This window comes from uncultured Citricoccus sp. (genome assembly GCF_937871995.1).
GTDB lineage: Bacteria > Actinomycetota > Actinomycetes > Actinomycetales > Micrococcaceae > Citricoccus.
Genome location: NZ_CALMQR010000075.1, coordinates 1 through 57671, shown reverse-complemented (window position 1 = coordinate 57671; position 57671 = coordinate 1). Strand labels below are relative to the sequence as shown.

46 protein-coding genes, 2 tRNA genes and 1 other RNA gene (1 of these 49 running past the window's edge) are annotated in these 57671 nt (G+C 70.8%); 21 read left to right on the top strand and 28 right to left on the bottom strand.

Annotation, left to right across the window (positions count from 1 at the left end):
• The 3 genes from Q0283_RS09270 to Q0283_RS09260 form a co-directional block, all read left to right on the top strand.
• Positions 1-674, top strand: partial view of a cell wall metabolism sensor histidine kinase WalK gene (locus tag Q0283_RS09270; RefSeq protein WP_298044312.1) — the 3' portion only. Its footprint begins 568 nt before the window's first position; the window shows 674 of its 1242 coding nt (coding positions 569-1242); the start codon falls outside the window, past its left edge; its stop codon occupies positions 672-674.
• Between the two features lie 278 nt (positions 675-952).
• Positions 953-2977, top strand: a complete 2025-nt coding sequence (locus Q0283_RS09265) for a copper-translocating P-type ATPase (RefSeq protein WP_221243528.1) — start codon at positions 953-955, stop codon at positions 2975-2977.
• Positions 2978-3009: 32 nt separating this feature from the next.
• Positions 3010-3675, top strand: a complete 666-nt coding sequence (locus Q0283_RS09260) for a DUF305 domain-containing protein (protein WP_298044311.1) — start codon at positions 3010-3012, stop codon at positions 3673-3675.
• A 62-nt stretch (positions 3676-3737) separates the two neighbouring features.
• On the opposite strand, the gene Q0283_RS09255 is transcribed toward Q0283_RS09260, so the two are convergent.
• The 7 genes from Q0283_RS09255 to Q0283_RS09225 form a co-directional block, all read right to left on the bottom strand.
• Positions 3738-5249: a multicopper oxidase family protein gene (locus Q0283_RS09255; RefSeq protein ID WP_298044310.1), complete on the bottom strand. Its 1512-nt coding sequence runs from the start codon at positions 5247-5249 to the stop codon at positions 3738-3740.
• Complete coding sequence (locus tag Q0283_RS09250; RefSeq protein ID WP_183525159.1) at positions 5246-5521, bottom strand: SHOCT domain-containing protein; 276 nt, start codon at positions 5519-5521, stop codon at positions 5246-5248. The genes Q0283_RS09255 and Q0283_RS09250 overlap by 4 nt, the downstream gene beginning before the upstream one ends.
• Before the next feature lie 31 nt (positions 5522-5552).
• On the bottom strand, positions 5553-5987 hold the full coding sequence (locus tag Q0283_RS09245) for a DUF302 domain-containing protein (RefSeq protein WP_183525156.1): 435 nt from the start codon (positions 5985-5987) through the stop codon (positions 5553-5555).
• 136 nt (positions 5988-6123) lie between these two features.
• The gene (locus Q0283_RS09240) at positions 6124-6534 is read right to left on the bottom strand and encodes a four-helix bundle copper-binding protein (RefSeq protein WP_183525153.1); all 411 of its coding nucleotides are present in this window, start codon (positions 6532-6534) and stop codon (positions 6124-6126) included.
• 325 nt (positions 6535-6859) lie between these two features.
• A complete protein-coding gene (locus tag Q0283_RS09235) occupies positions 6860-7303 on the bottom strand; it encodes a hypothetical protein (RefSeq protein WP_183525150.1) in 444 nt (147 codons plus the stop codon).
• A 380-nt stretch (positions 7304-7683) separates the two neighbouring features.
• Positions 7684-8811 carry a cell wall metabolism sensor histidine kinase WalK gene (locus tag Q0283_RS09230; protein WP_298044308.1) on the bottom strand — a complete coding sequence of 376 codons (1128 nt, stop codon included), beginning with the start codon at positions 8809-8811 and terminating at the stop codon, positions 7684-7686.
• On the bottom strand, positions 8808-9530 hold the full coding sequence (locus tag Q0283_RS09225) for a response regulator transcription factor (RefSeq protein WP_183525147.1): 723 nt from the start codon (positions 9528-9530) through the stop codon (positions 8808-8810). Before Q0283_RS09225 ends, Q0283_RS09230 begins: the two co-directional genes overlap by 4 nt.
• Positions 9531-10015: 485 nt before the next feature.
• On the opposite strand from Q0283_RS09225, the gene Q0283_RS09220 reads away from it, so the two are divergent.
• The 3 genes from Q0283_RS09220 to Q0283_RS09210 all read left to right on the top strand — a co-directional run bounded on the left by Q0283_RS09220 (position 10016) and on the right by Q0283_RS09210 (position 13804).
• Positions 10016-11407, top strand: coding sequence for a DUF418 domain-containing protein (locus Q0283_RS09220; RefSeq protein ID WP_255459417.1), 1392 nt, complete (start codon positions 10016-10018; stop codon positions 11405-11407).
• A 199-nt stretch (positions 11408-11606) separates the two neighbouring features.
• The gene (locus Q0283_RS09215; protein WP_183525143.1) at positions 11607-13133 is read left to right on the top strand and encodes an ATP-binding protein; all 1527 of its coding nucleotides are present in this window, start codon (positions 11607-11609) and stop codon (positions 13131-13133) included.
• The gene (locus Q0283_RS09210) at positions 13130-13804 is read left to right on the top strand and encodes a response regulator (protein WP_298044307.1); all 675 of its coding nucleotides are present in this window, start codon (positions 13130-13132) and stop codon (positions 13802-13804) included. Before Q0283_RS09215 ends, Q0283_RS09210 begins: the two co-directional genes overlap by 4 nt.
• A gap of 21 nt (positions 13805-13825) precedes the next feature.
• Here the strand turns inward: Q0283_RS09210 and Q0283_RS09205 are convergent, their stop codons facing one another.
• The 5 genes from Q0283_RS09205 to mptB (Q0283_RS09185) form a co-directional block, all read right to left on the bottom strand.
• On the bottom strand, positions 13826-15802 hold the full coding sequence (locus Q0283_RS09205; RefSeq protein WP_183525140.1) for an amino acid transporter: 1977 nt from the start codon (positions 15800-15802) through the stop codon (positions 13826-13828).
• A 125-nt stretch (positions 15803-15927) separates the two neighbouring features.
• Complete coding sequence (gene katG / locus Q0283_RS09200) at positions 15928-18138, bottom strand: catalase/peroxidase HPI (protein ID WP_183525137.1); 2211 nt, start codon at positions 18136-18138, stop codon at positions 15928-15930.
• Between the two features lie 411 nt (positions 18139-18549).
• Entirely contained in the window at positions 18550-19977 is a 1428-nt protein-coding gene (locus tag Q0283_RS09195; RefSeq protein ID WP_183525134.1) for a glycosyltransferase family 87 protein, read from the bottom strand.
• A complete protein-coding gene (gene mptB, locus Q0283_RS09190; RefSeq protein ID WP_183525132.1) occupies positions 19978-21906 on the bottom strand; it encodes a polyprenol phosphomannose-dependent alpha 1,6 mannosyltransferase MptB in 1929 nt (642 codons plus the stop codon).
• Complete coding sequence (mptB, locus tag Q0283_RS09185; protein WP_183525129.1) at positions 21798-23390, bottom strand: polyprenol phosphomannose-dependent alpha 1,6 mannosyltransferase MptB; 1593 nt, start codon at positions 23388-23390, stop codon at positions 21798-21800. The genes mptB (Q0283_RS09190) and mptB (Q0283_RS09185) overlap by 109 nt, the downstream gene beginning before the upstream one ends.
• A gap of 84 nt (positions 23391-23474) precedes the next feature.
• Here mptB (Q0283_RS09185) and orn point away from each other — a divergent pair, with 84 nt between their 5' ends.
• From orn to Q0283_RS09150, 7 genes are all read left to right on the top strand, one after another.
• Positions 23475-24086 (top strand): oligoribonuclease, encoded by a 612-nt coding sequence (gene orn / locus Q0283_RS09180; RefSeq protein WP_183525126.1) that lies wholly within the window; start codon positions 23475-23477, stop codon positions 24084-24086.
• 78 nt (positions 24087-24164) lie between these two features.
• A tRNA-His gene (locus Q0283_RS09175) sits at positions 24165-24240 on the top strand.
• Between the two features lie 271 nt (positions 24241-24511).
• Positions 24512-25750, top strand: coding sequence for an amidohydrolase (locus Q0283_RS09170; RefSeq protein ID WP_183524945.1), 1239 nt, complete (start codon positions 24512-24514; stop codon positions 25748-25750).
• A 46-nt stretch (positions 25751-25796) separates the two neighbouring features.
• Positions 25797-27338, top strand: a complete 1542-nt coding sequence (locus Q0283_RS09165; RefSeq protein WP_183524943.1) for an MFS transporter — start codon at positions 25797-25799, stop codon at positions 27336-27338.
• A gap of 75 nt (positions 27339-27413) precedes the next feature.
• A complete protein-coding gene (locus tag Q0283_RS09160) occupies positions 27414-28946 on the top strand; it encodes an MFS transporter (RefSeq protein WP_183524940.1) in 1533 nt (510 codons plus the stop codon).
• A 111-nt stretch (positions 28947-29057) separates the two neighbouring features.
• The gene (gene def / locus Q0283_RS09155) at positions 29058-29666 is read left to right on the top strand and encodes a peptide deformylase (RefSeq protein WP_183524937.1); all 609 of its coding nucleotides are present in this window, start codon (positions 29058-29060) and stop codon (positions 29664-29666) included.
• Between the two features lie 10 nt (positions 29667-29676).
• Positions 29677-30501 carry a CPBP family intramembrane glutamic endopeptidase gene (locus Q0283_RS09150; RefSeq protein WP_183524934.1) on the top strand — a complete coding sequence of 275 codons (825 nt, stop codon included), beginning with the start codon at positions 29677-29679 and terminating at the stop codon, positions 30499-30501.
• A gap of 84 nt (positions 30502-30585) precedes the next feature.
• Here Q0283_RS09150 and Q0283_RS09145 read toward each other — a convergent pair whose 3' ends face one another.
• Positions 30586-32040, bottom strand: coding sequence for a glyceraldehyde-3-phosphate dehydrogenase (locus Q0283_RS09145; RefSeq protein ID WP_183524931.1), 1455 nt, complete (start codon positions 32038-32040; stop codon positions 30586-30588).
• 422 nt (positions 32041-32462) lie between these two features.
• On the opposite strand from Q0283_RS09145, the gene Q0283_RS09140 reads away from it, so the two are divergent.
• Entirely contained in the window at positions 32463-34361 is a 1899-nt protein-coding gene (locus Q0283_RS09140) for a BCCT family transporter (protein ID WP_298044301.1), read from the top strand.
• Between the two features lie 70 nt (positions 34362-34431).
• Here Q0283_RS09140 and rnpB read toward each other — a convergent pair.
• Positions 34432-34825: RNase P RNA component class A (gene rnpB, locus Q0283_RS09135), an RNA gene on the bottom strand.
• Between the two features lie 79 nt (positions 34826-34904).
• Here rnpB and Q0283_RS09130 point away from each other — a divergent pair.
• Together Q0283_RS09130 and Q0283_RS09125 are read left to right on the top strand one after the other, a co-directional pair.
• Positions 34905-35720 (top strand): YaaA family protein, encoded by an 816-nt coding sequence (locus Q0283_RS09130; protein ID WP_183524925.1) that lies wholly within the window; start codon positions 34905-34907, stop codon positions 35718-35720.
• A 111-nt stretch (positions 35721-35831) separates the two neighbouring features.
• Positions 35832-37136 (top strand): glycine cleavage T C-terminal barrel domain-containing protein, encoded by a 1305-nt coding sequence (locus tag Q0283_RS09125; RefSeq protein WP_183524922.1) that lies wholly within the window; start codon positions 35832-35834, stop codon positions 37134-37136.
• Positions 37137-37212: 76 nt separating this feature from the next.
• Here Q0283_RS09125 and Q0283_RS09120 read toward each other — a convergent pair whose 3' ends face one another.
• From Q0283_RS09120 to Q0283_RS09110, 3 genes are read right to left on the bottom strand one after another with little or no spacing between them, the layout of a single operon-like run.
• Entirely contained in the window at positions 37213-38253 is a 1041-nt protein-coding gene (locus Q0283_RS09120) for a reverse transcriptase-like protein (protein WP_183524919.1), read from the bottom strand.
• Between the two features lie 48 nt (positions 38254-38301).
• Positions 38302-39069, bottom strand: a complete 768-nt coding sequence (locus Q0283_RS09115) for a zinc ribbon domain-containing protein (RefSeq protein ID WP_183524916.1) — start codon at positions 39067-39069, stop codon at positions 38302-38304.
• Between the two features lie 11 nt (positions 39070-39080).
• Complete coding sequence (locus tag Q0283_RS09110) at positions 39081-39995, bottom strand: Nif3-like dinuclear metal center hexameric protein (protein ID WP_183524913.1); 915 nt, start codon at positions 39993-39995, stop codon at positions 39081-39083.
• A gap of 42 nt (positions 39996-40037) precedes the next feature.
• Between Q0283_RS09110 and msrA the strand changes: the two genes are divergently transcribed.
• The 3 genes from msrA to epsC all read left to right on the top strand — a co-directional run bounded on the left by msrA (position 40038) and on the right by epsC (position 42352).
• Positions 40038-40658: a peptide-methionine (S)-S-oxide reductase MsrA gene (msrA, locus tag Q0283_RS09105; protein WP_298044300.1), complete on the top strand. Its 621-nt coding sequence runs from the start codon at positions 40038-40040 to the stop codon at positions 40656-40658.
• Between the two features lie 105 nt (positions 40659-40763).
• Positions 40764-41699, top strand: a complete 936-nt coding sequence (gene cysK / locus Q0283_RS09100; protein WP_183524900.1) for a cysteine synthase A — start codon at positions 40764-40766, stop codon at positions 41697-41699.
• A gap of 68 nt (positions 41700-41767) precedes the next feature.
• Positions 41768-42352 (top strand): serine O-acetyltransferase EpsC, encoded by a 585-nt coding sequence (gene epsC / locus Q0283_RS09095; protein ID WP_010145783.1) that lies wholly within the window; start codon positions 41768-41770, stop codon positions 42350-42352.
• A 78-nt stretch (positions 42353-42430) separates the two neighbouring features.
• On the opposite strand, the gene gndA is transcribed toward epsC, so the two are convergent.
• The 3 genes from gndA to panD form a co-directional block, all read right to left on the bottom strand.
• Complete coding sequence (gene gndA / locus Q0283_RS09090) at positions 42431-43918, bottom strand: NADP-dependent phosphogluconate dehydrogenase (RefSeq protein ID WP_183524898.1); 1488 nt, start codon at positions 43916-43918, stop codon at positions 42431-42433.
• A gap of 201 nt (positions 43919-44119) precedes the next feature.
• Positions 44120-45031 carry a polyphosphate kinase 2 gene (gene ppk2, locus Q0283_RS09085; protein WP_183524896.1) on the bottom strand — a complete coding sequence of 304 codons (912 nt, stop codon included), beginning with the start codon at positions 45029-45031 and terminating at the stop codon, positions 44120-44122.
• A gap of 185 nt (positions 45032-45216) precedes the next feature.
• Positions 45217-45633 carry an aspartate 1-decarboxylase gene (panD, locus tag Q0283_RS09080; RefSeq protein WP_183528274.1) on the bottom strand — a complete coding sequence of 139 codons (417 nt, stop codon included), beginning with the start codon at positions 45631-45633 and terminating at the stop codon, positions 45217-45219.
• A 209-nt stretch (positions 45634-45842) separates the two neighbouring features.
• On the opposite strand from panD, the gene Q0283_RS09075 reads away from it, so the two are divergent.
• A complete protein-coding gene (locus Q0283_RS09075; RefSeq protein ID WP_183524894.1) occupies positions 45843-46397 on the top strand; it encodes a hypothetical protein in 555 nt (184 codons plus the stop codon).
• A gap of 129 nt (positions 46398-46526) precedes the next feature.
• Here the strand turns inward: Q0283_RS09075 and lepB are convergent, their stop codons facing one another.
• From lepB to Q0283_RS09035, 8 genes are all read right to left on the bottom strand, one after another.
• Complete coding sequence (gene lepB, locus Q0283_RS09070) at positions 46527-47057, bottom strand: signal peptidase I (RefSeq protein WP_183524892.1); 531 nt, start codon at positions 47055-47057, stop codon at positions 46527-46529.
• Complete coding sequence (locus Q0283_RS09065; protein ID WP_183524890.1) at positions 47057-48664, bottom strand: multicopper oxidase family protein; 1608 nt, start codon at positions 48662-48664, stop codon at positions 47057-47059. Before Q0283_RS09065 ends, lepB begins: the two co-directional genes overlap by 1 nt.
• A 140-nt stretch (positions 48665-48804) precedes the next feature.
• A complete protein-coding gene (locus tag Q0283_RS09060; RefSeq protein ID WP_298044298.1) occupies positions 48805-50097 on the bottom strand; it encodes a sensor histidine kinase in 1293 nt (430 codons plus the stop codon).
• Positions 50098-50136: 39 nt separating this feature from the next.
• Positions 50137-50823 carry a response regulator gene (locus tag Q0283_RS09055; RefSeq protein WP_183524884.1) on the bottom strand — a complete coding sequence of 229 codons (687 nt, stop codon included), beginning with the start codon at positions 50821-50823 and terminating at the stop codon, positions 50137-50139.
• 417 nt (positions 50824-51240) lie between these two features.
• The gene (locus Q0283_RS09050) at positions 51241-52254 is read right to left on the bottom strand and encodes a BTAD domain-containing putative transcriptional regulator (protein WP_298044296.1); all 1014 of its coding nucleotides are present in this window, start codon (positions 52252-52254) and stop codon (positions 51241-51243) included.
• 1149 nt (positions 52255-53403) lie between these two features.
• Positions 53404-53479: transfer RNA gene (locus tag Q0283_RS09045), tRNA-Val, on the bottom strand.
• Positions 53480-53683: 204 nt separating this feature from the next.
• Positions 53684-54172, bottom strand: a complete 489-nt coding sequence (locus tag Q0283_RS09040; protein ID WP_298044295.1) for a redoxin domain-containing protein — start codon at positions 54170-54172, stop codon at positions 53684-53686.
• A 9-nt stretch (positions 54173-54181) separates the two neighbouring features.
• Positions 54182-54565 (bottom strand): DUF3052 domain-containing protein, encoded by a 384-nt coding sequence (locus Q0283_RS09035; protein ID WP_183528272.1) that lies wholly within the window; start codon positions 54563-54565, stop codon positions 54182-54184.
• A gap of 296 nt (positions 54566-54861) precedes the next feature.
• On the opposite strand from Q0283_RS09035, the gene aceE reads away from it, so the two are divergent.
• Positions 54862-57612, top strand: coding sequence for a pyruvate dehydrogenase (acetyl-transferring), homodimeric type (gene aceE, locus Q0283_RS09030; protein WP_298044293.1), 2751 nt, complete (start codon positions 54862-54864; stop codon positions 57610-57612).
• Positions 57613-57671 lie beyond the last annotated feature (59 nt).

The following is a 57671-nucleotide window of genomic DNA, read 5'->3' as shown; positions in this document are numbered from 1 at the left end:
AACTGACCCGGTTGGCCCGACTGGTCGAGGACATGCACGAGGTCTCCCGGGCCGAGGAGGGACACCTCGACCTGGACCGTGCCCGCCGGGGGATCGTGCCACTGGCCCACGCCGCCGCCGAGGCCCATCACGAGGCCTTCGTGGCCAAGGGGGTCGATCTCCTCGTCGAGGTCCGACATGAGGCGTTCGTCATCGCGGACCGGGATCGGATAGGCCAGGTACTGGACAACCTGCTCGCCAATGCCCTGCGCCACACCCCGGCCGGCGGCCGTGTCGTGCTGAGCACGGACCTGGACTCCACGGGCCGGGCGAGCATCACCGTCTCCGACACCGGGGACGGCATCACCGCCGAGCAATTGCCCCACGTCTTCGAGCGCTTCTACCGGGGGGACTCCGCCCGAGACCGTGACCGCGGCGGTTCCGGGGTCGGCCTGGCCATCTCCCGGGCCCTGGTCGAGGCCCATGGCGGCGCCCTGACCGCCCGTTCGGACGGGACCGGGCGCGGGGCCGCCTTCACCCTCACGCTGCCTCTCTCCGCCGATTCCACCCGCGGCGAACCAGGAACCGTCACACCTTGCAACATACCCCAGGGGGGTATATACCGGACGTGTCAGGCCTCGCAGGGTGACCAGCGGGGCAACCCCGGGAAGGAGTCCGAGACCCACCGTCGCTGAGTCCGCCAGCCGCGCGGTCTCCGGCGACACCGTCCGCACTGTCCGACCCACCGCCCATCATCTCGGCTGGTCCGCCGCCGAGTGGAAGGAACGCCATGAGTCCCGCCCATCACCACGGCCCGGACGAGCACGCCGGTCATACCGGGCATGGAGAGCATGCCGGTCACGGGGGCCACGACACCCATGGCCAGGCGATGCCGCAGGGGCTCCCGCATTCGGCAGTGGACGAGGAACACCAGGTCCACTCCCACGGCCAGCACGCCGGGCACAGCGTGGCCATGTTCAAGCACCGCTTCTGGTGGTCCCTGATCCTGTCGATCCCGGTGGTGATCTTCAGCCCGATGGTCGCCCACCTGCTGGGCTACCACCTCCCCCAGTTCCCGGGTTCGGCCTGGATCGCTCCGGTGCTGGGCACGGTGATCTTCATCTACGGCGGCGCCCCGTTCCTCAAGGGCGGGCTGACCGAGCTGCGCTCCCACCAACCGGGGATGATGCTGCTGATCGCCCTGGCCATCACGGTCGCCTTCGTGGCGTCCTGGGTGACCACCCTGGGGATCGGCGGGTTCGACCTGGACTTCTGGTGGGAGCTGGCCCTGCTGGTGACCATCATGCTGCTGGGACACTGGATGGAGATGCGCGCCCTGGGCGCGGCCTCCTCGGCATTGGACGCCCTGGCCGCGCTGCTGCCGGACGAGGCCGAGAAGATCGTGGACGGGGACACCGTGACGGTGCCCATCGCCGACCTGTCGGTCGGGGACACCGTCCTGGTCCGCTCCGGGTCCCGAGTCCCCGCCGATGGACAGATCGTGGAGGGGGCCGCGGAGTTCGACGAGTCGATGATCACCGGGGAGTCCCAGGCGGTCTCCCGCGGTGAGGGTGAGACCGTGGTCGCCGGCACCGTGGCCACCGACAACTCCGTCCGGGTCCGCGTCGAGGCCATCGGAGCCGACACCGCCCTGGCCGGTATCCAGCGGATGGTGGCCGACGCCCAGGAGTCCTCCTCCCGCGCCCAGGCCCTCGCCGACCGGGCGGCGGCCCTGCTGTTCTGGTTCGCCCTGGTCGCGGGCATCCTCACCGCCATCGTCTGGACCGTGCTGGGCAGTCCCGACGACGCCGTGACCCGGACGGTGACCGTGCTGGTCATCGCCTGCCCGCACGCCCTGGGCCTGGCCATCCCGCTGGTCATCGCCATCTCCACCGAGAAGGCGGCGGCCTCGGGGGTGCTGATCAAGGACCGGCTGGCCCTGGAACGGATGCGCACCATCGACGTGGTGCTCTTCGACAAGACCGGCACCCTGACCGAGGGTGCCCACGCGGTCACCGGCACCGCCCCGATGCCAGGTGTCTCCGAGGCGCGGTTGCTGGCGGTCGCCGCGGCGGCCGAGGCCGACAGCGAGCACCCGGTCGCCCGTGCCATCGTCACCGCCGCCACCGCGCACCCGGAGGCCTCCGCCCAGCGGTTGCGCGGTACCGGCTTCACCGCGGCCAGTGGCCGCGGGGTGCGCGCCATCGTGGACGGGGCGGAGGTGCTCGTCGGTGGGCCGAACATGCTGCGCGAGTACGGGGTGGACACCCCCGTGGAGATCGCCGAGACCGCGCGGTCCTGGACTGACCGCGGCGCCGGGGTGCTGCACGTGGTGGCCGACGGTGAGGTCATCGGGGCCCTGGCCGTGGAGGACCAGGTCCGTCCGGAGTCCCGGGCCGCCGTGAAGGCGCTGCAGGACCGGGGGGTCACGGTGGCCATGATCACGGGCGACGCCACCCAGGTCGCCCGGGCCGTGGGGGCGGACCTGGGCATCGACGAGGTCTTCGCCGAGGTCCTCCCCCAGGACAAGGACACCAAGGTCACCGACCTGCAGGTCCGCGGACTGAGCGTGGCCATGGTCGGTGACGGCGTCAACGACGCCCCGGCCCTGGCCCGCGCCGACGTCGGCATCGCCATCGGCGCCGGGACCGACGTGGCCATGGAATCGGCCGGCGTCGTCCTGGCCGGCAACGACCCCCGTGCCGTGCTGTCGATGATCGAGCTCTCCCACGCCAGCTATCGCAAGATGATCCAGAACCTCGTCTGGGCCGCCGGCTACAACGTCATCTCCGTCCCGCTGGCCGCCGGCCTGCTCGCCCCGTTCGGGTTCGTGCTCTCCCCCGCGGTCGGCGCGATCCTGATGTCGGCCTCCACCATCGTGGTGGCCCTCAACGCCCAGCTGCTGCGCCGGATCACCCTCGACCCCGCCCATCTGGCCCCACTCGGCGCCCAGGACCGGCACGCCGACCGGCGGGCCGTCCGGGCTGCCACCCACTGACCCACCCCCCACCACGAAGGAGAACCACTCCCATGAAGCGCACCACCACCCTGACCGGCCTGGCCCTGACCGCGGCCCTGGCCCTGACGGCCTGCGGCGGCACCGACACCAGCGGTGGTACGGGCACCACCTCGACACCGACCACCTCGGCGGCGGAGGCCTCACCGACCCCCACCCGCACCGCCTCGGGTTCGACCGGGGAGGTCTCGGCAGAGCACAACGACGCCGACGTCATGTTCGCCCAGATGATGATCCCCCACCACCAGCAGGCCGTGGAGATGAGCGAGATGCTGCTGGGCAAGACCGACATCCCGGCCGAGGTGACGGAGTTCGCGCAACAGGTCATCGACGCCCAGGGCCCGGAGATCGACCGGATGCACACCATGCTCGACACCTGGGGTGCCAGCGCAGCCTCAGAGGCCGAGGTGGAGGGCATGGACCATGGCGCGGGGACAGGCTCCGGGATGACCGGCATGATGAGCGACGAGGACATGCGCCGGCTGGATCAGGCCCAGGGCACCGAGGCCGCCCGCCTGTACCTGGAACAGATGACCACCCATCACGAGGGTGCCGTGGAGATGGCACGGGAGCAGGTCGAGACCGGCCAGAACCCGCAGGCACAGGCGCTGGCCCAGGAGGTCATCGACGCCCAGCAGGCGGAGATCGCGCAGATGCGCACGATGCTCGACTCCCTCTGATCCGGTCCGCGCCCCGGCCGACGGCGGCGGGGCGCGGATCCCGGAGAGGCGGCTCGACGGGTTCAGGCCACCTCGATCGTGCCCATCATGCCGAGGTCCTCGTGGTCGAGGATGTGGCAATGGAACACGGTGCGGCCGGTGAAGTCCCCGAAGGCCACGCGGACCCTCACCTGCCCGAAGGCCGGGACGTTCACGACGTCGGCCCAGCGGGGCTCGTCCTGCGCGCCGTCGCCGTCGTCGATCACCTGGACGGGCCAGACGTGCAGGTGGACCGGGTGATCCATGGGCGAGGAGTTGACCAGGGTCCATTCCTCGACATCTCCGGCGCGCACGCTGACGTCGGTGCGCTCGGCGTCGAACTCCTGGCCGTTGATGGTGAAGGACATCATGGCACCGTTGCCCATCATCCCCCCTCCCATACCGCCCATCGCGAAGTCGAGGGTGCGCCGTCGGGCCACGTCTTCCCCCCGCAGGTCCCGCGGTTCCGGCACCGCCTCCACCGCACCGCGCCGGTCGACCGGTTTCCCGCCGACCTCCAGGCGCAACAGCTCCAGGGGTCCGCCACCCCCGGGACGCCTCCCGCCCATCATCCCGGGCATCGCCCCGCGGTCCACGGGGGCGGCCACGAGCGTGGAGGTGCCCTCGGTGGCCTCGACCAAAATCTCCGCCCGGTTGCCCGGCGCCAGGTCGACCGTCGAGGTCTCCACGGGTTCGCGCAGCCGGCCCTGGTCCCGGGCCAGCAGCAGCATCGTCTGGCCCTCCAGCCTGAGGCGCAGGAAACGGGAGGGGCAGGCATTGACGATCCGCCAGCGCTCACGCTCCCCCGGTGCGGCCTCGAGTCGCGGCCGCACCTGGCCGTTGACCAGCACCTGCCGGCCTTCCCGCCCCATCATCCGCTCCCTCGGCGACGGCTCCGCGAGGTCCCCGTCGGCCGTGAGCAGGGGGTCGGAGACCACGAGGACGCGTTCGCGCGTGACCGGCACCGGTTGCGTGTCCCGGACGATGATCACCCCGTACAGGCCGGCCGCGAGTTGCTCGGCCACGTGGCCGTGGTGGTGCGGGTGGTACCAATAGGTTCCGGGCGGATGGTCGTCCGGCAGGACGAACTCGTAGTCGTGGGCCTCCCCCGGGGCGATCGTCACGAAGGGGTCGTCGCCGGCTCCCCGGGGGGAGACGTGCAGGCCGTGGACGTGGAGGTTGGTGGGTCCGGCCAGGCGGTTGCTCATGCGGATCCGCAGGGTGTCCCCGGCGGAGACCTCCACGGTGGGGCCCGGGAGCGAACCGTTGAAGGTCCACACGCTGGCGGACCGGCCATCGATCGTGACGGTGGTCGGTGCAGCCTCCAGGCCGAGCTCCAGCACTCCGTCGGCACTGGCGAGCACCTGTGGTTCGGCCCATGCCCCCGGACCGGTCCCGTCCCCTGCGGCGGATCCGTCCGTCGTCGGACGGATCCGCGGAGAACGAGGCGCGCCCTGGGGACGGCGCCCCTGCCACAGCCCGATGGCACCGACCGCGGTCATCGTGGCGCCGGCCAGTCCCCACCCGATCACCTGCCGCCGGGTGGGCTGGCTCACGGCGTCTCTCCCTCCAGGGTGCGCCGGCGTTCGTGGAACTCCTCGGCACTGATCTCCCCGCGGGCGTAGCGCTCCTCGAGGATCTCCCGGGCCCTGGACGTCGCCGCACCGGCCGGCGGGGTGCGCGGCCCGTCCGGGCGGCCCGCGCCCGGGCCCCCGCGGACCAGCACCAGGACGAGGAGGATCACCAGCACGACTACCCCGACGATCAGCAGGATCCAGAACAGCCAGGCCCAGCCCATCGCCCAGCCCATGCCGTCGCCCCACATCATGACGTTCTCCTCGCTCGTGTGGTTCCGTTCCCTAGGGTGTGCCCTGCAGGCCCCCGTCGCGGGCGCGCAGGGACTCCAGCACCGACCGCAACCGGGTGCCGGCGTCGTCGGCCACCTCCTGGACGGGACCGCTCCCGCTCAGGGTGACCATGGTCTGTGGGTCGATGGCCTCCACCGTGGTCGCCCTCGCACCGGCGGCTCGGCGGACCACCACGTTGCACGGCAGGAGCGCACCCATCTCCGGTTCGGCCGCCAGTGCCTTGCTGGCCAGACCGGGGTTGCAGGCACCCAGGATCACGTAGTCGCCGACCGCCTCGGCGGCCTCGGCCCCCAGCTTCTTCTCGAACGTGGCCCGGACGTCGATCTCTGTCAGGATGCCGAAGCCCTGTTCGGACAGTGCCTCGCGAGTGCGCTCGACGGCGTCCTGATAGGACAGGTCGACGGTGATGGCATGGGTGTAGGTCATCGGTCAATTCCTCTCGTGATAACGATCGGCGGGGTGTGGCCCGGCCGTCAATCAGCGGGACACGGCCGGTTCGCGCATGCCTTGTCCGGTCCCGTCGTCGTGGTGGCCGCCCGGCCTGCGCGGGCGCCCGGTCCCGTCAGCCGAGGGTTGCCAGCAGGTCCGCGCAGGCCTGTTCGCACCGACGGCAGGCCTCGGCACAGACCCTGCAGTGCTCGTGCATGCTCCCGTGGGAGGCGCACTCGTCCCCGCATCCCTTGCACGCCGCGCGGCAGGCCTCGAGCAGGGCCCGGACGGTCTCCGCGTTGGTCCCGGTCTGCCGCGACAGCACCCGGCCCGTGACGATGCAGAGATCGGCACAGTCCAGGTTGAGCCGGATGCACTGCCTCAGGTCCGCGACCATGTCCTCGGCCAGGCAGGCATCGGCACACGCCGTGCACGTCTGGGCGCACTCGAAACAGGCCTCGATGCACTCGGCCAGCTTCTGCCGGTCGATGGTGCCCAGGTCCTTCGGGTAGGTCTGAAGCATCGAGCTCACGTGATGGGTCATGACATGTTCCTTCCGTGATGTCCATGAACGACGAACCGGTCAACGCCAGCCCGCCACACGTCCGACCGTAGGTCCCGGGCATCGATCACCTCAAGGACTCGTCCATGAAGGTTCCATGAAGCTGGGCGCACGAGCCGGGCAGCACCTGACGATTCTCACCGCACGCCGATCCATCGCCCGACAGCGTCCGACAGCGCCCGACAGTGTCCGACGACATGGTGCGCGGCGGACACCGGTGCCCAGGCCCTCACCCGCGTTGACGTGATCGACCCCGCGCAGTGCCCCTGCCGTCGCCGTACTCAGCCCTCCGGGGGGCTGGGTGTTGTCACGGACGGCCCAACCGCTGCATCCGAGCCTCCTCATCCATGACTCGAAGGAAACGAGCGAGGATGTCCATCGTCTTGACGCTTCTGGCCAGGAAGATGGTCGAGCGCCTTCCGTTGGCGGCGCGGCATGCCGCGTCATGACCGAGGGCGCGCAGTGTGATCGAGGTTCCTTCGCGGCCTGCAGTGAGGTACACCTCTACGGCCCACCTGCCGAACCCCAGTCGCCCCGAGCCAGACCCTGCGAGGCCTACGTCCGGTCGACCCACGAGAGGGTCATGCGGACTGCCGCCCCCGGCGATGACGTCGACGTCCGCGCGGAGGTACACGAGGAAACCATCGAGATGTCGGAGCGCGACCTTCAGGTCGCAGATGGTTTCCAGCTCCACGAGTTGGTCCACCATCGGTGCGGTCTCCATTTGCTGCGGACAGGTGGCGGGCGTCATGGCTCTTCTCCAGGGTCGGTACAGTCCGGGCTCGCGGTGTGCTTCCACTCTCCGGGGCGGACGTTGAGCCACGCTTACGCCGGTCTCACGGTTCGATGACATTCCGTCCTGGCCGACCGGGCCCTCGTCTGTGCCTCCACCGGCCGCGTCACCCGACGGTGTGATGGCTGCGGCCCCCCGGGCGGCCCGGCTGGCCCGGCTGGCCCAGCAGCACGGTGCCCTGGGGTTGCCGAGGAGAGGACCCGGGTGGATGTGGCGTCTACACGCCCCGTGGCGATGCGGACACCCGTCCGGGATGCACCTCCCGGCCGGACGTGCCCCGCTGGTGGGAGCGCTGGGCCGGTCTCCCGGGGCCGAACCGTCGGGGGATGAGCGGACCGTCAGGTCCGGGGTAGCTGCAGGGTGAAGCTCGAGCCCTGCCCGGGGCCGGGACTGTGGGCCTGCAGGGTGCCGCCGTGGGCCTGCACCAGGGCACGACTGATGGCCAGCCCCAGCCCGGACCCGGGACCGGCCTCCCGGCCCGTGCGGGCCCGGTAGAACCGGTTGAACACGTGCGGGAGATCCTCCGGCGCGATGCCCTCCCCGGTGTCGGTCACGGCGATGGTCACCGCCTCGGGGGCGTCGTGGGTGTGCACGGTGATCGTGCCCCCGACAGGCGTGTGGCGCAGGGCGTTGGCCAGCAGATTGGCCAGCACCTGGCCGATCCGTCCGCGGTCCATGGGCACCGGCTCGGGCACCGGGCCCGAGGACTCGGTGGCCAGGGTGATGTCCCGGGCGGCGGCCTGCTGCTGGACGGCAGCAAGGGCCTCGGCGATCACCGTGGCCGGGTGCTGTCTGGCGAGACGCAGGTCCACCAGGCCTTCCTCGGCCCGGGTGAGCTGCCGGATGTCCCCGGCCAGGCGCTCCAGCCGGCCGATCTGGGAGTACAGGACTCCGGTGGTCTCCTGGTCGAAATCCACCACCCCGTCCTCGACGCCCTCGACGTGGACCTTGATGCTGGCCAGCGGGGTGCGCATCTCGTGGGCCAGGTCGGCCAGCATCTGGCGCCGCGTGGAGTCCACCGCCTCGAGCCGGGCGGCCATGTCGTTGAACGAGGAGGCCAGGGCGTCGAACTCGGGTCCCAGCCGGGGCGGGCCCAGCTGCACCCGATAGTCACCCGAGGCCACCTGACGGGCCGCGGTGGAAAAACGGGTCAGGGAGCGGCCGATCGTGCGGTACAGGTAGAGGCTGAGCCCCACCGCGATGCCCAGGGCCGGCAGGCCACCGATGAGCAGTCCGCTGAGACTGACCGTCCGGAACGCCTCCTGCATGTGGACCTGGCCGACCATCTCGGCCTCATGGGCATGATGGTTCGCCACCAGCACGTCATGGAACATGGACGGCCCCAGACCCACCACAGCCCACAGCACCAACGCCAGACCCATCGCCAGCACCGCAACCTGGGCCAGGATCAGCCGCACCGTCAAGGGGTGCCAAGATCTCCCCGGGGCCGGAACCGCGGCGCTCACCGGCCATCTCCCATCCGGTAGCCGATCCCACGGACCGTCTCGATGAACCGCGGCGCGCCCGCCCGGTCCCGCAGTTTCTTCCGCAGCCGGGCCACGTGCACGTCCACCACGTGCTCCTCCCCGATCCACTCGGTATTCCAGATCGTCTGCACCAGTTGGCGGCGGCTGAGCACCTGACCGGGGCGTTCCACCAGGGCCAGCAGTAGGTCGAACTCGATCCGCGTCACCTCGACCGCCGCGCCGTCCACACAGACCCGGCGCCCAGCCCGGTCCACCACCAAGGCTCCGACCCGGGTCACGGTGGCCTCCGGTCCGGGCGGGGGCGCCGGGGCCGTGTCCAGGTGGTGGAGCCGCCGCAACCGGGCCTGGATCCGGGCGACCAGTTCCCGCGCGCTGAACGGCTTGGTCATGTAATCGTCGGCTCCCATGGAGAGGCCAATGATCTTGTCCATCTCATCGTCGCGCGCGGTGAGCATCAGCACATGGCAGGTGGAGAAGGTGCGCACCTGACGGCACACCTCCAGTCCGTCCAGCCCGGGCAGTCCCAAGTCGAGCACGAGCACGTCCGGGTCGAAGTCCCGGACCGCCTGCACCGCCTCGGCTCCGTCCTGGCACGTCGCGACCTCGAGCCCGGCGGTGAGCAGGTACTTCTCGACCATGCGCACCAAGGTGGGCTCGTCGTCGACCACGAGCACGCGCCCGGTTTGACTTGCAGACATCAGCACTCCTTCACGCCCGCACCCCTGCGGCCCCGGTGACACCGCCTCATCCTCAGGGGTTGCTGCAGTCATTGTGACTGACCGGCGGATCCTCCTGCGTCCGAGGACCCGTTCGCTCACCACGGCCCGGTGAGCGTGCCCCGGCGCCCGGCGACCCCAGCGCCGGGCCTTCAGGGCGGGCGCGCACCGTTCCGAAGGCGAGTGCGGGGCGGGACCCGGTGCGATGAACCGTCATCAAAACGTGAGGTTCCCGCACAGGTCCCGCCATGTCCGCATCGAAGGCTGGAAGGGTCCCAGGATTCTGTGTCCCCCGGTCAGCACAAGGAGGGGCACCGAGAGCCACCCGACGACCACCGGGGCGACCGATCACAGCGTGGTCACAGCCGCGGCACACCTCAGAACAACCCACGCCGGGTGTTCTGGACACCAGGCCAGTAATGCTTCGAGCCATGTCAGACCCCCCCGACCGGCTAAGACGAGGAACCATGATGAGTGCACACGACGTCTCACGAGAAGTGGTCGCGGATCCCCGTGCGACCACGAAGATCAAGCCCAGGAAACGGCTGGTCGGGGTGGACGCCGCCCGCGGTCTGGCGCTGATCGGGTTGATGGCCGCCCACATCCTGCCCGAAACCGATGAGGTCACCCACGAGCCGACCCTGGTGTTCTCCCTCGTCAACGGCAACTCGGCCGCGCTGTTCGCACTGCTGGCAGGGGTCGGACTGGCCCTGTCCACCGGCGGGGCCACCCCGCACCGGGGCCGTCGGATGCACGCGAACCGGGCCGGGTTGGCGGTGCGGGCCGGGCTGGTCGGGCTCATCGGCCTGGTGGTGGCGGCCATCCTGCCCTGGGACCCGCCGGCCTACGGGATCCTGGTCTACTACGCGGTGTTCTTCCTGCTGGCCCTCCCCTTCCTGCACCTCTCGGCTCGGACCCTGTTCGGGGCGGCGGCGGTCTTCGCCCTCACCGGCCCCGTGCTGATGCAGAAGCTGGAACCGGTGCTGCCGGAGTCCTCGGACTACAACCACACCCTGGTGACCGTGTTCACCGAACCGCTGGGGACCGCCTCCGAGCTGCTGCTCACGGGTGTGTACCCCGCGGTGCCGTACCTGGCCTACATCCTCACCGGCCTGGCCCTGGGCCGGTTGAACCTGCGCAGCCCCCGGACCCAGGCCATCATCGCCGGCACCGGAGCGCTCGTGGCCCTGGGCGCCCAGCTGCTCTCGGCCCTGTTGCTGCGCGTGGCCGGGGGTTACCAGGCGCTGCTGGACAGCGACGGGTTGTCCCCCGACGAGCTGGACGAGGCCCTGGCCTACAGCACCGGTGTACTGCCGGGCACCTCCGGGTGGTGGTTGACCATCGTCACCGGGCACAGCAACGCCCCGCTGGCCATCGCCTCCAGCCTGGGGATCGGCATGGTGGTGCTGGGTTTTTGCCTGCTGCTGGGAGCCCGGGCCGGGCGATGGCTGACCCCGCTGGCGGCCATGGGATCCATGACCCTGACCCTGTACACCGCACACCTGCTCGCCCTGGCCCCCGAGGTCCACTACCACGACCCGGAACTGTGGTTCGCCCTGCACCTGGGTGTCGCTGCCGTCGTCGCCTGGTTCTGGACCCGCCGCTTCGGTCGGGGCCCCCTGGAGGCTGTCGTCGCCCGCGCCGTCATCGGCACCCGGGCCGTGGTGACCGACGGTTCACCGGGGGCCTACCCCGGTGGCCGCACCTCCACACGGTCCGGCGGCCTCACACAGGAGACCCCACCGCCCTCCGGGACGGACCCGGCCGGCCGCCAGGACGACGGTCACGTCGACCACGCCCCCGCACGGCCCCCTTCGCCCGGCAATTCACGACTGACGCCCCCGCTCCCCGGGCCCTAGACCCGGCACGCGCCCCTGCCGCCCTGCGGGCAGGAGACCGAAGCGGCAGCGGAGTCCACGACGGCCAGGCCGGAGGTCTCCGGAGTGGCCGGAACGGGGGGGTGGAGGCGTCGTGACCACCAGTCTCCCCCGTGTCTGCACCGGCCGTGCCTCGTGCCGGAGCCGGGGCCGGGGCCGGTCGGGATGGTATGACTGGGGCATGTCGACGCAGACGGGCCACGGTGCTGTCCTGCAGGCCCTGGCCCTGAGGGATATCCGCCGCAACCGGGTGGTGGCGGGTTTCGCGGTGGCCGTCCTGGTCCCGGCGATGGTGCAGTGGTGCGTGATGGCGTGGGGCAGTGACCTGACCGCGGCCTCGCTGCTGCAGCTCACTGGGGCGGTAGGGGCGGCCCTGCTCGGGGGTATCGTCCCGGGGCTGCTGGCGGCGCTGTGGGCGACCTTGCTGCTGAACTACTTCATGGTCCAGCCCACGGGGTCCCTGTTCATCCACGATGCCACCACCGTGGTCTCCCTGGCGTGCTTCGTGGTGGTCTCGGCCGCGGTGGCGGCGGTGGTGCACCTGTCGGAGCGGCGGCTGGCGCAGGCGCGGCGGGCCCGGGCCGAGGCGGCGGTGCTCAACCGGCTGGCTCTGGTGGTCGTGGCCGCCCGGGACCCGGTGTCCAGTCTGCTGGCCCAGGCCCAGGAGGTCCTCGGCGCGGAGGGCGTGGCACTGTTCGTCCGTCCCGCCGGGGACGGCCCGGCGGGTGGGGACCGCACGGTGGTGAAGGGGGCATGGGAACGACGCGCGGGAGTCGGGTACGCCCCGGAGTCACCGGAGGGGGCGGCAGTCGTGGAACCGGTGGATGAGGGCACCGTGCTGGTCCTTTGGGGCCCGGCGCTGTCCTCGGAGCAGCGGGGACTGCTCCGGGCGTTCACCGCGCAGCTGGTCGCGGTGCGGGACCGCCAGCGGCTGGCGGTCAGCCTGGACGAGAACCGGGCGCTCGCCCAGGACAACCGGATGCGCACCTCGATCCTGCAGGCGGTCAGCCACGACCTGCGCACCCCGCTGGCCGGGATCAAGCTGGCGGCGAGCAGCCTGCTCCAGCCACATGCCCGGTTCGGCCCCGGGCAGCAGCGGGAACTGCTGGACACCATCGAGGCCTACGCCGATCAGCTGTCGAGCATGGTCGAGAACCTGCTGGACCTGTCCCGGATCACCGGTGGCGCCGTCGCCGTGGTGCTGGGGCCGGCGCGGTGGCGGGACGTGCTGCCAGGGGCCCTGCGGGCGGTGCCGACCGGTTCGGTCGAGGTCCAGGACATGGAGGCGGTGGCGCAGGTGGTCGCCGATGCGGGCCTGGTCGAGCGCGTGATCGCGAACCTGGTCGAGAACGCCGTCCGCCACGCCCCCGGTGCCCGGATCACCGTGGCGGCCCGGGACACCGCGGAGGACGACGGGTCGAGGTGCGGGGAACTACGGGTCGTCGACTCCGGAGCTGTCCCCTCGGTGGCGCTGCCGGGCGACCTCGAGGAATTGTTCATCCCGTTCCAGCGCTTCGGTGACGCCGGCGGCGCTGGCACGGGACTGGGACTGGCGGTGGCCCGCGGCCTCACCGAGGCCATGGGCGGGACCCTGCACGCCGAGCGGACCCCCGGAGGCGGGCTGACGATGGTGCTGCGCCTGCCCCAGGCAGAACGGGCACCGGACCTCGACCGGCCGGACGGCGGGGACGACGAGGCCGGACGATGACGACGGTCCTGGTCATCGAGGACGAACGCCCGCTGTTGCGGGCCCTGCAGCTGGCGCTGCAGGCCAACGGGTACACCGTCGTGACCGCCCCGACCGCCAGCAGCGCCCTGGCCTCACTGTCCCAGGAAGCGGTGGACGTGATCGTGCTGGACCTGGGGTTGCCGGACCTGGACGGCCAGGACCTGATCCCCCGGGTGCGCACCATGACGACCGTCCCCCTCCTGGTGCTCTCGGCCCGGCACGCCTCCGCCCAGAAGGTCGCGGCCCTCGACGCCGGGGCCGATGACTACGTCACCAAGCCCTTCGGTCTGGAGGAACTGCTCGCACGGCTCCGGGCGGTCCTGCGCCGCCGCGGTGCCGAGGACGGGACCCCACGCGTGGACACGGCGGATTTCACCGTTGACTTCTCGGCCCGCCGCGCGGTGCGGGACGGGGCCGAGGTGCGCCTGACGCCGACCGAGTGGAGGATCCTGGAGGTGCTCACGGCCAGCCCGGGCCGGTTGGTGTCCCACCGCGACCTGCTCGAGCGGGTCTGGGGGCCGGCCTACGTCAAGGAGACCCAGTACCTGCGGGTCTACCTGGGCCAGCTGCGCCGCAAGCTCGAGGCCGACCCGGCGGCACCTCGGCACCTGATCACCGAGGCAGGCCTCGGCTACCGGTTCGACCCGTGATCGCCACCGGGACGGCGTCGGCTATCCGACGTGCACCCAGGGACGGCGGGTGAGGTCCGGTTCGGCCCGGCGCAGCACCTCGCGGGTCACCGGGGCGATCTCCCCGGCCCCGAAGACCAGGAAACGCAGCAGGTTCACGAGCGGGTCGCCCTGGGTCCAGCGGAAGTAGACGTGGGGCATCAGCCCCGTCACGTCCCGGATGTGCAGCAGCACCGCGGCGATCGCGTTGGGCACGGCCGGCCCGTGGACCTCCAGGACCTGGTAGCCGTGCCGGGTGATCCCGTGGACGGTCAGTTCGGTCTCGAACTCGGAGGAGTCCTCCACCACCACCTCCAGGAACAGGACGTTCTGCTCAGGGGCCAGGTGGTAGACGGCGCGCGCGGCGGTGAGTTTCTTGGCGTAGGCGCCCTCGTCCAACCGCTGCGGCTCGTGGGCGATGAGATGGATCTGGTCGCCGTCCTCGGCGGCCAGGAACTCGACCGCAGGGGCGTCCAGGTGCACCCGGGGGGCGTGCAGTTCGAAGGACCGGCTGGCCCGGGAGGCGAACGAGACGACCAGGATGCCCAGGATGAAGATCGTGGCGATGCGCAGGCCCTCGGGGCGTTCCACGATGTTGACCGTGATGGTGTAGACGAAGACCAGGGACACCACCCCGAAGCCGGCCGCCGCACGCCACTGCCGGCGGGCCCGGGCCGAGAGGGCGACCGCGACGGCCGCGGACGTGATCAACGCCAGCACCCCCGTGGCGTAGGCCCCGCCCTGAGCATCGACGTCGGCGTCGAAGGCCACGGTGACGGCGAACGCGATCGCGGTCAGCACCAGGACCAGCGGCCTCGAGGCCCGCGCCCACTGCGGGGCCATTCCGTACCGGGGCAGGTAGCGCGGCACCAGGTTCAGCAGCCCGGCCATGGCCGAGGCCCCGGCGAACCAGAGGATCGTTATGGTACTCAGGTCGTACACGGTGCCGAACACCTCTCCCAGGTGTTCATGGGCGAGGTAGGCCAGTGCCCGCCCGTTCGCCTCGCCGCCGGGAGCGAACTCCCCGGCGGGAATGAGCACCACGGTGGCGAAGCTGGACGTCAGCAGGAAACCGCTCATGATCAGCGCCGCGGTGGTCAGCAGCCTCTGCGTCCCCGCGACCCGGCCCACCGGGTGCGCCTCGGTGTCCGAGGCGGAGCCGCGGACCTGCGGCATCACCGCCACCCCGGTCTCGAACCCGGACAGTCCCAGGGCCAGTTTCGGGAACACGAGCACGGCCGCCGCCACCGCCAGCGCCGGATTGCCCTGCGAACCCACCAGGGCACCCCACCAGTCCCCCACCACCACCGGATGGGTGAACGCCAGCACCAGGCAGGTGACGATCAGCACCGCGTTCAGGACCAGGTAGACGGCCACCACCAGCACCGCCACCCCGATGACCTCGTGGAAGCCTCGCAGGAACACCGCTCCGAGCCCGCCGAGCAGCACCAGGGTGATGGCCACCTCATGACCCTCGAGCCACCCCGGGGCCAGGGGGTTCTCCACCAGGTGTGCCGTGGCGTCGGCCGCCGAGAGGGTCATGGTGATGATGAAGCTGGTGGCCGCGAACCCCAGCAGGGCCAGCACGAACAGCTTGCCCCGCCACCGCGGCAACAGGCCCTCGAGCATCGCGATCGATCCCGAGCCGTGCGGACTCTCGGCGGCCACCCGGCGGTAGACCGGCAGCGCCCCGAACAGGGTCACCAGCACCAGCACCAGGGTGGCCAGCGGAGACAGGGCGCCGACCGCCAGGGCGGCGATGGCCGGCTGGTACCCCAGGGTGGAGAAGTAGTCGACCCCGGTCAGGCACATCACCTGCCACCACGGATGCCGTCGTTCGTTCTCCCTGACCTTGCCGTAGGGCCCGGTGTGGGCGCCGCGTACCTCCGGCAGGTCGTGCAGCAGCCAGTACCGCAGCCTCGCGTGCGGCGAGGGACGGGGACCGCGGAACTCCTCCGGGGGCCGGCTCAGCGTCGTCATCACATCGCCCTTCCGTGCCAGCTGGGACGCTGGGACGAAGCCGACAGTACTCCCGGCCACCGGACCCGGACCCGGGTCTTGATGGATCCTTTACACCACCGGCCCGGGACCGGGAGGCCGCCCGGTCATCGGCGGAGGTCGAACCGGTCGAGCTCCATGACCTTGGACCAGGCCTCCGCGAAGTCGCGCACGAACTTCTCCGGGGCATCGTCGGCGGCGTAGACCTCGGAGATGGCGCGCAACTGGGAGTGGGAACCGAAGACCAGGTCCGCGGCGGTGGCGGTCCACCTGACCTCGTCCTCGCCGAGGTCCCGGATCTCGAAGACCTCCTCGTCAGTCTCCGACGCCCTCCACTCCATGCCGGCCCGGAGCAGGTTGACGAAGAAGTCGTTGCTCAGGGTCCCGGGGCGGTCGGTGAGGACGCCGTGGGGCGACTGGCCGTGGTTGGCGCCCAGGACCCGCAGTCCCCCCACCAGCACCGTCATCTCCGGCGCCGACAGGTTCAGCATGTAGGCACGGTCGACGAGCAGGGTCTCGGGTGACAGTTCCGTCCCGGGTGTGCGGAAGTTGCGGAAGCCGTCGGCCTCCGGTTCCAGCACGGCGAAGGAGGCGACGTCGGTCTGCTCCTGGGTGGCGTCGGTACGCCCCGGGTGGAACGGGACCCGGACCTCGTGACCGGCACCGCGGGCCGCCTGTTCGACGGCCGCGCAGCCGCCGAGGACGATCAGGTCGGCCAGCGAGACCCTCGTCCCGTCGGAACGGGACGCGTTGAACTCCTGCTGGATCCCCTCGAGGACGCGCAGCACCTCGGTCAGCCGGTCCGGTTCGTTGACCGTCCAGTTGCGCTGCGGCTCCAGGCGGAGGCGGGCGCCGTTGGCCCCGCCCCGGTTGTCGGTACTCCGGAAGCTGGCGGCGGAGGCCCACGCCGTGGAGACCAGTTGCGGCACCGTCAGCCCGGACTCCAGGACGGCCGCCTTCAGACGGGCCACGTCCTCGTGGCCGATCAGTTCGTGGTCCACCTCCGGCACCGGGTCCTGCCACAACTGCGGCTCGGGGACCCAGGGACCCAGGTACCGGGAGACGGGACCCATGTCCCGGTGCAGCAGCTTGTACCAGGCTTTGGCGAACGCCTCGGCGAACTCCTCCGGGTTCTCGTGGTAGCGACGGGAGATCTTCTCGTACACCGGGTCGCTGCGCAGTGCGAGGTCGGTCGTCAGCATGGTGGGCCGGTGCTTCCTGTCCGGGTCGTGGGCGTCCGGGACGGTCTCCGGCGCGTCCTTGGCCACCCACTGGTGGGCCCCGGCCGGGCTCGTGGTCAGTTCCCACTCATGGCCGAAGAGGTTGCCGAAGAAGCCGTTACCCCACTGCGTGGGTGTGCTGGTCCAGGTGACCTCCAGACCGCTGGTGATCGCGTCGGCGCCCTTGCCCGAGCCATAGGAGCTCATCCACCCCAGACCCTGCGCGGACACCGGGCAGGCCGCCGGCTCGGGGCCCACCTGGTCGGCCGGTCCGGCGCCGTGGGTCTTGCCGAAGGTGTGCCCGCCGGCGATCAGCGCGACGGTCTCCTCGTCGTTCATGGCCATGCGGCCGAAGGTCTCGCGGATGTCGCGGGCCGCGGCCACCGGGTCCGGGTTGCCGTTGGGCCCCTCGGGGTTGACGTAGATGAGTCCCATCTGCACCGCGGCCAGCGGGCCGGAGAGCTCGCGGTCACCGGCGTACCGCTCGTCCCCCAGCCAGGTGTCCTCCGGCCCCCAGAACATCTCCTCGGGCTCCCACACGTCCTGACGCCCGAAGGCGAAGCCGAAGGTCTTGAAGCCCATGGACTCCAGTGCCACGTTCCCGGCCAGGACCAGCAGGTCGGCCCAGGAGACCTTCCGGCCGTACTTCTGCTTGATGGGCCAGAGCAGGCGCCGCGCCTTGTCCAGGTTGGCGTTGTCCGGCCAGCTGTTCAGGGGCTCGAACCGCTGGGCCCCGTCGCCGGCGCCGCCGCGGCCGTCGGCGATCCGGTAGGTGCCCGCGGAGTGCCAGCTCATCCGGATGAACAGTCCGCCGTAGTGGCCGAAGTCAGCGGGCCACCAGTCCTGGGAGCTGGTCATGAGCTCGGTCAGGTCGCGTCTGAGCTCCTCGACGTCGAGGCCCGCGAACTCGCGTGCGTAGTCGAAGTCACCGCCCAGCGGGTCGGTCGTCCTCGAGTGCTTGCGCAGCACGCCCAGGTCCAGGTGGTCGGGCCACCAGTCCTGGATGGTCCGCGGACGGTGCCGCACGGGGGTGGGTGCGTCGATGACCGGGTTCTCGCTCTCGCTGCCGTGAACGGGCGCGTCGGGGGTCGTGGACATGGGATCTTCCTTTCGGGCCGGCAGAGCCGGAATGAACCGCCCCCTGACATCCGGGGCGTCGGCTCCGCGGGGAGCGCCGGAGTGGTCTATGCAGAGGCCGGGATCCCCGAGCGCCTCCCGGCGCCGGGATCCTTCGGTCGACGGGACGACATCCACGGACTCGAAGAGACGGCGGGAAGAGGGCAGGGGAAGGGATGGCGTCGACGAGCGGGGCGATGCCGGCGCGGGAGGCGCACACGGTGTTCCTCCCGTTCACCGCGGTCCGGCCGGCCGACGAGGGCCCCTGTGGAGCGACCGGTCATCCGATCGCGCCACCACACCCCGAATTGTCGTGGCCGCCCGGGGGGCCGTCAAGCAGTCGCGGCCGCGCCGGCGACGCCCCGGGATGCGTGGGCACGCAGCCGCACGGGATCAGGTGACCCGGACCGGTCCGCGGCCCGCGGGTGGCAGCAGGAACCGGTCCGGTTCCCTGGCCAGCACCCCCGCGGAGGGGTCATAGGCCCGGGCCTGCTCGGGCGGCAACCCCTCCGGTGCGGACCGCCGGACCAGGTCTCGCCCGGGATGGCGGATGTCCCGGATCACCGAGACGCTGATCCAGATCACGGCGGCCATGTGCAGCACGATCCCGGAGCCGTACCAGAGCGGGATCCACAGGGCCCCGCCGCCGAACGCGCCGTCGGAGGTGATCCGGGCAGACTCCATCCAGACCCCGCCCCAGTGGTAGGCCTCCGCCGCCTGCCAGATCCAGAACTGCTTCCAGTCCGGGCGGGCCAGGACCACCAGCGGGATCAGCCACATCACGAACTGCGGGGAGTACACCTTGCCCAGCAGCAGGAACGCGGCCACGATCAGCAGGCACAACTGGGCCATCCGGGGCCGGGTCCGTGCCGACAGCCCGAGCCAGGCGACGCCCAGGCAGCACAGCGCGAACAACCCGTTCGAGATCAGCGAGAAGGTCTCCCCCGACCAGCCGGTCCAGGTGAAGGCCAGCCACAGCGAGGAGAAGGACACCTCACGGTCCCCGGAGAAGGTGTAGAACCGGCTCCACTGGTCGAAGGCGGTGAGCATGAACGGGACGTTGACCGCCAGCCAGGCCGCCACGCCGGCCGCGAGCGATGCGAAGAACACCCGGAGCCGTCCGGTCCGCCAGCACAGGACCAGGATGGCGCCGAAGAAGAACAGCGGGTACAGCTTCATCGCCGCTCCCAGCCCGAGCACCAGGCCCGCCAGTACGGGATGGTTCCGGGACCACAGCCACAGTCCGAGGGCTGCGAGCATGACGGCCCACAGGTCCCAGTTCAGGAACGAGGTGAGGATGATCCCGGGTGCCACGGCCACCATCAGGGCGTCCTTGGACCGGCCGCGCGCGGTGTGGGCCGTCGCGATGACCACCACGAGCCAGCACAGCAGGGCGCCCACGGCGTTGACGTCGAAGTAGGTGACGGTCCGTTCCAGCATGGTCCCCTGGGCCGGCACGAACCACGACGTCACCCCGGCCACCACGGCCAGCAGCGCGGGGTACTCCATCCACTGCTCCTCCGGCAGCGGGGTGTAGAACGGGAAGTATCCCTCTGCCAGCCCGCGGGTCGGGAACAGCTGCCCGAAGTCCGAGTAGCACATGTGGATGTGCACCCCGGGGGCCTCCCACCCGTTGATCCGGCACCACTGCTTGGACAGCAGGGCCACCACGCCGGCCAGCAGCGTGGCGAGGACCAGCACCACCAGCACGCGCCGGTCCGGGCCGTCGGCGCGGGCGGCAGGATTGCCCGGGAACGCGGGGGCGCGGGACGGTGTCCGGCCCCCACCACGGTCGGGCTGCACGGGTCGGGTCTGGCTCACTCAGGTCTCCTGGGAATTCTCGGGGGCCGCACCGGTGGGGCGGGTCCCGGCGGATGGTTTCGGGGCGCTGTGCGGGGCCCTGCCCCGGGCGTGGACCGGCGCACTGATCGCACCGCGCCGACCGGGATCCGACGTGCGGATGCGCCGGCGGCCGGTGAACGGGAACAGGGTCGAGGTCTTCGGGTCCAGGAAGACGATGAACACCATATAGGCCGCGCCCACGGCCCCGGTGATGATCCGCACCCAGAGCAGGGAGATCCACTGGGCCACGGACAACTGGTCCACCACCCCGATCGCCACCAGCACCATGACAACCAGGTACAGCGTCCAGAGCGGCCAGCCCCGCCAGCGGTGGACCACCGCGAACATCGGCAGCACCCACAGCAGGTACCAGGGCTGGATGATCGGGGCCAGGAGCACGGCCGCCGACAGCGCCAGGCCGGTGGACAGCACGGGGTTGACGGGGCGCCGGGTCAGGGCCAGCCAGGCGGTCAGCCCCATCGCCAGCACCTTGCCCGCGGCATAGACGACGTCGGCCGCGGCCCGCGCGTCGACGCCCGTCACCGACTCCGTCACCCAGCCGATCCCGAGTCCCAGCAGGCCGAACGGGGCGTAGGGGAACGCCGCGCCCCCGGAGGTGAGCATGGCCGGCACCCAGCCGAACCACAGCCCGGTCAGGCCCCCGACGGCGGCCAGCACCACCGCGGTCACGGCCAGGCATCCGGCCCAGGCCCGGGCCCGCTCCCCCCAGCCGGGCGTCCCGGCCCGGCCGCCGTCGGGTTCCGGGCCACCGGTCCCGGAGGAACCGGCCGGCCCGGCGGCGCCACCGGTCGACGTGGTCCGGTGCACCCCCGACTGGTGGGTGCCGCGCAGCAGGAGCAGTCCGGCGAAGGGCAGTGCGATCAGCGTGAGCGGTTTGATCGCGATGGACAGCGAGACCAGGACCAGTCCGCCGAGCGTGCGGGCCCGTGAGGAGTCCGGGCCGAGCAGGACGAAGCCGCACAGCAGCAGCCCGACCATCAGGGCGTCGTTGTGGATGCCGGCGATCATGTAGAGCGCGAACAGCGGATTGGCGATCGAGACCCACGTGGCCCAGCCGGGCGGGGTGCCGAAGCGGCGGGCCAGCCGGGGCACGGCCCACAGGCACAGGCCCAGGCCGAGCACGGAGACCCCGCGGAACAGCAGGAAGGCGGGCTCAGGGCTGCCCCCCGTGAGGAACCAGACCGCGCGGGCGACGAGCAGGAAGAGCGGGCCGTAGGGCGAGGGCGACTCCGCCCAGATGGAGTCCGCCCCCTGCATGAACCAGCCGGGCAGTTCCGAGATCCAGTCCTCGTACGGGTTCAGCCCTGCGTGCAGCAGCCGGCCCTGGCCGAGGTAGGAGTAGACGTCGCGCGAGAACACCGGGAAGGCCAGCATCAGGGGCGCGGCCCACAGCCAGGTCGCGCGCACCACCACGTCCCGGGACCCGTTCCACCGTCCCTCGAGCCGCTGGCCCAGCCGCAGCCAGGCCCGCACCAGCAGCAGGGAGCCCAGCACCAGCAGCACGGCGCAGGCGATCACCCCGGCCGGTTCGACCCGCAGGGGGTTGAGGATCGTGGTCCGGGCGAACAGGGAGGTGGGCGTGCTGGCCAGCCAGCCCACGCCCCACGAGCCGACCATGATCATGACCGACCCGATCAGGCCCTGCCGCAGCGAGAGGGTGGTGTCCTCATCGGCCCCGCCGATCAGCCAGCGCGTGGCCCGGAGCGTCCCGAGCCGTCCCCGCAGTCGGTCCAGCGACGCCGGGCGCGCGGGGAGGCCCGGGGGGTGGTCGGCGGCGTTCACGAAGCGGTCGATCCCGTCCGCCGGGTCTCCCGCGGTGACGGCGCGGCCGGCCGGCGGCCCCGCAACCGGGCCAGGAAGGCGCGCGCGGCCGGGCGCAGGTGCCACTCTTCCTTCATCACCGAGCTCGTCCACGGGTCGAGCAACAGGACCCACACCATGCAGGCCCAGGAGAGCAGGGTGGCCAGGTGCTTGAGCTGGTCCTCGATCCCCAGGAACTGCCAGACGAAGAGCTGGTCGGCGGCCCCGAACGCCACGAAGAAGGCGACCGTGAAGATGACCCACTTCAGTTGCCAGTCGCTGCGGATGCCGATCACCGCGAAGAACGGCAGCAGCCAGAGCAGGTACCAGGGCTGGATGATCGGGGACAGCACCACCAGGGCGGTGAAGGCCCAGGTCATGCGCTGCATCAGGTGCTCGTGGCGGCCGCGGAACATCAGCCAGACGACGATCAGGATGGACAGCAGCCTGCCACCGGTCTTGAACGCGTCCAGGACCCACTGGTCGGGGATGCCCAGCGAACCCAGGACCACCCGGGTGGCCTCGGCCATGATGCCGATGGGCGACCACGGCACGGAACCGGTGCCGGTCTCCAGCATCACGCCCAGCCAGCCGAAGCCGAAGCCGCTGAACCAGCCGACCACCACCATCAGGGCCCCGGCGATCCCGGCCGTCAGGAACCAGTAGCCGAACCGCCGGGCCCAGCTGGCGCCGCGGCCGGCCCACAGCAGGCCGATGAACGGCAGCAGCACCATGGTGATCGGCTTGATGCCGAGGGAAGCGGTCACGAACAGCACGCCGAGCAGTCCCCGGCCCGTGGCCGCGTACCAGACACCAGCCAGGGCCAGGCCCACCATCAGGGCATCGTTGTGGCCGGAGGCCACGAAGCTGATCAGGAACAGCGGGTTGGCCACCGTGATCCACTGCGCCCGGGCGGCGTTGGTGCCCAGCAGCCGGGCGAGCCGGGGCACGTAGACCATGATGAGCGCGACGCCGGCCACGGCGGCCAGGCGGAACAGGAAGATCGCGGCGTCCGGGTCGTCGGGGCCGGTCACCGCCATGACGAACTGCTCGATCCACAGGAACACCGGCCCGTAGGGGGTGTCCGTCTCCGCCCAGGTGGTGTCCGCGCCGAGCTGGAACCAGTTCGACAGGGTGGAGATGCCGTCCTCGTAGGGGTCCCGGCCGGCCAGCATGAGCCGGCCCTGGCCGATGTAGGCGAAGATGTCCCGGGAGAAGATCGGCAGGCAGGCCAGCAGCGGCAGGGTCCAGAGCGCCGTGGACAGGGTGACGATGCGCAGGGCACCCGGACCGAACGGCCGCAGCACCTTGCCCAGCCGCAGCCAGCCCCAGAACATCAGCCAGCAGCCGGAGGTCATGACCACGGTCCCGGTGATGACCCCGGACTCGGTGGTCCGCCACGGGATGAGCCAGCCCCAGCGGTTCACCGGCGAGGCGGAGGCGAGCCAGCCGACGGACAGCGAACCGGCCATGACGGCCAGCGAGCCGACGAGGCCGATGAGCACCGGGATCCACACGATGCCGGTCCATCGGGCCGGGGCCGGGGGCGTCCCGGTGCTGGGCACGCTCATCGGGGCGGCGTCCTTCCGTGCTGGGCGGGCCGTCTGCAGGGCCCTCCACAAACTACCACCGGCCGTGGGGCTACTGTGGGACGCGTGGCAGCGACAGCAGAGAACCTCGTGTGGATCGATTGTGAGATGACCGGACTGGACCCGGTGGCGGACGCCCTGGTGGAGATCGCCGTCCTGGTGACCGACCCCGAGCTCAACGTGCTCGGCGAGGGCGTGGACATCGTCATCCGGCCCCCGCAGGAGGCCCTGGACCAGATGGTCCCGTTCGTGCGGGACATGCACACCTCCTCCGGACTGCTCGAGCAGCTTCCCGGCGGCGTCTCCCTCGCCGAGGCGTCCGAGGCGTGCCTGGCGTACATCACCGAGCACTGCCCGGACCCGGGCAAGGCGGTGCTGGCCGGGAACTCGGTGGGCCAGGACAAGCTGTTCCTCACGCGCGACCTGCCGGCGATCACGGACCACCTGCACTACCGGATCGTGGACGTGTCCACGATCAAGGAACTCGCCCGCCGCTGGTACCCCAAGGCCTACTTCCAGGCACCGGCCAAGACCGGCGGTCACCGCGCCCTCGGGGACATCGTGGACTCCATCAACGAGCTGCGCTACTACCGGTCCGCCATCATGGTCCCGGCCCCGGGTCCGGACTCCAGGACGGCCCAGAAGATCGCCGCCGGACTGGACACGGTCCAGTCCTGATCCACCGGTGCGCACAGCACCCCGGAAAGCGTGTATTATGGAACGCGCTGTCCCGGTCGGTTCCACCGGCCAGGCATGGTGGGTATAGCTCAGCTGGTAGAGCGTCTGGTTGTGGTCCAGAAGGTCGCGGGTTCAAGCCCCGTTACTCACCCCAGTGAAGGCCCGGTGCGGAGGATTCCTCCACACCGGGCCTTCTGTCCCTCCCCCGGGCATCGCCCGGCGCCGCTCGCCGCCGATCCACGGCCACAGGCCCCCTCCGGTGCGGGCAGAGCCTCGTGAGACGAAAGAGACATCCACCGGAGACGCACGTCATGGACGGACACTCGCGGGGAGTCCTATGTTGGTCCCGTAGCGGACTTCCCGGTGTCAGGGGTCGGTTCACCCTCCTCACCGCGCAGTCAGACCGCGATGACCGAGGAGCAACGATGCCCGCCTTTTCCTTCCTGGACGACCTCGAGAGCCAACTCGAGTGGCAGCGGCAGCTGTACCGGGACCTGCACCGCCACCCCGAGCTGAGCCTGCAGGAGCACCGGACCGCAGAGCGGATCGAGTCCGAGCTGGCCGGGCTGGGAGTGGCCGCACAGCGGATCGGCGGGACCGGCGTCGTGGGCGTGCTGGAGAACGGGACCGGGCCCACCGTCCTGTCCCGCGCCGACATCGACGCCCTGCCGGTCACCGAGGACACCGGACTCGACTACGCCTCCACGGTGGACGGGGTCATGCACGCCTGCGGACACGACATGCACATCGTCGCCCTGCTCGGCGCGCTCCGCCTGCTCAGCGAGAACCGCGAGGCCTGGTCCGGCACCTACATCGCCCTGTTCCAGCCGGCCGAGGAGAACGCCGCCGGTGCGCAGGCCATGCTGGACGACGGACTGGTGGAGAAGCTGCCCCGGCCGGACGTGGCGCTGTCCCAGCACGTCATGCCCTTCGCGGCGGGGACGATCGGCACCGCCCCGGGGCCGGTGCTCTCGGCCGGGGACTCCCTCAGGATCACCGTGTTCGGCCGCGGGGCCCACGGATCCATGCCGCACAACGCCGTGGACCCGGTGGTCCTGTGCGCCGCGATCGTGCTGCGCCTGCAGACCATCGTCTCCCGCGAGACCCAGCCCGGGCAGTTCGCCGTGGTGACCGTGGGTGCCTCCAACGCGGGATCGAAGTCCAACATCATCCCGGACCGCGGCGAGCTGCTGCTGAACCTTCGCACCTACGACACCGCGCTGCGCGAGAAGATCATGGCCGCGATCGAACGGATCGTGCGCGGTGAGTGCGCCGCGGCCGGCTCACCCCGGGACCCCGAGTTCGAGTACTACGACCAGTTCCCGCTGACCTCCAACGACGCCGGCACCCACGCCACGGTGACCGCCGCACTGACCGGGCACTTCGGGGCGGACGTCGTGTTCGACACCCAGCCCTACACCGCGTCCGAGGACTTCAGCCGCATCCCGGACGCCTTCGGCATTCCCTACGCCTACTGGTTCGTGGGCTCCGTGCCGCCCGAGAGGTACCGTGCCGCCGTGGACGCCGGCACCGTCTCCTCGGACATCCCCGCCAACCACTCACCCTTCTTCGCCCCGGCCATCGACCCGACCCTGGCGATCGGCACCCGCGCCCAGGCGGCCGCGGCCCTGGCCTACCTGGCCCCACAGGACCGGTCCGCCTAACGGCGCCCTCACACCACAGAGACATTCCAGACGAGGGAGATCTCGCATGTCCGTCACGTCCACCACACCCGCCACCACGGCCTGGACACCGAACGACCGCTGGCTGACGGGCATCGTCCTGGCCGTCGTCACGTTCTGGCTGTTCGCCCAGACCCTGCTCAACGTCATCCCCGGCATCCGGGACGCACTGGGCATCGAGGCCACCATCGCCAACCTGGCGGTGTCCATCACCTCCCTGTTCTCCGGGATCTTCATCGTCGTGGCCGGCAGCCTGGCAGACCGGATCGGCCGGACCAGGATCCTGCTCGTCGGCATCTGGCTGGGCATCCTCGGCTCCCTGCTGATCGTGCTCACCCCCGAGGACGCCGGCGGCCTGACCTCCGCCCTGCTGCTGGGCGGGCGCGTGGTCCAGGGACTGTCCGCGGCGTGCATCATGCCCTCCTCGATGGCCCTGATCAAGCAGTTCTACGAGGGCAAGGACCGCCAGCGAGCGCTGTCGTTCTGGTCGATCGGCTCCTGGGGCGGCTCCGGGCTGTGCTCCCTGTTCGGCGGCTTCATGGCCACCACCGCGCTGGGCTGGCGTTCGATCTTCGTGCTGTCGATCATCGTCTCCTTCGCCTCACTGCTGCTGCTGCGGGGCACACCGGAGTCCAAGGCCCAGGCCCCCGAGGGCGGTTACCGGCGCTTCGACTGGGGCGGGCTGATCGCGTTCATCATCATGCTCGTGGCCATCAACGTCTACATCTCCCAGGGACCGAACATCGGCTGGCTGAGCCTCACCGGCGTCGCGCTGGTCGTGGCGGCCGTCGTCTCCGGACTGGTGTTCCTGCAGATCGAGGTGCACCAGGGCGCCCCGTTCATCGACCTGAACCTGTTCAGGAACGGCACCTTCACCGGCGCCACGCTCTCGAACTTCCTGCTCAACGGCGCCGCCGGCACGCTGATCGTGGCCCTGGGCCTGGTGCAGGTCGCCGCCGGCATGAGCGCCCTGGAGTCCGGCCTGCTGACCATCGGCTACCTGGTGGCCATCCTGGCGACCATCCGCGTGGGCGAGAAACTGCTGCAGCGCTTCGGCCCCCGCAAGCCGATGCTCTGGGGCAGCATGATCACCGGCGTCGGCATCCTGATGTGCTCCATGACCTTCCTGCTCATCGAGCAGTACATCGTCCTGACGGTCATCGGGTTCACCCTGTTCGGCATCGGCCTGGGCTTCTACGCCACCCCCTCCACGGACGCGGCCCTGTCCAACGTGCCGGACAACCAGGTCGGGGCGGCCTCGGGCATCTACAAGATGGCGTCCTCACTGGGCAACGCGATCGGCGTGGCCATCTCCGCGGCGCTCTACGTCGCCGGCCAGGCCGTGGACCCGGCCATGATCCAGTCCTGGGGCCTCTTCATCGGCAACCAGGACAACGTGGCGTTGCGCTTCGGCGGTGCGATCGGCCTGCTGTTCAATGTGTTCATGGTCGTGGTGGCCATCGCCTCGATCATCCTGACCGTGCCGACCGAGGCACAACGGGAGGCCGAGGCGCGGGCCGCCGAGCGCGCGGAGCGCAAGGACGTGCCCCCGGCGCCGATCGGCAACTGAGGCTCCCGGCGCACGGGGCGCACGGGGCGAGGACACCGGGGATGTCCTGGGTCCGCTGAGACGACGGAGGTCCTCGTGTCCACCACAACGGCATCGACGGCGGCGGTCTGGAAACCCACGGACCGCTTCCTGCTGGGGATCGTGCTGTCGGTCATCACCTTCTGGTTGTTCGCGCAGACGCTGCTCAACGTCATCCCGGGCATCCAGGACGAGCTGGGGGTCCCGCCCACCCTGGCCAACCTGGCGGTGTCCATCACCTCCCTGTTCTCCGGGATCTTCATCGTGGTCGCCGGGAAACTGGCGGACCGGCTCGGCCGGATGAGGCTGCTGCGCACCGGCATCTACCTGAGCATCCTGGGATCGCTGGCCATCGCCCTGACGCCGGTGGACCTGGGCGCGCTCACCGCGTCCCTGCTCCTGGGCGGGCGGATCCTGCAGGGACTGTCCACCGCCTGCATCATGCCGGCGGCCCTGGCGCTGCTGAAGACCTATTACGACGGCAGGGACCGGCAGCGGGCCATGTCCTTCTTCTCGATCGGCACCTGGGGCGGGTCCGGGCTGTGCTCGCTGTTCGGGGGGTTCATGGCGTTCACCGCCCTCGGCTGGCGCTCGATCTTCTGGTTGTCCATCATCGTGGCCGTCACCGCCCTGCTGCTGGTGCGCGGCACGCCGGAGTCCCGGGCCGAGCCCGGGACGCACGCGGGCTTCGACTGGTCCGGGATGATCACCTTCATCGTGGCCCTGCTGGCCATCAACGTCTACATCTCCCAGGGCCCCACCATCGGCTGGACGAGCCCGGTGGGACTGGGCCTGGTGGCGCTGACGGTGATCGCCGCCATCACCTTCCTCCGGATCGAGACGCGCCAGAAGCAGACGTTCATCAACCTGCAGCTGTTCCGGGACCGGGCCTTCTCCGGGGCGGTCCTGTCCAACTTCCTGCTCAACAGTGCGGCCGGCACGCTGATCGTGGTGCTGGGACTGGTGCAGATGGCCTCCGGCTGGACCGCGCTCCAGGCCGGGACCCTGACCATCGGCTACCTGGCGGCCATCCTGGCGACCATCCGCGTGGGTGAGAAGCTGCTGCAGCGCTTCGGCCCGCGCAAGCCGATGATCTGGGGTGCCGTCATCACGGGGGCCGGCATCCTGATGTGCTCCATGACCTTCCTGCTGCTGGAGCAGTACGTGGTGCTGACCGTCATCGGGTTCACCCTGTTCGGCATCGGCCTGGGCTTCTACGCGACCCCGTCCCTGGACACCGCCATGGCGTCCGTGCCGCTCAGCGAGGGCGGCGCGGCCGGCGGCATCTACAAGATGGCCTCCTCGCTGGGCAACGCCATGGGAGTGGCCATCTCCGCCACGCTGTACGCGGCGGGGCGCGGGGTGGATCCGGCCATCATCCAGTCCTGGGGCCTGTTCATCGGCAACCAGGACAACGTCGCCCTGCGGTTCGGCGGGGCGATCGGCCTGCTGTTCAACGTCTTCATGGTCAGCGTCGCGCTCGTGTCCATCATCCTCACCATCCCGAAGGAACAGGTCGAGGTGAGCCACGTGCAGGAGTCGGCCCGGGCCCCGCGCCAGGACGTGGCCCCGCCGCCGATCGGCAACTGACACCGGGTGCCGGTCCCGGCGGGTGCCGGACCCGGCCCGGACACGGACCGGAGGGGCCCCGGACGCGGATAGACTGGACTGCGTTCTCGTCCCAGAAGGAGCCCCGCCACCATGACCATCCGTCCGATCACCATCCACGGCGAGCCGATCCTGCACCGCCGGGCATCGGAGGTCACGGCGGTCGACGCGGAGATCAGGACCCTCGTCGAGGACATGTTCGAGACCCAGGACGCCGCACGCGGCGTGGGGCTCGCCGCTCCCCAGGTCGGCGTCGGACTGCGCATCTTCACCTGGACCTTCGAGGACTCCGGTGAGGCGCCACCGCGCGGTCACGTGATCAACCCGGTCCTGACGCGCATCGGGAGGACCTCCCAGGAGGACCCGGACCCGGACGAGGAGTCCGAGGGCTGCCTGTCCGTCCCCGGCTACAGCTTCCCGCTCAAGCGGTCCGACCATGTCCGCCTCACCGGCCAGGACGTGGACGGCCACGAGATCGACTTCGAGGCCACCGGCTGGTTCGCCCGCGTCATGCAGCACGAGTACGACCACCTCGACGGGTACCTCTACATCAACCGGCTCAACGGCAAGTGGACCCGCCGGTGGAAGAAGAGCCTGCGTCGCGAGGGCTGGACCGTCCCCGGGAACACCTGGCTGCCGGGCACCGACCGCGACCCCTTCGGCCACGACGACGTCACCGAGGACGACCAGCAGACGCCGTAGTCTCGGCTGCATGCCCTCCGCAGAGCCCGCCTTCGTCGACCGCACCCGCGCCTCGCCGTGGGGACTGGCCGCGGCCGCCGGTGTCTGTGCCTCCGCGGTGGTGCTCTTCGCGTTCCTGCTCCCCGGTTGGGGCCATGCCCTGCTCGTGCTCAGCGTCCTGCTCGCCTGGCGGGTGGACGCCGGGCTCGGGCGGGACCTGACCCTCATCGGGGCGGGCATCGCCATCGTCAGCACCACCTCGGTGGAGGCCGACCTGCGCTGGGACCGGTTCTTCCTCCTCGGCGCGGTGCTCACCGCCGCCGTGGCCGTGCCGCTGCTGCTGGACCGGTTCTGGCTCCGCCGCCGCGTGATCGTCTTCCCGTGGCGCACCGGCACCCCGTGGACCAGGGTGCAGTGGTCCTACGTGATCGCGGTGCCGGTCCTGGGCTGGGCGATCCTGCCGGCCTACTTCATCCACTCCGGCAGCTACCAGAACTGGCCGCACGTGCAGGAGCCCTCCGAGCTGGCCCGGTTCTTCGTGGGCGTGAACTTCGTCGGCCTGTGGGACGAGCTGTTCTTCATCTGCACCTGCTTCGCCCTGCTCCGCCGGCACTTCGGGCTGTGGACGGCGAACGTCCTGCAGGCGATGGTCTTCGTGTCGTTCCTGTGGGAACTGGGCTACCGGTCGTGGGGTCCGCTGCTGACCGTCCCGTTCGCGCTGCTGCAGGGATGGATCTTCAACCGCACCCGCAACCTGACCTACGTGGTGGTGGTCCACCTGCTCTTCGACGTCGTCGTGTTCCTGGCGATCGTGCACGCCCACAACCCGGACGCGCTGCGCATCTTCGTCTACTGACGGCCCCGGACGGCACGACGGCGGCCGGTCGCCTCCCTCGTGCCGGGAGACGACCGACCGCCGTCGGGTCGGGTCAGGCCGTGGTCAGTCCCTGGGCAGGACCGGCACCGCGTCGCCGGCCATCTTCTCGATGACCCGGACGACCTGGCAGGAGTAGCCGAACTCGTTGTCGTACCAGACGTAGACGATGGCGTTCTTGCCGTCGTTGACGATGGTGGCCAGGCCGTCGACGATGCCGGCGCGGTTGGAGCCGACGAAGTCCGAGGAGACGACCTCCGGGGAGTGGATGTAGTCCATCTGGGCGCGCAGCGCACCGGTCAGGGACTCGTTGCGCAGGTGCGCGTTGAGCTCCTCGACGGACGTCTCCTTCTCCAGTTCCAGGTTCAGGATGGCCATGGAGACGTTCGGGGTGGGCACGCGGATGGCGTTGCCGGAGAGCTTGCCCTTGAGCTCGGGCAGGGCCTTGGCCACGGCCTTGGCGGCACCGGTCTCGGTGAGCACCATGTTCAGGCCCGCCGCGCGGCCGCGACGCGAACCCTTGTGGAAGTTGTCCGTGAGGTTCTGGTCGTTGGTGTAGGCGTGCACGGTCTCCACGTGGCCGTGGTCGATGCCGTACTCGTCGTTGATGATCTTGAGCACCGGCGTGATGCCGTTGGTGGTGCAGGAGGCGGCCGAGAGGATGGTGTCCTGCTCGGTGATGTCGTCCGTGTTGACGCCGAAGACGATGTTCTTGATATCGCCCTTGCCCGGTGCGGTGAGCAGGACCTTGGCGACGCCCTTGGACTTCAGGTGCTGGCCGAGGCCCTCCTCGTCACGCCAGCGTCCGGTGTTGTCCACCACGACCGCGTCCTTGATGCCGAACGCGGTGTAGTCGATGCTGGCCGGGTCGTTGGAGTAGATCACCTGGATCACGGTGCCGTTGGCGGTGATGGTGTTGTTCTCCTCGTCCACGGTGATGGTGCCCTCGAAGGGGCCGTGGATCGAGTCGCGGCGCAGCAGGGAGGCCCGCTTGACCAGGTCGTTGTCGGAGTTCTTCCGCACCACGATGGCGCGCAGGCGCAGCGAGGAGCCGCCGCCCTCGTGGGAGAGGATGATGCGGGCCAGCAGGCGGCCGATCCGGCCGAAGCCGTAGAGGACCACGTCGGTGGGCTCGTGCAGGCCCCCGCCGCCCTTGCCGGCGACCTCAGCCAGCTCGGTGTCCAGGAAGGACTGCAGGTCTCCCCCGGTCTCCTTGTACTTGTTGGCCAGCTTGGCCAGGTCCACGGAGGCCGCGCCGAGGTTCATCCCCGCCATGGCCTCGACGATCGGGAAGGTGTCCTCGACGGGCAGGACGGACTCGTCGATCTGCCGGGCGTAGCGGTGCGCCTTGATGATGTCGATGACGCCCTTGTGGACGAGCTGGCGGCCGTAGATGCTGGTGATCACGTTGTGGTCCCGGTACAACGTGCCGATCAGCGGAACCATCTTCTCGGCCAGTTCCTCCCGGTTGTTCCAGGCGGCGCGCTGGTCCTGCGCGATTCCGGTGGTCTCTTCTGCCACGGTAGGTCCTTCCCTCAAGCCCCTGCCTCCAGGGGGCGACTGCGCTGTCGCTGCACGGGCGCCGGTGGGCACCCGGTAGTGGAGACGGTCACGGCCCGTCCGGCCTGCCGTACCCGGTCGGTATACGGCCGGACCCAGTCTAGTGTTTCCGCACCACCCCGGTTCCGCATGTAGCCATGTGGTGGGCGCGCCCACCCTGTGGCGTGGGCCACTGCGGCCCGGTGACCGGTTCCGGGCCGGTCACGGCGGGGCCGGTGGACACGGTCCATATTCGCAGGACCGCGCCACTGACCCGCGGACTGGTCACGGGATAGGGTGCAGTCAATCGCATCATCCGTGACACGCGGACCTTCCACACGTCGCGCCACGCGTGCATCACTCTCGAGAGGAGGGCCGGGGCCGACGGGCCCCGGAGACGCCACATGAGCCATGAGACACAGTCGACGGCAGACCTGGTCAACGAACTGAGGGAAAGACGCAAGCGGCCCCCGCGCCGCACCGACCGTGCCACGGGGATCGATCCCTGGGTCTTCGGCATCGCGGGCGCCGTCGCCCTGGCCATGGTGCTGTGGGGATTCATCGGATCGGACTCCCTCGGGGCCTTCTCCGCCGACGCCCTGAGCTGGACCATCACCCACACCGGCTGGCTCTTCGTCATCGCCGCCACGGTGTTCGCGGTCTTCGTGATCGTGGTGGCGTTCAGCCGCTTCGGGCGCATCAACCTCGGCCAGGACGAGGAGAAGCCGGAGTTCAGGACGGTCTCCTGGATCTCCATGATGTTCGCCACCGGCATGGGCATCGGCCTGGTGTTCTACGGCGTGGGTGAACCGTTGTACTTCTACATGGCACCGCCCCCGGGGACCGTGGAGGGCCAGACCCCCGAGGCCGCCGGGGTCGCCATGGGCACCACGCTGTTCCACTGGACGATCTACCCGTGGGCCATGTACGCCGTGGTCGGCCTCGGGATCGCCTACGGCACCTTCCGGCTGGGCCGCAGCCAGCTGTTCTCCTCCATGTTCACCCCGCTGTTCGGGGAGAAGGCGGTCAACGGCTGGGGCGGGAGGGTCATCAACATCCTGGCCATCCTGGCCACGCTGTTCGGTTCCGCCTGCTCCCTGGGCCTGGGAGCCATGCAGATCGGCGGCGGTCTCCAGTCCGCCGGGGTCATCGAACAGGCCACCACGGCGATCCTCGTGATGGTCATCGGGATCCTCACCCTGGCCTTCGTGGCCTCCGCCGTGTCCGGGATCGCCCGCGGCATCCAGTGGCTGTCCAACATCAACATGGTGCTGGCCCTGCTCCTGGCGGTGCTGGTCTTCATACTGGGACCCACGCTGTTCGTGCTCAACATCCTCCCCAACGCCGTGGGCAGCTTCATCAACGACCTGCCGGTGATGGCCTCCCGCACCGGCTCCGGTGACCAGACGATGCAGGAGTGGCTGGGCACCTGGACCATCTTCTACTGGGCCTGGTGGGTGTCGTGGACCCCGTTCGTCGGGATGTTCATCGCCCGCATCTCCCGAGGCCGCACCATCCGCCAGTTCGTGGTGGGCGTACTGCTGGTTCCCTCGGCGGTCTCCCTGGTGTGGTTCACCATCTTCGGCGGTGGCGCGATCGGCATCCAGGAGCGCGCCGAGCAGGCCGGGGACACGGGCGCCCAGCTCGCGTCGATCGTGGACGGGGCGCCGGACATCAACTTCGACCTGATCCTGTTCGACATGCTCGGCGCCCTGCCGATGAACCAGGTGCTCACGCTCATCGTCACCGGCATCACGGTGCTCCTGATCGCCATCTTCTTCGTCACCGGCGCCGACTCGGCCTCGATCGTCATGGGCACCCTGAGCGAGCGGGGCACCACGGACCCCTCCCGCAAGGTGATCATCTTCTGGGGACTGGCCGTCGGGGGCGCGGCCGCGGCCATGCTGCTGGCCGGCGGCGATGAGCCCGCCGAGGCACTCAACGGCATCAAGAACATCACGATCGTCTCGGCGCTGCCGTTCGTCCTGGTCATGCTGCTGCTGTGCGTGGCGATCTGGAAGGACCTGCGCCGGGATCCGTTGATGCTGCAGGACAGGATCGCCCGCCAGGTCCTCGAGGACTCGGTCTCCATCGCCGTGGAGAAGCACCCGGACAGCGGGTTCGGCCTCGTGACGGAGGCCATCGCCATCCAGGCGGCGCGGCCCCGGGATGCCGACCACGACGGCGTGCCCGACCGCCTGGACGCCCCGGTCCCGGCCCCGGAGGATCCGGGCCCCCAGGAGGATCCGTCCCCGGCCGATGCCGCCCACCCCGGACACCGGCAGGAGCGGGAGGACCGGTAGCAGTACCAGACAGCGGCGAGGGCCGGCGTCGTCTCCCCTTCTCGGGAACGACGCCGGCCCTCGCCGGGGGTGGGACAGGCCGGTTGTACGCCGGGTTCTGTGCCGTGACCGGTTGCCCGGACCACGGTGACGGCCATCCATCTAGGCCCGCCGTTGCCGACGGGCTCGAGCGGCCAACCCGGATGCTCGGGCGGGCAGCCCTGCGAGCGCATCCTGTTCGGCCTTGCACCGGATGGGGTTTACCGAGCCGGCCCGGTCACCCGGACCGCTGGTGGTCTCTTACACCACCCTTTCACCCTTACCCGCGCCGGTGGATGCACGCACCCACCGTGCGGGCGGTCTGCTTTCTGTGGCACTGTCCTGCGGGTTACCCCGAGTGGGCGTTACCCACCATCCTGCCCTGTGGTGCCCGGACGTTCCTCACGGCATCGCACGCGATGCCCTGCGACCGTCCACCGGCCTGTCCCGGCCACCCAGTCTACCGCCACGCCCACCCCCCCTCGTGGCGGCGGCCCTCCCCCGCCCGGTGGCTAGGCTGTTCGGGTGCTCATCCTGCTGCCGCCCTCCGAGGGCAAGACCACTCCCAGCTCCGGCGCCCCGATGGAGCTCAGTTCCCTGTTCCTTCCCACGCTCACCGGCGAGCGCATCACGGTGATGGGCACCCTGGCCGCGGTGTCCACGGCACCGGACGCCGCCGAGGTCCTGGGGGTGGGCCGGGCGAAGCTGTCGGACATCGAGGCGAACCTCGTCCTGGACACGGCCCCCGCCGGCCCGGCCCACCAGGTCTTCACCGGGGTGCTCTACGACGCCCTGGACTACGCCTCCCTCCCGGAGGTCGCCCGCCGCCGGGCGCGTGAGGAGGTGCTGGTCTTCTCCGGCCTGTTCGGCGTGCTGACCCTGGGTGACCGGATCCCCAACCACCGCCTGACGGTCACCGCCACGCTGCCGACCATCGGACGGATGTCCTCGTGGTGGAAGCCCCGGCTCACTCCGCTGCTGGACGAGAAGGCCGCGCACGCCGGCGTGGTCGTCGACTGCCGCTCGGGCGGGTACGCGGCACAGTGGAAGGCCCCGGCGGAGACCACCGTGACGGTGGACGTGTTCCAGGTGCGCAACGGCGAGCGCACCGTGGTCTCGCACTTCGCCAAGCACACCCGCGGGCTGGTGGCCCGGGCCCTGCTGCTGGCGGGCCCCCGGGCGGCCCGGTCCCCGGAGACGGCGGCCGAGGTCGTGGCGGCCGCGGGCTCGGCCGCCGGTCCGTACGACTGGACGGTGGACCTGGTCCCGGCGTCGCAGACCCCCGGGTCGAGGCCGGGCCGGCTGGAGGTCACCCTGCCCGAGCGGTACTCCACCGTCTGAGCCGGTCGCCTCCCTCCTTCATCCCCCGGGACCGGCGGTGACCGGGACCTTTCCCCGGCCCGGGCGGGCCGCTACGGTGGTCGGATCCGATGCGCAGGAGGATGATCCGCCGTGAATCCCAACGTCCCCACCGTGGTGCAGTCCGACCGCACCGTTCCCATCAATCTGCGCCAGTCCGGGCCCACCCCGGTCCAGATGCTGATCGACACGCGCGTGCGGAAGTCGCCGTACTGGCACCTGTCCATGGAGGCCGGCTGCTGGCGGGCCTCGGTCTACAACCGCATGTACCACCCCCGGGGCTACGTGGCCCCCGAGGACGGCGGCATGATGGTCGAGTACGACTCCCTGGTGAACCACGTGACCCTGTGGAACGTGGCGGTCGAGCGGCAGATCCGGGTCCAGGGCCCGGACGCGGAGGCCTTCGTCGACTTCGTCATCACCCGGGACGCCACCCGGATCCCCGTCATGCACGCCCGTTACGTGATCCTGTGCAACGAGGCCGGCGGGATCCTGAACGACCCGGTCCTGCTGCGGCTCGCGGAGGACGAGTTCTGGTTCAGCCTCTCGGACTCGGACCTGCTGTTCTGGCTCCAGGGTGTCAACGTGGGCCGCCGGTATGACGTGGACATCCGCGAGATCGACGTCTGCCCCGTGCAGGTCCAGGGCCCGAAGTCCGTGGACCTCATGACAGACCTGTTCGGGGACGCGGTCGCCGGACTGCCGCCGTACGGCCTGCTCGCCGGGCAGGTGGCGGGCTGTGACGTGATCGTCTCCCAGACCGGGTTCAGCGGGGAGAAGGGCTACGAGATCTACCTCAAGGACGCGACCCTGCACGCCGAGACCATGTGGAACGCGGTCCTCGAGGCGGGCCGGCCACACCAGCTGGCCGTCGTGGCGCCCGCGCACCACCGTCGGATCGCGGCCGGCATCCTGTCCTGGGGCCAGGACATGGACCAGGAGACCCTGCCCTTCCAGGTCAACCTGGGCTATCAGGTCCCCCGGGGCAAGGCGGGCGAGTACGTGGGCAAGGCGGCCCTGGAGGAGGCCCGGCGGCAGGTCGAGGCGGGGACCCCGCCGTACACCCACCAGCTCGTGGGGATGCGGCTGGGCGGGGCGCCCATCGAGGACTACGCCCCGGACTTCTGGCTGATCAGTCCCGACGTCGACACCGACCCGGTCGGCTACGTCACCTCCCCCTGGTACTCGCCGGAGCTGGGTCACAACATCGCCATGGGGTACGTCCCGGTGGAGCTCGCCGGCCTGGGCACCGAGCTCTGGGTGCACCTGCCGGAGGAGTACGCGGACACCACCGGACGGCCCGTGGCGGCCGAGGTGGTCGAGCTGCCCTTCCGGCCCTCGGTCAACCCGAACCAGCGCGAGCTGCTGAGGCAACGGGGGCTGGACGCCGCCGAGTGAGGCGACGCCCCGGTCCCGTCCGCGTCCCCTGGCGGGCGTCACCGCCCGTGACGGCGGTCCGCGGCGCCCCAGCCTGTCAGGCGGTGCCCGCCTCGGCCACGAGCTCGACCTCGAAACCGCCGGGAGCCTCCAGGTAGGCGGCGTAGTGGCTGCGTCCCCCGGCGAAGGGGTGCTTCTCGGCGAACAGCACCGTGAAGCCCCGGTGGACCGCGCCCTCGACCAGCGCGTCGACCTCGGCCCGGGTGCCGGCCTGGAAGGCCAGGTGGTTGAGCCCAGGACGCAGCCGGTCATGACCGCCGGGACCCACGTCCGGTCCGGACTCCAGCACGAGGTACTCCCCGGCGCCCTGGTAGCTGGTGCCCTCGGACCACTCTCCGCTGACCTGGTAGCCGAGTTGCTGGAACAGCCAGCCCAGCGTCTGGCGGGCGCGGGCCAGGTCCTGCACCCAGATCTCCACGTGGTGCAGCCGGCCCGCCCGCCGCGGTGTCCCGGCGTCGGCGGGCCGTCCGGCGCTGTCCGCCGCGGCTGCCCCGGTCGCGGCCGGCACCGGTTCCGGTGCCGGCTTCTCCTGCACGGGCTGACGCCCGGGCGCCTGTGCCGGTTCCGGGGCGGACGTCGCGGTCCTCGTCGCCGTGGATCCGGCAGCCGCGGTGCCGGCCACCCGGATCCCGGACGTCGCGCGGACCCACGGGCGTCCGGACGCGCCGGCGTCCATGGCCTCGTTCGAGAGCAGGTCCGCGTCCTTGTTCTTCTCCCGGGGGATCCACTCGTACGTGACCCTGCCCGGGGGGAGGATCGCCCGGGCCTGGCCGGCCAGTTTCTGCATGTCCGCGTGCTTGATCTTCCAGCGCCCGCTCATCTGCTCCACCACGAGCTTGGAGTCCATCTTCACGTGCACCCGGGCCTCGGGGTCGAGGTTCCGGGCCATGGTCAGACCGGCTACGAGCCCGGAGTACTCGGCCACGTTGTTCGAGGCCCTGCCCAGCGGGGCGGCGTCGATGTCCAGGATCTTCCCGGTGGCCGGATCCCGAACGAGGGCACCGTAGCCGGCGACTCCGGGATTGCCGCGGGAGCCGCCGTCGGCCTCGACCTGCAGGACGCGTTCGGACACTGGCATCACTTCTCTCTGGTTCTGGACGGGTGGCCGGCCGGAGGCCGGCGGGGCTCAGCCCTCGGTGGCCCGGACCAGGATGGCCCCGGAGTCCGGGCAGTACACCAGCGTATCGGCCGGCGCCCGCTCGATCTGCGCGAGGTCCGCCGGGCTGATCGGCATGCCGGAGGCCTCCGAGTGGTTCCCGACCAGCCGCGCCGCCCCGATCCCGCCGGTGCGGGCCCGGACCTTCTCGTACCGGGCGACCAGTCCGGGGGGCAGGGTGGCCGCGAGCGCGGTGCGGTCCCTGGTCAGCTCGTTGCCGCGCGCGGAGACCTCGGTGGCCTCGGCCTTCAGCGCTGCCCCGCGGTCCCGGGCGGCGGACTGCGCCTCGGCCAGGAGCCGGTGGGCCTGCGCCTGCGCGGACTCGGCCTGTTCCACGGCGTCCATGGCCTCCAGCTCCGTCTCCTCGTGGCGGTCCTGTAGTTCGGCGAGCGTGGTGAGTTCGTGCATCATCCTCTCCAGGTCCCGGGCCGATCCCTCGCCGGCGTCCAGGCGCTTCTGGTTGCGCTCCCGGTGGGCCCGGACGGAGGAGACCTCCTGATCGGCAGCGGCCAGGGCGGCCTGCGCCGCGGCCAGCGACGCGGTGGCCTGGTCGGCCTCGGCCTGGCGGTCGGCGACCGCCTGCTGCAGCTGACGGAACCCGGGATCCTGGCGCAACTGCTGCATGCGCGACCGCGCCTGGTCCAGGGCGGTGTCCAGCGCCTGCAGGTCGAGCAGCCTCAGCTGTTCGGCCGGGGTCGCCGTGGTGGCCGGGGTCGCGGGGGTGGCGGAATCGGTCATGCGGGCCTCCTTCAGGAGCCGGGGGTCAGGACGAAGTCCCAGGGGTCGGTGTTCAGTGCGCTGACCGCGATCTCCACGTCGAAGCCGCGGTCGGTGAGCAGGGTGTCGAGGGCCTCGGCGGCGGCCGGCAGCCACAGCCACTCGCTGCCGAAGTGGGAGACCTCCACCAGGTAGGGGCGTCCGCCGGTCAGCCGGGCCGCCTCCCGCACCTCGGAGGCCGGGTGGTGGCGCAGGTCCGCCGTGACGTACACGTCGGCCCCGGCGGCCCGGACCTGGTCGAAGAGGCTGTCCCCGGCGCCTCCGCAGACGGCCACCGTGCTGACCAGCCCGTCCCGGTCCCCCGCCACGCGCACCCCGCCCGCCACGGCGGGCATGACCGAGAACACGCGGGCGGCGAAGTCGCCCAGTGTCATGGCCCGGGACAACCGGCCCACCCGGCCGAGCCCCTCCTCGGCCAGTCCCCCGGCGGCCGGGACCAGCGGCGTGACCTCCTGCAGCCCGAGCACGTCCGCGATGACGTCGGAGACGCCCCCGACGGCGGAATCGGCGTTGGTGTGGGCGGTCAGCAGCGCGCAGCCACCCTCGATGAGGCTGTGGAGGACCTCGCCCTTGAAACCGGTGGCCGCCACCGAGTGCACGCCGCGCAACAGCAGCGGATGGTGGGTGACGAGCAACTGGGCACCGGCGCCCACGGCCTCCTCGACCACGTCCTGGACGGGGTCCACCGCGAAGTGGATGCGGCGCACCGGCCGGCCGGGCCGGCCGGCCACCAGGCCGGTGGCGTCCCAGTCCTCGGCCAGGGACGCGGGCCACAACTGCTCGAAGGCCTCCAGCACCTGGGCCAGGGTCGGGATGCGGTCGGTGTCGCGGAGGTCCGTCCCCTCCGGCTCGGCCGGGGAGGACGGGGTCGGCGTTGCGGCGCTCATAGGGCCATTGTGCCCGAGTCGGGAATGAACCCGCGCTCCCCCGTGCTGTACCCCGTTGTGAGTGACGACGTGCGAGAGAACCCGTCCGACGACGTGACCGGAGCCCGCGGCTCCCACCGGGTGCTGACGGTGGCCGGTGGCTGCTTCTGGTGCCTGGACGCCGTGTACCGGCGCCTCCGGGGCATCACGTCCGTCGAGTCCGGTTACACGGGCAGCGACTGGCCCGACCCGGACTACGAGACGGTGTGTTCGGGGAGGACCGGTCATGCCGAGGCGGTGCGGGTGGGTTTCGACGAGTCCGTCATCAGCGCGGACATGGTCCTGGACATCTTCTTCACGGGCCATGACCCGACGACCCTGAACCGCCAGGGACATGACGTGGGTACCCAGTACCGCTCGGCGCTGTTCGCTGACGGCGCCGAGGACGAGGCCCTGTTCCGGGCCGCCATCGAACGCAACCAGGACAACTGGGCCGCCCCGATCGTCACCACGATCGAGCCGGCCGCCCGGTGGTATCCGGCGGAGTGGTACCACCAGGACTTCTACACGAACCGGCCCGATGCCGGCTACTGCCACGTGATCATCACCCCGAAACTGGCCAAGGTCCGGCAGCGTTACTCGGCGTGGCTGGTCGAGCCTCAGCTCAGCAGGCCACTGACATAGGCTGATTCCCGAGGACCCGGACGTCGCCGCCCGGGTCCAGCGCCCGTGCCGGCCACCGGCCCGCCGCCCTCAGTCCCTGCACCGACTTCGACAAAGGAAACCCTCATGGCCACCTTGCTCAACAACATCACCGAGGCCGTCGGCAACACCCCCCTCGTCCGGCTCAACCGGCTGACCGAGGGACTGCCCGGCCAGGTCGCCGTCAAGCTCGAGTTCTACAACCCGGCCAACTCGGTCAAGGACCGCATCGGCCGGTCGATCGTGGATGCCGCCGAGGCCTCCGGCCAGCTGCGCCCGGGCGGGACGATCGTGGAGGGCACCTCCGGCAACACGGGCATCGCCCTGGCCATGGTCGGTGCCGCACGGGGGTACAAGGTCATCCTGACCATGCCCGAGACCATGTCCAACGAGCGCCGCGTGATGCTGCGCGCCTACGGGGCGGAGATCGTCCTGACCCCCGGCGCCGACGGCATGCGCGGGGCACTGGAGAAGGCCCAGCAGATCGTCGCGGAGTCCGACAACGCCGTCTGGGCCCGTCAGTTCGCCAACCAGGCCAACGTGCAGGCGCACTACACCACCACCGGTCCCGAGGTCTGGGAGGCCACCGACGGCCAGGTGGACATCTTCGTGGCCGGCATCGGCACCGGCGGCACCATCACCGGCGCCGGCCGCTACCTGCGGGAGCAGAAGCCCGACGTGCGCCTGGTCGCCGTCGAGCCGGCCGACTCCCCCATCCTCTCCGGGGGCAAGCCGGGCCCGCACAAGATCCAGGGCCTGGGCGCGAACTTCATCCCGGAGATCCTGGACCAGGAGATCTACGACGCGGTGTACGCCGCCACCCTCGAGGAGTCCGTCGCCACCGCGCGTGACCTGGGCACCCAGGAGGGCATCCTGGGCGGCATCTCCTCCGGGGCCATCGTGTCCGCGGCCATCGAGGAGGCCAGGAAGGAGGAGAACCGGGACAAGCTGATCGTCGCGATCGTCTGCGACTTCGGCGAACGGTACATCTCCACCGTCCTGTACGAGGACATCCGCGGCTGATCACGGGCCCGCGGCACGCACTACAGTCAAGACACCGCCGGCACCAGCCACCGACCGAAAGGCCTCCAGTGGGTTTCCTGTCCCGCCTCAAGGAAGACATCGCGAACGCCCGGGCGCACGACCCGGCGGCCCGCGGCGACCTGGAGGTTGCCGTGGTCTACTCGGGCCTGCACGCGATCTGGGCGCACCGGCTGACGCACCGGATGTGGCAGAACGAGCGCCTGAAGACCCCGGCGCGCGTGGTCTCCCAGGTGGCCCGGACCCTGACCGGGATCGAGATCCACCCGGGCGCGACGATCGGCCGGCGGTTCTTCATCGACCACGGCATGGGCGTGGTGATCGGTGAGACGGCCGAGATCGGCGACGACGTCATGCTCTACCACGGGGTCACCCTCGGCGGGCGGTCCCTGGACAAGGTCAAGCGGCACCCGACCCTGCAGAACGGGGTCGTCGTCGGTGCCGGTGCCAAGATCCTCGGCCCGGTCGAGATCGGCGCGGGCACCGCGGTGGGCGCCAACGCCGTCGTCGTCAAGGACACCCCCGCCGGCTCCATCGCCACCGGCGTCCCGGCCACGTGGCGCCACCGGGAACCCCGCGAGCACAAGCCCGCCGTGGACCCCGCGGAGTACGTCGACCCCGCCATGTGGATCTGACGCCCCGCGAGACGCTCGCGCAGCACCCCAGCACGACGCCGGCCGGTCGCCTTCCCCTCGGAAGGCGTCGTGGAGGCCTCAGGCCGAGATCTCGGAGCGGTCTCCCGACCACAGGGTGTGGAAGGTGCCCTCGCGGTCGACCCGGCGGTAGGTGTGCGCGCCGAAGTAGTCGCGCAGGCCCTGGGTGAGCGCGGCCGGCAGGCGGTCCCGGCGCAGTCCGTCGTAGTAGGCCAGGGCCGAGGAGAACACCGGCACGGGCACCCCGGCGGAGACGGCCGCCGCGACCACCCGGCGCCAGGCCGGCACCGCGGCGGCGAGCGCCTGGCTGAACTCCGGGGCGAAGAGCAGGTTGAGCGGCTGGCCCTCCGCCAGCGTGCCCGGCTCCGGGTGACGGGTGGTGTCCCGGCCCCCGTAGGCCTTCATGATGGTGTCCAGCAGGTCGGCGCGGATGATGCAGCCGTTGCGCCACAGGGATGCGATGGTGCCCAGGTCCAGGGACCAGCCGTACTGAGCGGCGGCCGCCGAGAGCATGTCCAGGCCCTGGGCGTAGGACACCAGCTTGGAGGCGTACAGGGCCAGGCGCACGTCCTCGACGAAGGCCTCGTGGTCCCGGTCCTGCAGTTCCCGCGGGGCGCTGACGGCGTCGGCGCCCGCGCCCAGGACCTCCCGGGCCGTCGACCGCGCGGCGGTCTGGCTGGAGAGCGAGCGGGCGAACACGGACTCGGCGATCGCCGCCACGGGCGCGCCCAGGTCCAGCCCGGAAATGGCCGTCCAGCGGCCGGTCCCCTTCTGCCCGGCCTCGTCCACGATGACGTCGACCATCGGCTGGCCGGTGGCCACGTCCACCTGGCTCAGGACGTCGGCGGTGATCTCGATCAGGTAGCTGCGCAGCTCCGTGCGGTTCCACTGCTCGAAGATGACGGCCTGCTCCGCCGGTTCCACGCCCCCGACGCTGCGCAGGAGGTCGTAGGCCTCCCCGATCACCTGCATGTCGGCGTACTCGATGCCGTTGTGGACCATCTTCACGAAGTGGCCGGCGCCGTCCGTGCCGATCCAGGCGCAGCAGGGGTCGCCCTCGTACTTCGCGGAGATGTCCTCGAGCAGCGGGCCGAGCGCCTCGTAGGACTCGCGCGGGCCGCCCGGCATGATGGCGGGGCCGTTCAGGGCGCCCTCCTCGCCGCCGGACACGCCGATCCCCACGAAGTGCAGGTCCTTCGCCGCGAGGGCCGCCTCGCGCCGGCGGGTGTCCTCATAGTGCGAGTTGCCGGCGTCGATGACGATGTCCCCGGCCTCCAGCAGCGGCACGAGCTGGTCGATGACGTCGTCCACGGGCCGGCCGGCCTGGACCATGAGGAGCACCCGGCGGGGGGTGGCCAGGGACTCCACGAGCTCGGCCAGCGTCTCCGTGGGGATGAAGGTCCCGTCCTCGCCGTGCTCGGCCACGAGCGCGTCGGTGCGCGCCCTGCTGCGGTTGTGCAGGGCCACGGTGTACCCGTGACGCGCGAAGTTCCGGGCCAGGTTCGCCCCCATGACCGCCAGCCCCGTGACGCCGATGTCAGCCTTCATGCCGTTCCTTCCCAGCACGCCGGAGGTGCTGCTGCCAACAGTGGAATTCCGGCCGCACCCCTCGGGGGCGGCCCGGACCCCACCAGCCTACGTGGTCGGCGAGGCCGGCCGCGGCGTTCACCGCCCCGCCTGCGGTGCGCAGGACTGTTCGGGGCGCCCATGCGGTCCCAGCAGGCCGTTGCCTGCGGGCGCCGCGATGCGTCAGTCCCCGACGGCGTCCCGGCCGCGGCGCACGATCAGCGGGTCCGGGGTGCCGACCACCGCGTGGTCCTTGTCCTCGTACTCGAACTGGGACAGGAAATGGCGCATGGCGTTGAGCCGGGCACGCTTCTTGTCATTGGACTTGATGGTGGTCCACGGTGCGTGGTCGGTGTCCGTGTGCAGGAACATGGCCTCCTTGGCCGCCGTGTAGTCCTCCCACCGGTCCAGCGACTCCAGGTCCATGGGCGAGAGCTTCCAGCGGCGCACCGGGTCGATCTGCCGGATGGCGAAGCGGGTGCGCTGCTCGGACTGGGTCACGGAGAACCAGAACTTCGTCAGGTGGATGCCGTCGTCCACGAGCATCTTCTCGAACAGCGGCACCTGGCTCATGAAGGTGGTGTACTGCTCGTCCGTGCTGAAGCCCATGACGCGTTCCACGCCCGCCCGGTTGTACCAGGAACGGTCGAAGAGCACGATCTCGCCCTCGGTGGGGAAGTGGTTGATGTACCGCTGGAAGTACCACTGGCCCTGTTCGCGGTCCGAGGGCTTGTTCAGCGCCACGACCCGGGCGGTGCGCGGGTTGAGGTACTCGGTGAAGCGCTTGATGGTCCCGCCCTTGCCGGCGGCGTCGCGGCCCTCGAAGACGATGATGTGCCGCTGGCCCGAGTCCTCGCCCCAGTACTGCAGCTTCAGCAGCTCGATCTGCAGCTTGTACTTCTCCACCTCGTACTCCTCGCGGGACATCCGCGTCTCGTACGGGTAGTCCTCCCGCCAGGTGTCCACGGCCCGGCCCTGGGGGTCGATCAGGTCCGGGTCCGGGGTGTGGCGGTCGACCACCTGGAAGCCGCCGTCACGGATCTTGTCGATGAACTCGCGCAGGTTCTCCCGGGGCGCGTCCGGCGTCAGCAGCATCTCGACTCTCCTTCGAAGGGGCCGACGCCGGGGTCCCGGACCAGAAGCGTGGTCGGCGGACCCCCCGGGTGCGGCACGGTGGGGACTGGACTTCATTGTCCATCATCGTCCCCACGCGCCACCCGGTTCCGTCACCGGGCGTCGTCCCCGGTGAACCGCCGGTGAACACCGGCGGAACGCAGGAGTCAGCGCGCCACGGCGTGAGGCGGGCGCTCCAACCCAGCGGAGACCGCCTCGGACGGGTCGTGCCCGAGCTCGACGATGCGGTTGCCGGCGTCCACGTGGACCACCGTGGGCTGGAAGGACCGGGCCTCCTCGGTGGTCATCTGCGCATAGGTGATGAGGATGACGGTGTCCCCCACATCCACCAGGTGGGCGGCGGCGCCGTTGATGCCCAGCACTCCCGAACCGCGTTCACCGGCGATGGTGTAGGTCTCCAGCCGGGCCCCGTTGGTCACGTCCACGATCGCCACGAGCTCGCCCGGCAGGATGTCCGCGGCGTCGAGCAGGTCCTGGTCCACGGTGACCGAACCCACGTAGTGCAGGTCCGCGTGCGTCACGGTGGCACGGTGGATCTTGGACTTGAAGATGGTCCGGGTCATGGAGGCCATGGGTCTGTGTTCCTTCGGAAGGCTGGCGATGCCGCTGCCCCGGGGGCGCGGTGACGACATCCCCTCAACGGGCAATGCCTGTCAATTATGCCCGCCGATGATGCCCGGCCGTGCGCGGTGCGCCGTGCCGGGGCCGTCACGGGGGGCGCCATCGGGGCGTTCATCAAGATTTCCACAGGGTCGCCCCGAGAGGATGCGGCATGGCCACCGCGCAATTATCCCAGGACACCCGGAGCGCGACCGGACCGGGGCGCCGGCCCAGTCGCCGCTCCGTCCTCGCCCTGATTCCCGTGGCGGCCCTCGGGGTGATGGGCGGCGGACTCGGCGTCCATCGGTTGCTGCACCCGCCGCCCGCCCCGGCGACGCCGTTGGGCGCCGTGGCCACCGTGGCCGGCGGGATGGCCCTGATCCAGGGCATCATCCCCCTGGAGTCGGCCCCCTGGGCCCCACCGACGCCGGCACCGGGCCTGGCCCGGCCGATCGCCGCGGGGGGCCACCGCGTCAGGCTGCTGCTGGACCTGACGGCGGTCGAGCCCGGTGGCATCGACTTCGCGGCGGCCGACTACAGCATCCGGGAGATCGTCGGGTTCACGGCGAGCCCCCTGTGGACCAGTCATGAGCGGCACCGGGTCGCCCGGGGTGAGACCCTCGCGGTGACCATGGTCTTCGAGATCCCCAACGAGAGCGTCCGGCTCGAGCTCCAGGGACCGGGATCCGTGCGCCTGAGCCTCGGAACGGACCACCACACCCGGTGAGGAAGCGGTCCCCGGGCCGTCGGGCCGGCCGGGATTCCGCGGCCCGGGGTGCCGCTCCGGCAATGCGCGGAGTCGCGGCGTGTTCCCGGAGTGTCCACGGCGCCCTCCCGGTGGGCATCGGCTGTCAGGTCACCCGGCGCCATCCCAGAGGAACAGGACCCTGCCGCGGACCCGGTCCAGGGGAACGGGACCGTGATGCCGCGAGTCCACGGAGGTCCTGCGGTTGTCACCCAGGACGAAGACGCTGCCCTGCGGAACGGTCAGGGGCCCGAAGTACGTCCCGTCGATGGCCGAGGCGTCGATGCCCGGTTCGCGGAGCCCCGCACCGTCGACGTAGACCACGGCGTCCCGGATGGCCACCTCCCGTCCCCCGAGGGCGATGACGCGCTTGAGGTTCGTGGACCCGCCGTCGGGGGCGTTGAAGACCAGCAGGTCGCCCGGTACCAGCCCGTCGCGGGCGGCGGGCGTGGTGAGCACCAGCGCGTAGGCCCCGGGGTGCACGGCGGGAACCATGCTGTCGGAGGTGACGTGCACGGGTTCGACGACCCACAGCCGGAGGGCGGCGAGCGCCAGCAGGAACCCCGCGAGCACCCCGCCCGCCACGCGGCCGGGGTGGGCGGGTCCTGCACGGCGCGGTGCTGCCTCGCGCCGTGCAGTCATCAGTCGTCGTCCAGCTCGGGCCGCGCGGCGTCGATCGGGTCCCACGGGTCCGGTGCGTTGGCCTTCAGCCCGACCCGGAACTGCGTCATCATGTCGTGGTCCTCGTGGGGGAGGTTGTGGCAGTGGACCATGTACCGGCCCTGGTGGGGGCCGAAGCGCATCAGCAGCCTGACCTTCTCGCCCTCGCCGACATAGACGGTGTCCTTGGGACCGGACTCATAGGGGAAGGGCGCCCTGCCGTTGCGGCTGAGGATCCTGAAGTCGACCAGGTGGATGTGCATGGGGTGGAACCACCCGCCGGACTTGTTCTCGATCTCCCACTCCTCCACGGTGTTGAGGCCCACCTGGGCGAAGACGTCCTGGTACCCACTGGCGATGACCGCCCCCCAGGTCTTGTCGTTCAGCGTCCACAGGTTCGTCCTGTCGTCGCGTTTGACCCGCATGTACCGCTTGGCCCCGGCCATCTTGCTCGTGAGGCTCATCACCTCGCCGCCGGGGTCCAGCACCGTGGGCGGGGTGTTCCAGGTGGGGTCGGACGTGTCGACGGGGTCGTCGACCACGTCGAAGGCCATGATCTTGTTGGTGTGGTCGTAGTCGCGGTTGTTCTCGTTGGAGCGGTTCCGCAGTTCCACCCGGGTGCCGGCCCTGTACTTCGAGAAGTCGATCAGGACCTCGTAGCGCTCGGCACCGGCATGACGCCACTGGGCGACGTCGACGGCCCGGGGCATGAGCCCGCCGTCCGTGGCGACGATGGTCATGGCCTCTCCCGACGTCAGGTACGGCCGAAGGGACCGGGAGATGGACGCATTGAGCATCCTGAACCGGTAGATCCGCCGCTTGACCCTCATGCGCGGCCAGGGCACCCCGTTGACCAGGATGACGTCGCCCCAGAGCCCCGAGTGATCGTTGTCGTCGTAGCCCAGGGCCCCGTTCCGGGCGAACATCGCATCGGTGATCGTCAGGCCCACGTCGAACTCGCCCTGCGGCAGCAGGCCGCGCTCGAGCTCGTCGTGGATCCGGTACTGGCCCGCGAGCCCGGAGTAGACGTTCAGGGCGGTGAAGTGGACACCGTGGTCGTGGTACCAGATGCTGCGCGCGTTCTGGACGTTCGAGTAGTGGTAGGTCTTCTTGAAGCCTGGCATCGTCACATCGTTGGCGTACCCGTCGTACTGCGGCAGCGAGGCCGAGCCGTGCAGGTGCGTGGAGGTCGCCAGGACGTGTCCGTGCGCGGGGTGGGTCGCCGGCAGCTGGTTGCGCACCGTCAGGGTGGTCTTCGTCCCCCGCTCGACCTCGATGGTCGGCCCGGGGAAGAGGCCGTCGTAGCCCAGAATCGGGGTGTCCAGCCGGGGCAGCATCCGCGCCGTGGCGGCGCGTTGCGTCACCGTGTAGTTCTCGATGCGTGCCCCGTCGTCCGGATCGATGCCCACCGAGGTGGGCTTCAGGACCGGTGGCTGGGTGAACTCGGCGGCGTAGGGCCGGGGCATCTGCCGGTCGTCGAGCCTGCTGGCCGACTTCGCGGACACGTTCTCCCACGGGACCGCGGCCGCCCCGGCGCCCATGACGCCCAGGCCGCCGAACAGGATGACGTGTCGTCGGGATATCGCCATGCTCGTTCCTCACCGTCTGGTGCCGTGCCCTCCCTGGAGGGAGTGTGGACGAACGAGCTTGGGAAAAACCAACATCGCGCGCCCCGGCTCGACGGGCGGTGCAAGGTGCAGGGCGGTGCAAGGTGCAGGGCGGCACGGGGTCAGACGGCGCGGTGAGGGCGAGAGACGGCAAACGTCACGGTGATCTCGGTGCCCCCCGCCGCGGAACGGCGCGTGGACAACCGGGCACCGACGGAATCGGCGACGTCGGCCATCATGCGCAGACCGAAGTGGCCGGGAACCGCCGGGGCGCCGGCGTCGAGACCCACGCCGTCATCCGCGATGGACAGCGTCACCTCGCTCCCCCGCCGGACCAGGTCCAGGTGCACGACGGTGGCCCCGGCGTGCTTGACGACGTTCATCATGGCCTCCCGGGCGATCCGGTGGCACGCGGTGGCCTGGGCCTCGTCGAGCCCGGGATCCCGGTCGACGTGCACGACGGTGGTGATCTGCCGGCCCCGGGTGCGTTCCGCCAGGACGCCCAGTGCCGAGGGCAGCGTGTTGGCGTCCACCGGGGAGGAGTAGAGGTCCGAGGTGATGGCACGCAGCTTGACGATGCTCTGCCGCAGCACCGCACCGGGGTCCTGACCGGAGGCGTCGCCGTCGGCCGGTTCCAGGGTGTAGGCGAGCCCCGCCAGGTCCTGGAGGATGTCGTCGTGCAGGGCCACGGCGAGGCGGACGCGCTCGCGCTCACCGGCCTCGATGGCCTGCTGCAGGATGGCCCGGCGTTCCCGTTGGCGGTCCTGGACCTGTCGGGCCAGCCGGATGCCGGGAATGAGCTGCGCGCCCTGCAGCACGGCCATGGCCACCAGGAGCACGGGCGTCATCCGGAGCAGGATGTGTCCCTGCGGACCGAGCAGAACCCGGTCGTCGAAGTACACCTCGACCAGCACCGGGTCCTGCCCCGCGGCGCGCGAGGCCACGTAGACCTCGACGAACACCCCGTCGCCCGCCTCGTAGACGTTCTCGTCCCCGGCCTGCTCGCCGACGCTGACGGTGCCCGGTCCTCCGTCCAGCAGCTGCTGCGCCCAGGGCTCGAGGTCGAAGGTGGAGCCGATCAGTTCCGGGACGTCCGAGTACAGGACCGTTCCCTGCGCGTTCCAGATCTTCACGCGGCGGATCGTCTCATCGGTCACCCAGGGGGCCAGACGATCCTCGACCTGCGCCAGCGCCACCGGGTCCCCGGCCTGCAGGTCGTCGACGATGGCGGCGGAGACCACGTGGTCGGCCAGCCGTTGCGTCCGCTCCAGGGCGTCCCGGACGACGATCTCGTGCGCGACCCCGCGCACCCAGATCGTGACGGGGACAGCGACCATCAGCAGCACGACCAGCCCGGTGACCAGGAACCTGCCGATCGCGTGCCGCACCGCCGACCCCTCCTCGGCAGGGAGCACATCCCTCGGGTGTCTCCGGTCCGGCCGACGGAACATCGCTCACCCCACCCCGAGCATGCCCAGCCGGGTGGCCGCGGCGACCGCCTCCAACTGGCTGTGGGCGTCCAGCTTCGCCAGGATCGACTTCACGTAACCCCGGCAGGTATGGGTGGAGATGCCCAGGGTCCTGGCGTTACGGGTCACGTCATACCCCTGGGCCATGAGGCGGAGGACGTCGAGTTCACGGGCGGTCAGGCTCGGGCCGGGACCGGTGGAGCCGCTCCCCGGCATGTCCAGTCCCGCGATGAGGGCCGGGGCGACGAGGAACCCGCCGGGACGGACGCTGCGCACGACCTCCAGCAATGAGCTCAGGGCCCCGTCCTTGGGCAGGAAGCCGCACACCCCGATGGCTGCGGCCCGCCGGATCGCCGGCGCCGTGGGGAACCCGGTGAGCATGACGATGCGGACCGCGGGGTCCTGGGCCAGGATCCTCTCGGCGGCCTGCAGTCCGTCACCGTCCGGCAGCTGGTAGTCCAGGATCACGAGGTCCGGCCGCAGTCCGGCGCACACCGCGAGTCCCTCGGCCACGCCGGCGGCCAGGCCCACGCAGTCGAGGTCGGACTCCCTGGCCAGGGCCCCGGACAGCAGGTCGGCGAAGGTCCGGTGGTCATCGATCACGACCACGCGCAACCGGTGTCCCCGCGTGCCGACGGCATCGGCGTCCGGGAGTCCCACGAGCGTGCCCATGGCCCCGCCTAGGGGTGGTGCATCACCGGCCAGAAGGGGAACGGATCCCCCTCGGCCGGGCGCGGTCTGCGGACGCCCGCCGAAGCGGGCGTGGACGGGCGTGCGGTCAGGACGGTCATCGGTTGCTCCCGGACGGTGGCGGTCTCCAACGGTGTGCGGCCGGGGGTCCCCCGGGGGGACAGGGGATCTCCGGAGGCCTCACCGTAGGGCCGTGACCAGGAGGCAGGCAACGCGGGATCGCTCCCGTCCGCGGAAACGGGCGGTGATCGAGTACCCGTACGGGACGGACGCCGCGCCACGAGCACGCACCACCGCACGGACCACGTGGACGCGGTGTCGGAGAGCGCTGACCGGACCAGTCGCCCCGCCGGACCTCCAGGACCGCGAGGACCGATCGAAACGAGTGGGTCGGGCGGGTCAGGACGACACCGGCAGGGCCCGCTGCAGGTACCCCGAGATGACGGTGCCGGCGTCCTGGAGGATGAGCTCCCGGTCCGTGGGGTCTGTCGTATCCGTTGGGTCCGTTGGATCCGCCAGGGCCGGCCGGTCATCCCGCGGGCCCTCGCCCTCCAGCACCCCCTGGATGGTCAGCAGCGCGTGGATCACCCGCCCGAAGTCGTCTCCCGACGCGGAGGTCGCCCGCAACAGTCTCTCCTGGGCAGCCTGCAGGACGGGCCCGGGGCTGCAGCCCAGCTCGCGGGCCAGGACGGCCCGGCACCGTTCGTAGGCCCGCAGGCCCGAGACCGGGTGCCCGCCCTGTTCCAGGGCCAGGATCATGCTCGTCCAGGCGGCCTCGTTGAGCTCGTCGGAATCCAGGACCCGTCGGGACCAGGCGACGGCCTCGGAGTCCAGTCCGAGTTCCCGGGCCGTGTCCGCGGCCTGGACCATGGCGGCGGCCGTCCGGGCGTTCTGCAGGCGGCGCTCGGCCTCGGCCCATTCGGGCAGCAGTTCGCTGCCCAGCAGCGGCGCGGACGCCAGCGACAGCGCCTCGCACAGGTACGGATAGGCCTGAGCCGGCGGGCACAGCCCTGCCCGGCGCACCAACGCGTCGAACCGGGTCACGTCGAGGTCGATCATGGAGGTGTCGAGGAAGTAGCCACCCGTCGTGGTCTTCAGTGCCCCGGCCCTCCCGCGGCCCGGCTGCAGGCAGCGACGGAGCACGGAGACGTAGGACTCCAGGGTGGAGACCGAGGCCGCCGGGGGCGCCCCCTCCCAGAGCAGCTCGATGAGCCGTCCCTTCGAGACGGGAGTCCCCAGGTGCAGCAGCAGGATCTCCAGGACCTGCCGGGACTTGGGCCCGCCCAGCTGGTGGGGCCCCAGGACCGTGTCCCCGCGACGCACCTCCAGGGCCCCCAGCATGGTGATGGTCAGGTGCTGCTCCGCACCGGGCACGGGTGCCCGGTGCGCGTCGACGACGAAGGTGGTGTCCATGGTGTCGCTCCCCAAGATCGTTCTCCCCAGGACGTGCAGGACCGACACTCCCATCCGGGACCGGGCGTGCGTAGCCCCGGCCTGGGGGCCGAGGACCCCCTAAAACCGGGGGTTGCCGTCGCCACCCACCCCGCACCCCGGCAGGCCCGCGGCTGACGCGCGGGGCCGCGCCCTGCCCGGCCTCCGCGGGATCTGGGCGCCAGGCCCCGCGGCGGACCCCCGGCCACGACGCACGGGCGAGGGCCCCGGCCTTGGGGAACCGGGACCCTCGCGAGTGCCGCTGGTCGGCAGCGGCGCCGGGCCGGAAGGGACGGACTGGGGGCCCGCCCTTCGGACCGCACGGTCGGATCCGTCGTCCAACATCGCGCCGGCGCGGGCCGGACGTCGGCGGCGTTGCACTGGATGGACCGTGAGGAGAGCATCCACGGTGGACCCTATGAAAAGCGTGGGCACCCCGCACGGTCAGCCCCCGGGCTCCCGGCCGGCGAGTGGCCCGGCATTCCCGAGGGGAGGCGCCGGTGGGCCGGCGAACCCGGAGCAGAGCACGAGGCGATCGAGTGGAGGGCACTCGGGCAGTCGAGGTGGAGGTCCTGATAAAGCGGTACACCCCACTGTGGCACCGGGCCCCGGGCGGGCACAGAATACCCTCACGGCACTGAACATCACCACTGCCCCCATCCCCGGAGGCCGACCATGCGTGACGTGAGGAACCGGCGCACCGTCAGGACCGGGCTCCCCCATGTCACATCCGCTGCGGACGTCACCGGGCGCGCCATCATCCCCCATGACTCCCGACCAGAACGCGGCGATGCACGGACCGGCACGTCCGGTGCGCGGCGGGTGCCGACACTGGGAGACCGGAAAGAGACCCCGCCATGAAGACCCGCGACCTCACCCCGGGACACATCGGACGCACCATCCGCATCACCGGCTATGGCATCGACGTCACCGGAACCCTGCGTGACCTCATCGTGCGCACGGTGGCCGCCACCACCGGGTCACAGCGCAATCCCCAGGTGGAACTCATCGGCGTCACGCTGCAGGTGGGTCCCCACCACCTCGACCTGACCGGTCACGAACACGTCACGCAGCCCTGCGACCAGCCCCTGATCCGGCAGTCGACGGAGAGGGAGTGGTGGGTGGAGGACGTGGTGGGCCCTGCCGGGATCGAACCGACGACACCTGCGGTGTAAACGCAGTGCTCTACCAGCTGAGCTAAAGGCCCTCATGCAGGTCGGACCCCGGCGGCTCGGCCCGGGGCCTCGACGAGCAGGGTGCGCGTGCCATCACAGGTTACCGCAGGGCTCCTCACCCTCGCTCCAGGCGCTTCGAGGGTGGCGCCCGGGGTCACCCTCTCGTCCTCGACGACCTGCTCGACGACGACAGCGCCGGCCCCTCCACCACCGACGGGCCGCACCGGACGGTCTCCTCAGTCCCGGTCCGGCCCCGCCCCGTCGCCGGACAGGTGGTCGGCCAGCCGTCGTTCCTGCCCCGGCGCCGCCTCGACGCGCCGCATTTCCCGGCCTGCGGCGTCGACGAGGACGCTGGTGCGCCGGGCGCGTCCGGTGCGGTCGTCGAAGGCACCGACGCGCCGCGCCGCGGCGCCGTGCGGCCAGAAGTCGGAGAGCAGGGGGGTGCGCACCCCGAGGGCGTCGCCGAAGGCGCGCAGCACGGGCGCGGAATCACAACTGATCACCCGCAGCCCGATCCCGGCCGGGGCGAGGTGCCCGGCCAGCTCGTCCACCCAGCCCAGCTCGGCGGTGCACACGGGCGTGAAGGCCCCCGGCAGGAAGAAGAGCCAGCAGCGGGACGGCACGGAGGCGCCGTCGGCCCCCTCGGACGGCCCCGGATCCGGGGCCAGCGGCGGCCACGGCCAGGACTGTCCGTGCTGGTCCCGCAGGGCGGGGGCCTCAGCCACCGGGAGGGCTCACCGGTTGCGCTTGCCGACCAGGCGCGAGGCGGTCCAGTCCGCGGAGACCCCGGCCGTCGTGGTGACGTGGAGCCCGGCGGTCGGCGCCGCCTCGGCGACGTCGGCCGGCAGGACGTGGCCCTCCCGCCCGTTACGCGGCGTCATCAACCACAGCACGCCCCCGGCGTCGAGCGAGGTCTGCGCGTCCATCAGGGCGTCGGCGAGGTCCTCGACGTCACCGTCGGAGGCGCGCCACCACAGGACGACGGCGTCTACGGGATCCTGGTCCTCCTCGGTCAGCAACTCGGTGCCGATCTCGTCTTCCAGGGCGTCCCGGAAGTCGAAGTCGATGTCCTCGTCGAAGCCGAGTTCCTGGACCAGCTGGCCTTCGGACAGCCCCATCCGGGCGGCGGGTCCGACGCTGGTCTCCGCAATACGCCCGACGGCGGGGGCGGAGTCTGGCTGGTTCACATCTCTCCTTGCAGTTTCCGTGATGACCAAGCGGGCATCATCCCACCCAGATTACTGCGCCCCGTAGCACCGGGCCATGTCCATGTATTGGACTCCACCGTAAGGTCCGCAGGCGTTACAGTCGGACGTGGAAGCAATGGGCCGGTCTGACTTGCCCCGGACGGCTGACCCCGGACGGGTCCGGGCCACAGATACTGCGGACATGATCCGCCGACAGAGAGGTTGCCGTGAGCGCAGCTGAAGAGAGCTCCCATATCCTGAGCGGCCTGACGAACCAGTTGCCGGACAAGGATCCCCAGGAGACCGCAGAGTGGATCGAGTCCTTCGACGGACTCGTCGAGGAACGCGGCACGGAGCGCGCGGAATACATCATGCGCCAGCTGCTCCAGCGCGCCGGGACCAAGTCCGTGGGCGTTCCGATGGTCACCACCACGGACTACGTCAACACCATCCCCGTGGACCAGGAGCCCGAGTACCCCGGAGACGAGGAACTGGAGCGCCGCTACCGCAACTACCTGCGGTGGAACGCCGCCATGATCGTCCAGCGCGCCCAGCGCGACGGTGTCGGCGTGGGCGGGCACATCTCCTCCTACGCCGGCCAGGCCACCCTGTACGAAGTGGGCCTGAACCACTTCTTCCGCGGCCAGGACCATCCCGGCGGCGGCGACCAGGTGTTCTTCCAGGGGCATTCCTCCCCCGGCAACTACGCGCGCGCCTTCCTCGAGGGCCGGCTGACCGAGGAGGACCTCGACGGCTTCCGCCAGGAGAAGTCCAAGGCCGGCAACGCCCTGCCGTCCTATCCGCACCCGCGCATGCTGCCGGACTTCTGGCAGTTCCCCACCGTGTCCATGGGACTGGGCCCGATCAACGCGATCCACCAGGCCCAGTTCAACCGCTACCTGCACAACCGCGGCATCAAGGACACCTCCCAGCAGCACGTCTGGGCCTTCCTCGGGGACGGGGAGATGGACGAGCCGGAGTCGCGCGGCGCGCTGCACATCGCCGCCAACGACAAGCTCGACAACCTGACCTTCGTCATCAACTGCAACCTGCAGCGCCTCGACGGCCCGGTCCGCGGCAACGGCAAGATCATCCAGGAGCTGGAGGCCTACTTCCGCGGTGCCGGCTGGAACGTCATCAAGGTCCTGTGGGGCCGCGAGTGGGACGAGCTGCTGGACAAGGACGACGAGGGTGAGCTCGTCCGGATCATGAACGAGACCCTCGACGGCGACTACCAGACCTACAAGGCGGAGTCCGGCGGCTTCGTGCGCGACCACTTCTTCGGACGGTCCTCGGTGACCAAGGAGATGGTCGCGGACATGACCGACGACGAGATCTGGGGCCTCAAGCGCGGCGGACACGACTACAACAAGGTATACGCCGCCTACAAGGCCGCCATGGACTATCAGGGCAAGCCCACCGTCATCCTGGCGCAGACCGTCAAGGGCTACGGCCTGGGCTCGTCCTTCGAGGGCAAGAACGCCACCCACCAGATGAAGAAGCTCACGGTGGAGGACGTCAAGAAGTTCCGCGACCGCCACCGCATCCCCGTCACGGACGAGCAGATCGAAGCCGATCCGTACAACGTGCCGTACTACCACCCGGGCCCGGACGCGCCGGAGATCCAGTACATGATGGAGCGACGCAGCGCACTGGGCGGCTTCCTGCCGGAGCGCCGTGACGACCACGACAAGATCCCGATGCCGCCGGAATCCACGTACAAGCACGCCAGGAAGGGCACCGGCAAGCAGCAGGCCGCCACCACCATGGCCTTCGTGCGCCTGCTCAAGGACCTGATGCGGGACAAGAACATCGGCAAGCGGATCGTGCCGATCATCCCGGACGAGGCCCGCACCTTCGGCATGGACTCGTTCTTCCCGACGGCCAAGATCTACAACCCCAAGGGCCAGAACTACCTCTCCGTGGACCGGGACCTGTTCCTGTCCTACAAGGAGTCCCCGCAGGGACAGCTCTACCACGTGGGCATCAACGAGGCCGGCGCCACCTCGGCGCTGACCGCGGTGGGCTCGTCCTACTCCACGCACGGCGAGCTGATGATCCCCGTGTACATCTTCTACTCGATGTTCGGCTTCCAGCGCACGGGCGACTCCTTCTGGGCCGCCGGGGACCAGCTGGTCCGCGGCTTCGTGATCGGCGCCACCGCCGGGCGGACCACGCTCGCCGGCGAGGGCACCCAGCACATGGACGGCCACTCCCCGATCCTCGCGGGGACGAACCCGGCCGTGAAGCACTACGACCCGGCGTTCTCCTACGAGATCGCCCACATCGTGCGGCAGGGCCTGGAGGACATGTACGGCGACCACGACTGCGGCGAGGACGTCCGCAACGTCATGTACTACCTCACGGTGTACAACGAGCCGATCATCCACCCGGACGAGCCGGAGAACCTGGACGTGGAGGGACTGCTCAAGGGCATCTACCGCTACAGCCGGGGCGAGGGTGAGGGCCCCAAGGCCCAGCTCATGGGCTCCGGCGTGTCCCTGCCCTGGGTGATCGACGCGGCCAGGATCCTGGCCAAGGACTGGGGAGTGTCCGCCGACGTGTGGTCCGTGACCAGCTGGAACGAACTGCGGCGCGATGCCGTGTCCGCCGAGCGCGAGGCGCTGGAGAACGCGGAGGGCAACGCCCGCGTCCCCTACATCACGCAGAAGCTGGCGGACACCGAGGGTCCCGTGATCGCGACCACCGACTACGCGACCCTGGTCCCGGACCAGATCCGGCCGTTCGTCCCGAACGCCTTCGCCACCCTGGGTGCGGACGAGTTCGGCTTCGCGGACACCCGCGCCGCGGCTCGCCGCTACTTCCTCATCGACACCCACTCGATGGTCGTCAAGACCCTGCAGATGCTGGAGAAGGACGGCAAGGTCGAGGCCGGGACCGCGGCCAAGGCCTTCGCGCAGTACCGGCTCGACGACGTCAACGCCGGCACCACCGGCAACGCGGGCGGAGACGCCTGATCACCCGGTGACGGGCCCGGGCCCCGTCGACGGCGGCCGGTGAGGTGCACAGCGCACCT

Excerpts from the sequence above, each read along its gene's own strand:
- Q0283_RS09265 (WP_221243528.1), top strand. The coding sequence starts at position 953 with ATGTTCAAGCACCGCTTCTGGTGGTCCCTGATCCTGTCGATCCCGGTG.
- Q0283_RS09260 (WP_298044311.1), top strand. The coding sequence starts at position 3,010 with ATGAAGCGCACCACCACCCTGACCGGCCTGGCCCTGACCGCGGCCCTG.
- Q0283_RS09250 (WP_183525159.1), bottom strand. The coding sequence starts at position 5,521 with ATGATGTGGGGCGACGGCATGGGCTGGGCGATGGGCTGGGCCTGGCTG.
- Q0283_RS09245 (WP_183525156.1), bottom strand. The coding sequence starts at position 5,987 with ATGACCTACACCCATGCCATCACCGTCGACCTGTCCTATCAGGACGCC.
- Q0283_RS09240 (WP_183525153.1), bottom strand. The coding sequence starts at position 6,534 with ATGACCCATCACGTGAGCTCGATGCTTCAGACCTACCCGAAGGACCTG.
- Q0283_RS09235 (WP_183525150.1), bottom strand. The coding sequence starts at position 7,303 with ATGACGCCCGCCACCTGTCCGCAGCAAATGGAGACCGCACCGATGGTG.
- Q0283_RS09225 (WP_183525147.1), bottom strand. The coding sequence starts at position 9,530 with ATGTCTGCAAGTCAAACCGGGCGCGTGCTCGTGGTCGACGACGAGCCC.
- Q0283_RS09220 (WP_255459417.1), top strand. The coding sequence starts at position 10,016 with ATGATGAGTGCACACGACGTCTCACGAGAAGTGGTCGCGGATCCCCGT.
- Q0283_RS09215 (WP_183525143.1), top strand. The coding sequence starts at position 11,607 with ATGTCGACGCAGACGGGCCACGGTGCTGTCCTGCAGGCCCTGGCCCTG.
- Q0283_RS09210 (WP_298044307.1), top strand. The coding sequence starts at position 13,130 with ATGACGACGGTCCTGGTCATCGAGGACGAACGCCCGCTGTTGCGGGCC.
- Q0283_RS09205 (WP_183525140.1), bottom strand. The coding sequence starts at position 15,802 with ATGACGACGCTGAGCCGGCCCCCGGAGGAGTTCCGCGGTCCCCGTCCC.
- katG (WP_183525137.1), bottom strand. The coding sequence starts at position 18,138 with ATGTCCACGACCCCCGACGCGCCCGTTCACGGCAGCGAGAGCGAGAAC.
- mptB (WP_183525129.1), bottom strand. The coding sequence starts at position 23,390 with ATGAGCGTGCCCAGCACCGGGACGCCCCCGGCCCCGGCCCGATGGACC.
- Q0283_RS09170 (WP_183524945.1), top strand. The coding sequence starts at position 24,512 with ATGCCCGCCTTTTCCTTCCTGGACGACCTCGAGAGCCAACTCGAGTGG.
- Q0283_RS09165 (WP_183524943.1), top strand. The coding sequence starts at position 25,797 with ATGTCCGTCACGTCCACCACACCCGCCACCACGGCCTGGACACCGAAC.
- def (WP_183524937.1), top strand. The coding sequence starts at position 29,058 with ATGACCATCCGTCCGATCACCATCCACGGCGAGCCGATCCTGCACCGC.
- Q0283_RS09150 (WP_183524934.1), top strand. The coding sequence starts at position 29,677 with ATGCCCTCCGCAGAGCCCGCCTTCGTCGACCGCACCCGCGCCTCGCCG.
- Q0283_RS09140 (WP_298044301.1), top strand. The coding sequence starts at position 32,463 with ATGAGCCATGAGACACAGTCGACGGCAGACCTGGTCAACGAACTGAGG.
- Q0283_RS09120 (WP_183524919.1), bottom strand. The coding sequence starts at position 38,253 with ATGCCAGTGTCCGAACGCGTCCTGCAGGTCGAGGCCGACGGCGGCTCC.
- Q0283_RS09115 (WP_183524916.1), bottom strand. The coding sequence starts at position 39,069 with ATGACCGATTCCGCCACCCCCGCGACCCCGGCCACCACGGCGACCCCG.
- Q0283_RS09110 (WP_183524913.1), bottom strand. The coding sequence starts at position 39,995 with ATGAGCGCCGCAACGCCGACCCCGTCCTCCCCGGCCGAGCCGGAGGGG.
- cysK (WP_183524900.1), top strand. The coding sequence starts at position 40,764 with ATGGCCACCTTGCTCAACAACATCACCGAGGCCGTCGGCAACACCCCC.
- gndA (WP_183524898.1), bottom strand. The coding sequence starts at position 43,918 with ATGAAGGCTGACATCGGCGTCACGGGGCTGGCGGTCATGGGGGCGAAC.
- ppk2 (WP_183524896.1), bottom strand. The coding sequence starts at position 45,031 with ATGCTGCTGACGCCGGACGCGCCCCGGGAGAACCTGCGCGAGTTCATC.
- panD (WP_183528274.1), bottom strand. The coding sequence starts at position 45,633 with ATGACCCGGACCATCTTCAAGTCCAAGATCCACCGTGCCACCGTGACG.
- Q0283_RS09075 (WP_183524894.1), top strand. The coding sequence starts at position 45,843 with ATGGCCACCGCGCAATTATCCCAGGACACCCGGAGCGCGACCGGACCG.
- lepB (WP_183524892.1), bottom strand. The coding sequence starts at position 47,057 with ATGACTGCACGGCGCGAGGCAGCACCGCGCCGTGCAGGACCCGCCCAC.
- Q0283_RS09065 (WP_183524890.1), bottom strand. The coding sequence starts at position 48,664 with ATGGCGATATCCCGACGACACGTCATCCTGTTCGGCGGCCTGGGCGTC.
- Q0283_RS09055 (WP_183524884.1), bottom strand. The coding sequence starts at position 50,823 with ATGGGCACGCTCGTGGGACTCCCGGACGCCGATGCCGTCGGCACGCGG.
- Q0283_RS09050 (WP_298044296.1), bottom strand. The coding sequence starts at position 52,254 with ATGGACACCACCTTCGTCGTCGACGCGCACCGGGCACCCGTGCCCGGT.
- Q0283_RS09035 (WP_183528272.1), bottom strand. The coding sequence starts at position 54,565 with ATGGGGCTGTCCGAAGGCCAGCTGGTCCAGGAACTCGGCTTCGACGAG.